Here is a 56986-nt window from a genome sequence, read left to right on the forward strand (position 1 = left end):
CCGCCCTTGCCGGGCTTGACGTGCTGGAACTCGACGACGGCCCAGAGCTCGCCGTCGAGGTTGAGAACCAGCCCGTTCTTCAGGTCGTTGGTGGTGGCCATTTCCTGCCTTGATCGTCAATGCGGGCGGGGGGACCCGGCAAGTCTACTAGGGGAGCAAAATCGATCTTGACCAGCGGGTCAGCCCCCGGCGGCCCGGTCCGGGTCAGCCCCGGCGGCCCGGTCCCGCAGCGCGGCCAGATGGAGCAGGGCCAGCCGGTAGCCGTGCACGCCGAGGCCGCAGATCACCCCGGTCGCCACCGCCGAGACCACGGAGTGGTGCCGGAACTCCTCCCGGGCGTGGATGTTGGAGATGTGCACCTCGACCAGGGGGCCGCGCAGCATCGCGCAGGCGTCCCGGACCGCGATGGAGTAGTGCGACCAGGCGGCGGGGTTGAGCACCACCCCCGCCTCCTCGTCGGCCGCCTCGTGCAGCCAGCCGATCAGCTCCGCCTCGGCGTCGGTCTGCCGCACCTGCACGTCCAGCCCCAGTTCCCGGCCGGTCGCCCGGCAGCTCTCGACCAGGTCGGCATAGCTGCTGACGCCGTACACCTCGGGCTGCCGGACGCCGAGCCGGCCGAGGTTCGGCCCGTTGAGGACCCAGACCCTCATGCCGCCACCTCGGCGTACGCCTCGTGCAGCAGGTCGTCGTCCGGCCCGTCCAGGATCCCGGTCTCGCCCAGCCCGTCCAGCACCACGAACCGCAGCCGGTTGCCCCGGGCCTTCTTGTCGACCCGCATCGTGGCCAGCAGTTCGCCCCAGGCGTCCGACCGGTACGTCGTCGGCAGCCCGAGCGCGGTCAGCACGTCGCGGTGCCGGGCCGCCGTGGGCCCGTCGAGCCGGCCGGCCCGTCGGGCGAGCGCGGCGGCGTAGACCAGGCCGACGGAGATCGCGTGCCCGTGCCGCCAGCGGTAGCCCTCGACCTTCTCGATGGCGTGCCCGAGGGTGTGCCCGTAGTTGAGGATCTCCCGCTGGCCCGCCTCGCGCAGGTCGCCCGCGACCACCTCCGCCTTCACCCGGATCGCCCGCTCGATCAGCTCCCGGACCACCGGGCCGGCCGGCGCCAGCGCCGCCGCCGGGTCGGACTCGATCAGGTCGAGGATGGCCGGGTCGGCGATGAAGCCGCACTTCACCACCTCGGCGAGCCCGGCGGCCAGGTCGACCGCCGGCAGCGAGTCGAGCATCGCCAGGTCGCAGAGGACCCCCACCGGCGGATGGAACGCACCCACCAGGTTCTTGCCGGCGGCGGTGTTGACGCCGGTCTTGCCGCCCACCGCCGCGTCGACCATGCCGAGCAGCGAGGTCGCCACCGGCACCCAGCGGACCCCGCGCAACCAGCAGGCGGCGACGAACCCGGCCAGGTCGGTCACCGCACCGCCGCCGACCCCCACCACCGCGTCGGTACGGGTGAAGCCCGCCGCACCCAGCCGCGCCCAGCAACCGGCCGCGACCTCGATGTCCTTGCCGGCCTCGGCGTCCGGCACCGGCACGGTCAGCGGGCTGGTGCCGGCGGCCCGCAGCCGCTCGGCCAACTCGTCGGCGTGCGGCTTGAGCGGCGGGGCGTGCAGCACGGCGACGCGCTCGGCGCCGGCCAGCAGCGGTGGCAGCGCGGCCAGCAGGTCCCGGCCGACGAGGACGTCGTAGGGCCGGTCGCCACCGACCGGGATGCGGCTCAGCTCGTCCATCGGGCTAGTCACCGTCACCCGCGAGCCAGGCCAGGATCTCCTCGGCCACCTGCTCCGGGGTCCGCCCGTCGGTGGTTACGGTCCAGGTGGCCACCGCGGCGTAGAGCGGGCGCCGCTGGTCGAGCAGGTGCTTGAGGGTGGCCCGGGGATTGATCGCCAGCAGCGGCCGGCCCGCCCCGAGACCGACCCGCCGGGCCGCGTCCGCCAACTCCACCGAGAGGTGGACGACCCGGTGCCCGGCGAGCGCGGCCCGGGTCTCCTCGGCCAGGATCGCACCGCCGCCGAGCGCGAGCACCCCGTCGAAGGAGGCCAGCGCCGCCGCCACCGCCGCCCGCTCCAGGGTACGGAAGTGCTCCTCGCCGTCGTCGACGAAGATCTCCGGGATCGGCTTGCCGGCCGTCGCCTCGACGTCGCTGTCGGTGTCCCGGAAGTCGACCCCGAGCGCCTTGGCGACAAGCGTGCCGGTGCTGGTCTTGCCGGCGCCCATCGCACCGACCAGCACGCAGACCGGCGCCATCAGTGGATCACCAGGTTGTCGAGGTAACCGGCGAGGTTCCGGCGGACCTCGGCAACCGAGTCGCCACCGAACTTCTCCAGGGCCGCCTCGGCGAGCACCAGCCCGACCATGGTTTCGGCGACGATCGCGGCGGCCGGTACCGCGCAGACGTCGGAGCGCTGGTTGATCGCGGTCGCCGGCCCACCGGTCGCGACGTCCACCGTGGAGAGCGCCCGGTTGAGCGAGGAGATCGGCTTCATCGCGGCCCGGACCCGCAGCGGCTCGCCGGTGGTGATCCCGCCCTCCAGGCCACCGGCCCGGTCGGTGACCCGGCGCACCCCGGTGGCGGTGGGGACGATCTCGTCGTGCGCCACCGAGCCCCGGGAGCGGGCCTGTTGCCAGGCGTCGCCGATCTCCACGCCCTTGATCGCCTGGATGGAGACCAGCGCCGCGGCGAGTCGGGCGTCGAGCTTGCGGTCCCACTGCACGTGACTGCCGAGCCCTGGCGGTACGCCGTAGGCGAGCACCTCGACGATGCCACCGAGCGTGTCGGCGTCGGCCTTGGCGGCGTCCACCTCGGCGACCATCCGGGCGCTCGCCTCCGGGTCGAGGCAGCGCAGCGGGTCGGCGTCGATCCGCTCGGCGTCCTCGGGCCGGGGCTGGAGCCCGGGCTTGGCGGCGACCGAACCAAGCTCCACCACGTGCGAGACGATCTCGATGCCGAACGCCTGCCGGAGCAGGGCCCGGGCGACCGTGCCGACCGCGACCCGGGCCGCGGTCTCCCGCGCGCTGGCGCGTTCCAGGATCGGCCGGGCGTCGGTGTGGCCGTATTTCTGCATGCCGGCCAGGTCGGCGTGGCCGGGCCGGGGCCGGGTCAGCGGAGCGTTGCGGGCCTGGGCGGCCAGCAGCTCCGGATCGACCGGGTCGGCGGCCATCACCGTGCGCCACTTCGGCCACTCGGAGTTGCCCACCCGGATCGCGACCGGGCTGCCCAGGGTCACGCCGTGCCGGAGACCGCCGACGATCTCCACCTCGTCCTGCTCGAAGGACATCCGCGCACCCCGGCCGTAGCCGAGCCGGCGGCGGCCCAACTGGCGGACGATCTCCTCGCTGGTCACCTCGACCCCGGCCGGCAGGCCTTCGAGCACCGCAACCAGGGCGGGGCCATGGGACTCTCCCGCCGTCAACCAGCGCAACACGGTCAACCCTCTCCTCGTCGTGGCCGGGCCGGCCGGCCGCCGGTCAAGTCTGGCACGGGCGGGGTGAGCCGCCGCGCACCTCCCGCACCGTCCCGCTCTACGGACGGGCGGAGTCCGGCACGGCGGCCCCCCGGTCGGCGCGTACCTGCTCAGGGCGCTCCTGCTCCGTACGCTCCTGCTCGGCTAGCAGGTCGGCCAGCCGGTGCAGTTGGGCGGCGGCGCGCACGATGTCGCGCCGGGCCGGTTCGTCGAGCCGGTCGAGCGCGTCGAGCAGCAGGTTGCGGCGGTGTGCGACGTACTCGCCGATCCGCAGGTGCGCGGCGGGCGTCAGGCTGAGCCGGACGATCCGCCGGTTCTGCGGGTCCCGGCTGCGCTCCAGCAGCCCGGCCCCGGCCAGCTCCCCGACGAGCGTGCTGACCGTGTTGGCGGCGGTACGCAGCCGCTCCGCCGTCTCCTTGACGCAGATCCCCGGAGAGCGTTCGACCAGCCGCAGCACCTCGACCTGGGCGTCGGGCAGCGGTGGGCGACCGGTCCGCCGGCTGGTCGCCCGGCGCAGCACCCGGTGCAGGTCGGCCACGGCACTGCCGAGTGCCTCCGCCGCGCCGGCCGTCGCGTCCTCGGTCATCGCTCCTCCGCCTCCCCGTCGCTGCCACCGGATCGGGTCCGTCGGCCGGCGTCGGCTACTTCACATCGCAATAGCTCTGCCAACAGAGCTAAGGTGTCGGTCTATCCACAGACTAGGGGGACGCAGTGGGCGGACGGGGTTCCGCGACACCGCCGGGCCGGAGCACGGAGGCCGGCCAGTTGCTGTTGCTCGGCACCCTCACCGCGCTCGGTCCACTGTCGCTGGACATGTACCTCCCGGCGTTCCCCGAGATGACAAGCGGCCTCGACACCACCCCGGCGCAGGTGCAGCTCTCCCTCACCACCTTCCTGTTCGGCCTCGCCCTCGGCCAGTTCGTCGCCGGGCCGCTCAGCGACCGCTGGGGTCGTCGCCGTCCGGTGCTGGTCGGCGTGACCGCGTACACCGTGGTCAGCCTGCTCTGCGCGTTCGCACCCTCGGTCGAGGCGCTCTCCGCGCTCCGGCTGCTCCAGGGAGTGGCGAGCGGTACGGGAGTCGTGGTGGCCCGGGCCATCGTCCGGGACCGCTACTCCGGCGTGGCGGCGGCCAAGTACTTCTCCCGGCTCATCCTGATCTTCGGAGTCGCCCCGGCCGCCGCACCGGCGCTGGGCATGCTGGTGCTGCGGTTCGGCTCCTGGCGGGTCGTCTTCGTCGCCCTGGCCGCGATCGGCCTCCTCCTGCTGGCCGCGGTCGGTTGGCGGCTGCCGGAGACGCTGCCGCCGCAGCGCCGCAGCACCGGCGGACTGCCGGGCACGCTCCGGGCGATGCGGCTGCTGCTCACCGACCGGATCTACCTCGGATACGTACTCACCCAGGGCCTCGCCTTCGCCGGGCTGATCGCGTACATCTCCGGGTCGTCGTTCGTGATCCAGGAGGTCTTCGCGCTCTCCGCCGGCTGGTTCACCCTGATCTTCGGGCTGAACGCCGCCGGGATGACCGCGCTCGGCCAGCTCAACGCCCGGCTGCTGGACCGCGCCAGCCCGCGCCGGCTGCTCGGCACCGCCCTGCTCGCCGGCCTGCTGACCGCCGCCGCCCTGCTCGCCGGGGCCGCCACGACCAACCTGCCGACCATGCTGGTCGCGCTCTTCCTCTTCGTCTCCGGCCTCGGCATGGTCCTGCCGAACGGGCTGGCCCTGGCCCTCGACCGGCACCCCGGGCACGCCGGCAGCGCCGCCGCCCTGCTCGGCGCCCTCCAGTTGGCGATCGCGGCCGCCGTGGCGCCGCTGGCCAATCTCGGCCCGGACGGCAGCGCGGTGCCGATGGCCCTGGTGATGCTCGGCAGCACCGCGCTCTCCGCGCTGGTGGTCGTCAGCATCGCGCGGGAGCGCGGCGCCACCGCCGACGCCCCCGACTCCGCGCCGGAGCACACGGCGTTCCCGGCGGCGCGCTGACCACCGGGCCGAAGCCGATCGCCGACCGCCGGCCGTTCAGCCGCTGGCGCGGGCGGCCACGAGGGCGGCCCGCATCTCCCGCACCGGTGCCGGCACGCCGGTGAACTGTGTGAACTGCCCGACCGCCTGGGCCAGCAGCAGGTCGAGCCCGGAGACGATCCGGCAACCCGCCGCCGCCGCTGCCTCGGCGAGCGGGGTCGGCCACGGGTCGTAGACGACGTCGAAGAAGACCGTCTCCGGTCGCCAGGACCGGGCCGCCGCCGCGAAGCCGTCGGCGGCGCCCTTCGGCACGGTCGAGACGACCAGGTCCGCGCCCTCCGGCGCGTCCGGGACCGCCCAGTCGACGATCTCGAACCGCAGGCCGAGCGTGCCGGCCAGCCGGGCCAGCTCCGCACCGGCGGCGCGGCGGCGCACCCGGCAGGCGACCCGGCGCACGCCGAGCCGGGCGGCGGCGGCGAGTGCGGCCCGGGCGGTGCCGCCGGCACCGAGCAGCAGCACCTCGGCACCGGCCGGCACACCGGCCTCGACCAGCACGTCGACCATCCCCGGCACGTCGGTGTTGTCGGCGGCCCAGGAACCGTCGGGTCGGCGTACCAGCGTGTTGGCGGCACCGGTCGCGGCGGCGACCGGCGAGACCTCACCTGCCACCGCGAGTGCCGCCTCCTTCAACGGCATGGTCAGGGAGAGCCCCGCCCACTCGGGGCCGAGAGCGGCCACCAGATCCGGCAGCTCGACCTCGGCACACTCGATCGCCGTGTACGACCACCCCGTCAACCCCGCCGCCGCGTAACCGGCGTTGTGGATCACCGGGGAGAGCGAGTGCGCGATCGGCTTGCCCAGCACCGCAGCCCGGCGACGCACCGTCACCACGTCGTCACCTCAGAGCACGCCGTTCTCGCGGGCCTTCTGGATGTTGCGCTCGTGCTCCTCGTTGGTGGTGGCGAACTCGGAGTGCCCCTCCTTGTCGACCGCGACGAAGAACAGCCAGGTGCCCTTCGGCGGGTCCATCGCCCCCTCCAGGGCCTTCTGACCGGGGTTGTTGATCGGACCCGGGGGCAGCCCGGCCTTGCCGTGCATCCGGTACGGGTTCTTCCTGTCGAAGAGCTCCGCGTCCGTCATGTCCCCGGACCGCTTGGTCTTCTTGCCGGTCAGCTCCCAGTAGTAGTTGACCCCGACGTCGAACTCCAGGCAGCCGGTCAGGCCGTTGCCGTTCTTGCAGTAGTGGTCGCCGCTGTAGATCCGGTTGTACGCCACCCGGGCGACCTTGCCGAGATCGTCGGGGTTTCCCGCCTCGGCCTGGGCCAGCGACGCCACGATCAGCGCCTCGTACGGGCTGATCTCGCGCTCCTTCTGCACCCGGTCGACAAAGTCGATCTCCTCGGCCACCGACATGAACCGCTGCACCATCAGCTTGAGAATCTGCTCGGCGCTGGCGTTCGGGGGGAGCTCGTAGGTGTCCGGGAAGATGAAGCCCTCGACCGACTTCCGCGCCGCCTGGCCGTCGTCGCGCTTGAACCAGAAGTCGGCGATGCCGAGCCCCTCGAGGTCCTTGGCGGCGGTCTCGAAGTCCTTCACCGGCAGGCCCGTCTCCTCCGCCAGCGCCTTGAAGATCTGCTTCGCGGTGGCGCCCTCCCGGACCAGGAAGCCCTTGACGAGCTTGTTCTTCAGGTCCAGCAACTGGCCCAGCGCCGACTCCGCGCTCATCTCCTTGCGGACCCTGTAGACGCCCGGCTGGATGTTCTGGCTCCGCGAGTTCTCCTGGGCCGCCTCGATGAACGCCTTGGTGCTCTTGACGACTCCGGCCTCGACCAGGGTGTTGGCGATCTCGGCGATGCTCTGGCCCTCTTCGACCTGGACCTGGACCTCACCGGTGCCGCTGCCGTCGTAGTCGGGGGTGACGAAATACCCCTGTACCCGGTCGAAGCCGTACCAGCCGACGCCCCCGAGGACGCCGAGCAGCACGAAGGTCATCAAGAGCGCCGCGATGGTGCGGCCCCGACCGCCGCGTTTCTTCTTGCCGTTGCGCTTGCGCTGCGCGCCGCGCCGGTGCCGTCCCTTCTCCGCACGCTCGTCGAACGCGAGCTCCAACTCGTCGATCATCCCGTCCGCCTCCGCTGCCCATCTAGCCAGCTCTGCAGAATCTCCACCGCGGCCGCCTGATCGACCACCGCCCGTTGACGCCGTCCTCGGACGCCCCGCTCGGCTAGCCTACGAGAAGCCACGACGGTCGACATCCTTTCATCCACCAGATCCACCGGCACCGGCGCTGTCGCCGCAGCCAGCCGCTGGGCGTACGCCTTCGCCTGGGTCGCCGCCGGACCGTGCCCACCGGCGAGTGTCACCGGCAGACCGACCACGACCGCGACCACCTCGTGAACTTCTACGAGCCGCGCGATTTCCGAGATATCGGCCGGAACGGCATCAATACCGGTCTTCAGGTCCCGGGCCAGGGTCACCAGCGGGGTCGCCAGGATCCCGTCCGGGTCGGAGAGCGCGATGCCGACCCGCACCTGACCGACGTCGACGCCGAGCCGGACGCCACGGGACGGGACGGCGGCACGGGACGGGACGGTCATCGTGCGGCTCCTGGGAAATGTCGTGCGGCTCCTGGGAAGTAGCCTGCGGCTCCTGGGAGGTGCCGGCCCGGGCGGCCGGGGTCGGACGTCACGCCTCGGCGAGCGCCTTCTCGACCGCGGCCAGCAGGTTCGGCGCCTCGCCGGCCGGCAGGCCGCCGCCCTGGGCCAGGTCGGCGTTGCCGCCACCCCGGCCGGAGAGCGCCCCCTTGACCAGGACCGCCGCCGAGACGCCCCGGTCCCTGGCCGCACCGTTGACCGCGACCACCAGCGACGCCTTGCCGTTGGCCCGGGCCGCCACCGCGACCACCGCGGGCCGGGCCGGGTCGATCTTGCCCCGGATCTCCTGGGCGAGGGTACGCACGTCGTTGCCGGCCGCGCCCTCCGGCGCCTCGGTCCCGACGAACGCCACCCCGCGGACGTCCCGGGCGGCGGCCGCGAGCGCACCGGCACCGCCGAGCACCACCTGGGCGCGGAGCTTCTCCAGCTCCCGCTCGGCCTCGCGGAGTTGCGCCACCGTCTGCTCGACGCGGTCGGCCACCTGGTCGCCGGGGACCCGGTAGAGCTCGGCCAGCCGGGAGACGAGCAGGTGCTCCTTTGCCAGGAACCGGAAGGCGTCGAGGCCGACCAGCGCCTCGACCCGGCGCACCCCGGAGCCGATCGACGACTCGGAGAGGATCTTCACCAGGCCGAGCTGGGCGGAGCGGGCCACGTGGGTGCCGCCGCAGAGCTCGCGTGCGTAGTCGCCGACCTCGACGACCCGCACCTCGTCGCCGTACTTCTCGCCGAAGAGGGCCATCGCGCCGAGCCGGCGCGCCTCCGCCTGCGAGGTGATGAAGGCGTGCACCTCCAGGTCGGCCAGGAGCACCTCGTTGACCTGCTGCTCGACGTCGCGGAGCACGCTCGGCGCCACCCCGGTCGGGGTGTTGAAGTCGAACCGCAGCCGCCCCGGCGCGTTCAGCGAACCGGCCTGGGTCGCGGACTCGCCGAGGAAGTTGCGCATCGTCTGGTGCACCAGGTGGGTGGCGGTGTGCGACCGGGAGATCGCCCGCCGCCGGATCACGTCGATCTCGGCGAGGCCGGCCTCGCCGCTGCGTACCTCGCCCCGGACCACCCGGGCCCGGTGCACGATCAGCCCCGGCACCGGCTGCTGCACGTCGAGCACCTCGACCTGGCCGGCCCCGACGGTGATCAGCCCGACGTCGGGCTGCTGGCCACCGCCCTCGGCGTAGAACGGGGTCGTGTCCAGCACCAGCTCGACGGTGTCGCCCTCGCCGGCCACCTCGACCGGCGCGCCACCGGTGCCGAGCAGCGCCCGCACCCTCGACTCCCGGGACACCTCGGTGTAGCCGGTGAACTCGACCGGGCCGCCGGAGTCGAGCACCGAACGGTAGGCGGAGAGGTCGACGTGGCCGGTCTTGCGGGCCTGCGCGTCGGCCTTGGCCCGGGCCCGCTGGTCGGCCATCAGCCGGCGGAACCCGTCCTGGTCCACCGAGAGCCCCTGCTCGGCCGCGATCTCCAGGGTCAGGTCGATCGGGAAACCGTACGTGTCGTGCAGCTGGAACGCCTTGTCACCCGACAGCTTCGCCCCGCCCGCCGACCGGGTCTCGGCGATCGCGGTGTCCAGGATCGTCGTACCGGCCCGCAGGGTGGCCAGGAAGGCGTCCTCCTCGGCGTACGCGTACGACGAGATCCGGTCGAACTCGCCCGCCAGCTCCGGATACGACGGGGACATGCAGTCCCGGGCCACCGGCAGCAGCTCGGGCAGCGCCCGCTCCTGCCAGCCGAGCAGCCGCATCGCCCGGATCGCCCGCCGCATGATCCGGCGCAGCACGTAGCCGCGCCCCTCGTTGGCCGGGGTCACCCCGTCACCGATCAGCATCAACGCGGTCCGCACGTGGTCGGCCACCACCCGCAGCCGTACGTCGTCCGGGTGCGACTCCGACGCCGCGTGCCCGGAGTGGGCGCCGTACCGCCGGCCGGTCATCTCCGCCGCCCGGTCCAGGATCGGCCGGACCTCGTCGATCTCGTAGAGGTTGTCGACGCCCTGCAGGATCGCGGCCATCCGCTCCAGGCCCATCCCGGTGTCGATGTTCTTCGCCGGCAGGTCACCCAGGATCGGGAAGTTCTCCTTGTCGGTCCCCGGTCCCCGCTCGAACTGCATGAAGACGAGATTCCAGAACTCCAGGTAGCGGTCCTCGTCGACGGCCGGACCGCCCTCCCGGCCGTACGCCGGGCCCCGGTCGTAGTAGATCTCCGAACACGGCCCACACGGCCCCGGGATCCCCATCGACCAGAAGTTGTCCGCCTTGCCCCGCCGGACGATCCGCTCCGCCGGCACACCGGTCTTGCGCCAGATCGCCTCGGCCTCGTCGTCGTCCAGGTAGACAGTCGGCCAGATCCGCTCCGGATCCAGCCCGAAACCACCATCCGCGACCGGCTTCGTGACCAGGTCCCAGGCGAGCGCGATCGCGCCCTCCTTGAAGTAGTCACCGAAGGAGAAGTTGCCGTTCATCTGGAAGAACGTGCCGTGCCGGCTGGTCTTGCCGACCTCGTCGATGTCCGGGGTACGGATGCACTTCTGCACCGACACCGCCCGGTTGAACGGCGGCGTCTGCTGACCGAGGAAGTACGGCACGAACTGCACCATGCCGGCGTTGACGAACAACAGGTTCGGGTCGTCGATCGCCGGCAGCGGAGCGGACGGCACCACCGTGTGCCCGTTGGCCTCGAAGTGCGCCAGGTAGCGCCGCTTGACTTCCGCCGTTCTCATCTGGTGCCTTCCTCCGGAAACAACTCGCGGTCGCCGAGCCTGGGGTCGTCGCGCAGCTCCTCGAACTGGTCGTCGAATGCCACGCCCTCGGCGAACGCCTGGTGGATCTGCTGCTCGCGCTCGGCCATGCCGTCCCGCACGTCGTCGGCGAACTCGCGCAGGGAGCGGACCAGCCCGCCGGCGGACTCCGCCACCGAGCCGGCGATCCCCTGCGGCGTGTACGCCTGGGCGGTGCGGGTCAGCTTGCGGACCACCAGCGCGCCGACGGCCAGCCCGATGCCCAGCCAGAGCAGTCGTCTCATGGGCTCATCCTTCCTCGGTGCCGGATCGCCGCGTACGGCGGGTCAGCGCCCGCCCCGCCGGGCGGCCCGGCGCTGCTGCTTCAGGGTGGCCCGGACCTCGCGCTCGTCCTCGGCGTGGCGCCGGGCGGAGGCGGCCTTGCGCACGCCGTACCCGAAGGCCGCCACCTTGACCAGCGGGTTGGCGGCGGCGGCCGAGACCACCGTGCTCAGGTTGGCGATGTTGGCGGTGACGTTCTGGGCGTGCCCGGTCATCGTGTCGATCTTGGCGAGCTGGATGTTCACCCCGTCCAGCGAGGTGTGCACCTGCCCCAGGGCGGTGTTCACGTTCTCGACCGTGACGTTCATGTTGGCGAGCAGCGGCGCCGTACGGTCGTTGACGTCGTTGATCGCCCGGGTGGCCGCGTCCACCGTGTTGCCCAGCCGCCAGATCGGCCTGGCCAGCACCAACACCAGCATCAGGAACGCACCGGCCGCCACGAGCGCAGCGACTTGACCGATCTCTCCAGCGTCCACCCGTCTCCTCCTCCATGCACCGTCTCGACATCGCGCGCGACCGTCTCACCCGGACATCCGGGCGGCCGTGTGACGACAGGTACCCGGTATGCCGGTCGGAGTACCAACCCGCACCCTACCGTCGGTGACGACCGCCGGCCTCACGACGGGGTGGGTGTGGGTGTCAGCAGCTCGCGGAGCGGATCGTCGGTGAAGATCGGGTCCGGGTCCACACCGGTCAGCGACGGATCGGTGCTCGGCTGCGGCCCGATCCGGTCGTCCTCGATCGCGTTGCGGACCTTGATCGAGACCACCGACTCCGGGCAGTCCTCCTCGGCCGCCCTGGCCGCGTCGGGTGCCGGGCTGACACCCGGCGCGGTGCCGGCCGACTCGGCGCAGGCCGGTTGCCGGATCCACATGTCGAGGGTCAGCTCGTCACGGCGCCAGCAGGTGTAGTGCCCCTCGACCGGCTGCTCCGGGCAGAGCGCCACCTTCCACGGCTGCCACCCCTCGCGGGAGAGCGCGGTCTCGTAGACCTGCGCGGTCTCCTCCCAACCGCGCGCGGAGTCGACGGTCCGCTCCCGGAACCGGCACTCCATCAGGCACCACCGGCTGCCACTCACCCCGTCCACCGTGTCGGTCGCGGCCCAGGAGGGCACCGCCAGCGCGTCCAGGGAGTTGAAGACCGGATCGCGGGTGGCGGCCCGTACCCCGAAGTACGTCGGCAGCGCACCGAGCACCAGCAGGCTGGCCAGGAGCAGGGCGATCGTCTTCAGCTGCCGCTGCTCGCGGAGCTGGTGCCGCAGATCCGCCCGGGCGCCCCGGCCCGGTTCCGGCGACGGTCCCGCCGGTTCGGGCCGGTCCCCCGCGCCCGAGCCGTCCGGCCGGAGTCCGCCCGGACCGGCCGAACCATCGGGTCGGGGGCCGCCGGTCGTGGGCGCGGCAGCCGCCCGCACCGCAGCCTCGGGTCGGGACGGGCCGTCGGGGCGGGCGGTGCCGGCCGGGCGTACCGGCGGGTCCGGGCGTACCGGCGGGTCCGGGCGAGGTGGGCCGGCCGGGCCACCGGGGCCGGGTCGGGCCGGTGCCGAGCGGAGGGCCTCCCCCGGCGTGGACCGGGAGGTCGTGCCGGGCGCGCCGGCCGGGTCGCCGGGGAGCGCCGTCCTCGGCCCGGGATGGACGGGTGCCCCCGCTCCCCGTCCGGACGCCCGGCCGGCGGGGCCGTCGCCGCGACCGCCTCCGGGTGCCGGCGGGCCGCTCCGCCCGGCCGGTTCGACGGAGTAACGGCCACCCGGTGCACCGCGCCGCTCGGCCGGTTCGATCGTGGGCCTGCCGAGCGCGGCGGCGTTGGGCTGGGGGCCCGGTCCGTCCCCCGGCTCCAGGTGCCGCGGAACAGTGCCGCGTGGCGGCACCACACTTCGCCGGCCACCGGCCGGCACGGACGGAGCACCGGTCGGCACGGACGGAGCACCGGTCGAGGACGGACCGGAGGGACCGCCGGACGGACCGACCGGACCGCCGGACGTCGGGTGGTCGTCTCGGTGCCCGGGACCGGAGGGCCCGACCGCACCCTGCCGGCCCGGCACCACCGGCGGCAGCCCGCCGGCCCGTGCCCCACCTGGGCCGTCGGCACCGGGCGGTCCTCCCCCGCCGACCCGACCCCGGGTGGCCCGGCCACCCTCTCGAAAATCGTCGGACGGCCGGTCCGCACGCTGGCCCGGCCCCGCGTGGCGCCCACCGTCGAGGCCCTTCGACCCGGAGTGGCGACCGCCGTCGAAGCTCTCCGCCCCGGAATGCCGACCGCCGTCGAAGCCCTCCGGCGCGGCGTGACGCCGGCCGGGCGCGGTCGCCGGATCCGGTCCGCCGGCCGGCCGGCCGGCCGGTGGATCGGAATGAGCCGGACCACCGGCGACCGGTGGAAGCGCGCCGACACCGGGACCCGAGATCGGCGGCCCGTACCCGGCGGCCGGGGTGACCGGGCGGACGCCTCCGCGGCCCGCCTTCCGGATCCAGTCCGCCGGCCGCTCCCGATGAGCCCGCTCCGGGCGGCCGGGCTCCGGCCCGGCCGGCCGGTCGTCACGGTCGGCGGCATGCGCTCCCGCGGGGGCGGCATGTGCTCCCCCGGCGCCGGACTGCGGATGTGTACCGGCCGCATGCGAGCCCGCGCCGCCGGCATGCGCTCCGGTTCCGGACACGGGTGCGCCGGATGCCGGGCCCGCACCGGGCCGACGGGCGTCGATCGGCGGACCGCCGCGTGCCGACTCGCCGGCATCGCGTTCCGGTACGCCGGCCCGGCTCGGCGCACCCGTCGTGGGTGCCGTCGGCAGCGAAGGGGCGTTGCCCGAGGCAGGTACGACGAACTCGCCGCTCACGGGCGCGGCCGGTGTCCCGGACCAGCCGGCCGGGCCGCCCGGGTCTGCCGGGGCGGCGAAGGAGCCGGCCGCAGGGCCCGCCGGGCGGCCGTGCCGCCCCTCGACCGGCTCACCGCCCGGCGGCGGCGTGGCACGGCGTCCCGGCGCCTCCTCGGCCCGACCACCCGCCGCCCGCCGGCCCGGAGCCGGTTCGGCGGCCGGGGCACCGTGCCGGGGCTGGTGACCGGCGGAGGGCACGGGTTCACCCGGCCACGGTGTGGCGCCGGTGCGCGGACCCGGCGTGTCGGCGCGGTCGCCGGCCGACCGCCGCTCCGGCGCCGGCCCGGACCAGGCTGTCGAATGGGCCGATTCGGTGCGGCCGGCCCGACCGAGCGGCGGGGCCGGTACGACCTGTGGCACGGCGGATGCCGGCGGAGCGGCCGGCGGCCGCGGCTGTTGCGGCGGCTCGGCGTGCGGCGGCTGAGGGCCACCGCTCCGGGCGGGCTGTCCCGGCTCCGTGGCCTCCCGCCCGGGCCGGCGCGACCCCGGCTCCGGTGCCGGCTCGTCAGCCCGGCGCGGGCCGGGATTAGCCATCGGGGCCGCGGCGGGCGCCCCGGGCGACGGCATCGGATCGTCGCCGTCCGCTCCGCCCTCCGGCAGCCGCTCGTACGCGGCGGGGCGCCGGGCCGGCGGATCGGCCGGCGTGGTGCCCTCGGCCGGGCCGATGTCGGCCTTCTGCTCCTTGGCGGTACGCAGATCGGTGATCCAGCCGAGTTCCTCCCGGCTGACCTCCGGCTCCACGGCCGGGCCGTCCTCCGACGGCTTGCCCCGGCCCCAGCGGCGTCCCTTGCCCCGTGGTTCCCGCCGCTCGTCGTGGCCGTCCTCGCCCCGGTCCGAACCGCGCGATCTCACTGCTCTTCCTCCCCCGCGGATGTCCCGCCGCCGTCTGGTCCCACCTTGCCGTGCCCGATGTCCTTCGCAGTGGCCGGAACTGCCGGCTGCCCCCGGACGATCCGGCGCAGCAGCGGCAGCCGGGTGGCGACCGCCCGCTCCGCGCCATGCCCGCTCGGCTGGTAGTAGTCGACTCCGACGAGGTCGTCCGGCAGATACTGCTGGGTGACCACGCCCCGGTGGTCGTCGTGCGGGTAGCGGTATCCGGTGCCGTGCCCCAGGCCGCGCGCGCCGGCATAGTGTGCGTCGCGCAGTGCCCGGGGCACCGAGCCACCCCGGCCGGCCCGCACGTCCGCCATGGCGGCACCGATCGCCGTGGTCGCCGAGTTGGACTTGGGGGCGGTGGCCATGTGGACCACGGCCTGGGCCAGGTTGAGCTGTGCCTCCGGCAACCCGACGTACTCCACCGCGTGTGCGGCGGCGGTCGCCACAGCCAGCGCGGTGGGATCGGCCATCCCGACGTCCTCGCTGGCGAAGATCACGATCCGCCGGGCGATGAACCGGGCGTCCTCGCCGGCGACCAACATCCGGGCCAGCCAGTGCAGCGCGGCATCCACATCGGAACCGCGCATGCTCTTGATGAAGGCGCTCACCACGTCGTAGTGGGCGTCGCCGTCACGGTCGTACCGCACCGCCGCCACGTCGACCGCCTGCTCGGCGGTTGCCAGGTCGATCACCGTCCCGCCCTGTGCCGTGGCCGACCCGGCCGCCGCCTCCAGGGCGGTGAGCGCCTTGCGGACGTCGCCACCGGCGAGCCGGACCAGATGCTCCTCGGCGTCGGCGGCGAGGGTGAGCGCACCGGCCAGCCCGCGTTCGTCGGTGACAGCGCGGCGGAGCAGCCCGCGTACCGCGTCGTCGTCCAGGGCCTGCAGGGTGAGCAGTACGCAGCGGGAGAGCAGCGGCGAGATGACCGAGAAGTACGGATTCTCCGTGGTCGCCGCCAGCAGCGTGACGGTGCGGTCCTCGACCGCGGCCAGCAGCGAGTCCTGCTGGGTCTTGCTGAACCGGTGCACCTCGTCGATGAAGAGCACGGTCGGCGGCCCGCCGGACCGGCGCTCCCGGCGGGCGGTGTCGATCACGGCCCGGACGTCCCTGACCCCGGCGGAGAGTGCCGACATCGCCACGAAGCGTCGCTCGGTGGCGCGGGCCACCAGGTGGGCGATGGTGGTCTTGCCGCTGCCCGGCGGTCCCCAGAGGATCACCGACATCGGTGACCCACCCGTCACGAGCTGTCGCAGCGGCGCGCCGGGCGCGAGCAGGTGGTCCTGCCCGACCAGCTCGTCCAGGCTGGCCGGACGCATCCGGACCGGCAGCGGCGAGTCCGCGGACGGTGCGGTGAAGCCGTCGGCGGCGGTCCCGGCCGGCGCGGTGCGCCCGGCAACGGGATCGGCGAGACTGAACAGGCCGTCGGACTCCATCACGAAGACAGTACCGGCCCGATTTCCGGTGCCGGAAATGCACCGATAACCGGGCCGGTCGCGATCCGGCTCCGATCAGCCCCGGCCGGGCCGACGGCCCCGGTACCAGCGCCCGCCACCACCCGCGGCACCCGGACCCCGCCCCACCCCGGCGAGGTAGAGGGCGAGGCAGAGCAGACCGATCAGCACCAGGGTGGAGAAGTTGAACAGGTCGGGCGCGCCGAGGTCCTCTTCGAAGAGGTCGAGCAGCAGCGCGAAGGCGAACACTCCGGCGGCGATATAGGCAAGCATCAGTTCCTCCGGTGGGGGTCCCAGTAGGTCGGCCAGGATGTACCCGAGCGCCGCCCGCGCCAATCCACCGGCGCCGGTCACGCTCCCGGTGCTGGTGGCGCTCCCCGCTGCCGGTGGCGCTGCGGGTGCCGGTCGCCCTGTGCCGATCTGCCGGTCCGCCGGCCCGCCGGCCCTACTCGCGGCCCGGGTTCACCAACTCGCCCGCCCGCGTCTCGTCGGTGCCGCTCGGGCGGGTGCGCACAGGGCGACGGGCCGCCCGCCAGGCGGGCAGGTAGAGCGGCGCGGCGGCGGCCAGCACCACGGCACCGACCAGCATCGCCGTACTGACCGTCGTCGCGGCGGCCAGCGAGGTGAGCAGTACGCCGCCCAGCGCCCCGGCCGGCTGCGCCACCATCGAGTTCAGCGAGATGACGCTGTTCCGGTACGGACCGTCGACCTGCCGGTGCAGCAGCCCGGCGTGCAGCGGGTTGGACGCGCCGTGCACGGCGTAACAGAGCAGGTAGGCAGTGATTATCCAGGCCGGCCCGGCCAGCAGCGCCATCCCGACGACGGTGGCGCCCTGAAGGATCCGGAGCAGCCCGGCGGTCAGCGGCGCCCCGAGCCACCTGCTGGCGTACGCGATGAGGGCCGCACCGCCCGCCGAGGCGAGCCAGGCCGCCGAGCCGGTCGGTCCGAGCAGTGCCGCCGCCCGGTCCGGGTCGCCGAGCACCTCGGCGAGCCGGACCGGCAGCAGCGCCTCGAAGGTGACCATCCCGAAGCCCCAGAAGAGTTCCACGGCGATCAGTGCGAGCACGACCCGGGACCGGCGGGCCAGCCCGAGCGCCCCGCCGACCACCCGCGGCACCGCCCGCAGCGAGTCACGCAGCGCGGCGGCGCCGGCGGCCGGGCGCACCTCCACCAGCAGCAGGAGCAGGGCGACCAGGGCGACGAGTTCCAGGGCGATCGACGCCAGCACCGGCAGGGTGAGCGCGCTGATCCCGCCGACCGGCCCGAGGGCGACGAGGCCGCCGCCGAGCAGCGCCCCGGCGCCGATGCAGACGCCGAGGACCACGCCGCCGGCACTGAGCCCCCGTTCGATCGGCGCGTCGGGGTCGGCGGCGAGGGTCGCGTCGACGTACCACGACTCGAGCGGGCCGCTGTCCAGGGCGCGGAAGACCCCCTGCAGCACGAAGGCGAGGAAGAGCAGGCCGAAGGAGTCGGCGGCGGAGAGGAGTACCAGGGATCCGAGGTTGACCAGCATGGCCCCGACCAGCACCGGCTTGCGCCCCAGCGCGTCGGCGAGCCCACCGGTCGGCAGCTCCAGAAGCAGCACCACCAGCCCTTGCGCCGCGACGGCGAACCCGACCTGCGGCAGGCTGAGCCCGCGCTCCAGCAGCAGCAGCGTGAGCACCGGGATCAGCAGCCCGACCGGCAGCCAGCGCAGCCCGTGCAGGATCAGGTAACGTCGCCGGACCTGGCGACCGGTCAGTACGCTCACCGTCGCTCACCGTCCGCCGCGACGCCTCCGGCCAGCGGGAGCGGTCCTCGCACCGGAAAACTGTGCAGGTAGAGCAGCACCTGCTCGGTGCCGTCCCCGGACTCGGCCGCCTCCCTGCCGTCCACCGCCGGCACGGCGTGGCGGTAGCGGTCGACCACCGCCCACATCTCGTCGTTGAGCTGTCGCAACTGCTCCGGGGTCAGCCGGAGCAACACGTCGGCGACGGTCGCCGCGTCCCGCCACTCGGTGGGGTAGGCGTGCTGCTCGGTCACCCAGCGCTCGGTCAGCTCGGCGTGCAACCGCACCGCGTGCCGGTGCAGCCAGTCGGCCGCCGCCTGGGCGTCGGGGTCGTCGGCGAAGTCGGTGGCACGCCAACTGCTGAACTGGTGCACCGCCCGCCACCACCGCTGCCGCCCGGACCCCCGCTCGGGCACCTCCGCCACCAGGCCGGCGTCGGCGAGCTGCCGCAGGTGGTAGCTGGTGGCCCCGGTGTTGGTGCCGAGCGCCTGGGCCAGTCGGGTCGCCGTGGCGGGACCGTCCGACCGGAGCGCGATCAACAGCCGGGCCCGGAGCGGATGGGCCAGGACACGGATCTGGGCGCCGTCCAGGGCCACCACCGAGGCCGGTGGGTGGTCGTGGACGTCCGGGTGCTGTTGCGGCATGGCTGCACAATAACTGTGCACAGATCCTATGCACAATAGTTGTGCATAGGATCTGTGCGGGATGGCACCGGTTGCTCTTCCGGGCGTACCCAGAGATGCCGGCCGGGTCGTCGACCCGGCCGGCATCTCGTCCCTGGCGCCGTCCCCTCCCCGTCCGGGAGGGCGTTACCGCCCGCCACTACCCGGGGAAGTCACCCGGGTCGACCTCGCTGGTCCGGGCGTTGCCGCCGGCGACCGGAGTCAGCGTGATCGTCCAGATCGTGTACTGGGTGGAGGTGGTGCTGAACCGGAAGGTGTCCTCGAAGCGCTGGAAGTTGCAGTTCCGGCTGAACGCCTTGGCCTTACCGTCCCAGTCCTTGCCGCCGGTCATGTAGATCCGGTACGTACCGTCCTTGATCGAGGAGACGGTGTGCTTGCCCTTGGCCCGGACGTAGACGCTCACCGTCGGGGTCTTGGCGCTGCCCAGGACGAGGTTGATGACCGCGTCGCTGCTGCCACCGTTTTCGATCTTGAGCTGCCCCATGCCGCTGCGGACCCGCTTGAGGTACGCGCCGTTGCCGAGCCGCCGGTTACCGTCCGCCGTCTTCTTCGGCACGAAGCTGCCGACCTGGTACGGCTGCGCCGGATCCGCCGCCGCGAGTGCCTGCTGAGCGCTGCGGACGTCGTCGGCGGAGGCGTCCCGGCTGATCCGGGCCAGCGCCGACGAGCCGAGGCAGACCTCTCCGGCTCCGGCCGCCGATCCGGTCTCGCTGATCGAGTCGACCATGCCCTCCAGGCCACGCAACAGGTCGGCGTGGGCGCCGGCCGCGTTCTCCGGCGGAACCACCGCCGACAGCGCCGTGATCTGCTGGTCGAGGGCGCGCCCGAGGGTGCCGGCGGCGATCCCCACCGCCTTGGGGTTCCTGGCCGCGGTGAGCTGGGTGAAGCCCGGGCCCACCGCCTTGTCGACCCTGGCGAGCAGTGCCTGGTATTCCTGGGCGCTGACCGGGGAGGCGCTCGGCGACGCCTCGCCGCCCGGCCCGGCGGCGGTCCCGTTCGACGGCGAGCCGTCGGTGTCACGGTTGTTGACCCAGAAGAGCAGCGGCACCGCCAATGCGATCAGCAGGACCACGGCGACCGCGCCACCGACGATGGCAATGATCTTCCCCCGCCCCGATCCGCCGGACGGCGGCGGCGGGAAGGCACCATACGGGGGAAGGCCACCGAACGGCGGCCCCGGCGGGCCCGAGAGCGGCGGCGGCGCACCGAACTGAGCGGTCGGCGGACCCGACACCGGCGGCGGCGCACCGAACGGGGTCGTCGGCGGGGCCGCGTCAAACGGACCCGCCGGCGGACCCGACACCGACGGCGGCGCACCGAACGGGGTCGTCGGCGGGGCCGCGTCAAACGGACCCGCCGGCGGACCCGACACCGACGGCGGCGCACCGAACGGGGTCGTCGGCGGGGCCGCGTCAAACGGACCCGCCGGCGGACCCGACACCGGCGGCGGCGCGCCGAACGGGGTCGTCGGCGGGGCCGACGTCACGGGCGGAACCGGGCCGGGCATACCGAACGGTGCAGCACCGAAGCTTGCGGGGACCGCGCCGCCTCCGCCCGGCACGATCCGGAGCTGCACGTACGCGTCCCGGGGCGGGGCACCCGGCGCGACCACCGGCCCGATCCCGGGCAGCCGCAGGATGCTGCCGTCACTCATCCCGGCCGGGATCCGCAGCGGGACGCTCTGCCCGGACCAGGGCAGGACCACGGTCCGAATTATTTCCGACCCCGCCTCGCTGGGGTCGACATCGATGATCAGATCAGGGTTGGGCGCCATGGACCGAGTATGCGCATCCAGAGCAAATCAATTGCCGCCGCCCCCGGCCAGGCCGAACCATGTTCGGAAAACGACACGCCTCAGGCGCGAACGACACGCCTCAGGAGGGTTCGACCGGGGCTGCCACTCCGGCGGTGCCGCCGTGTGCCGGTGCCGCCGGCTTCGGCTTGGCATCGATGCCCGCCTCGGCCCGCTGCTGCGCGGTGATCGGCGTCGGTGCGCTCGTCAGCGGGTCGAATCCGCCCCGGGTCTTCGGGAAGGCGATGACCTCGCGGATCGACTCGGCGCCGGCCAGCAGCATGCAGACCCGGTCCCAGCCGAAGGCGATCCCGCCGTGCGGCGGAGGGCCGTACTTGAACGCCTCCAGCAGGAAGCCGAACTTGTCGGCCGCCTCCTCCGGACCGATTCCGAGCAGTTCGAAGACCCGGCGCTGTACGTCGGCCCGGTGGATACGGATCGAGCCGCCACCGATCTCGTTGCCGTTGCAGACGATGTCGTACGCGTATGCCAGTGCCCGGTCGGGTGCCTCCTCGAACCGCTCCGTCCACTCGGCGTTCGGCGAGGTGAAGGGGTGGTGCACGGCGGTCCAACCGCCCGCCCGGCCGTTCTCCTGGTCGGGGGCAGGCTCGAACATCGGCGCGTCGACCACCCAGCAGAACGCCCAGGCGCTCTCGTCGATCAGGCCGGCCCGGCGGGCGATCTCGATCCGGGCCGCGCCGAGCAGTTCCTGCGCCTCCCGCCGGTCCGTGCTCGCCGCGAAGAAGACCGCGTCCCCCGGCTTGGCGCCGACGGCGTCGGCCAGCCCGGCGAGGTGCTCGGCGGAGAGGTTCTTGGCCACCGGTCCCCGGGCCTCGCCGGACTCGGCGTCCAGCACCACGTACGCCAGGCCCCGGGCGCCACGCGCCTTGGCCCAGTCCTGCCAGCCGTCGAGCTCCTTGCGGGTCTGCCCGGCGCCGCCCGGCATCACCACGGCACCGACGTAGCCGCCCGCGTCGATCGCCCCGGCGAAGACCCGGAAGGCGGTGCCGCGCAGATAGTCGGTCAGCTCGGTCAGCTCGACCCCGAAGCGCAGGTCGGGCTTGTCGGAGCCGTACCGGTCCATGGCGTCGTGCCAGGTGATCCGGGGAATGGGCCGGCTGATCTCGTGCCCGGCCAGCTCCCGCCAGAGCGTGGTGACGATCTCCTCGCCGAGGTCGATCACGTCGTCCTGGGTGACGAACGACATCTCGATGTCGAGCTGGGTGAACTCGGGCTGCCGGTCGGCCCGGAAGTCCTCGTCCCGGTAGCAGCGGGCGATCTGGTAATACCGCTCCATCCCGCCGACCATCAGCAACTGCTTGAAGAGCTGCGGGGACTGCGGCAGGGCGTACCAGGTGCCGGGCTGCAGGCGTACCGGCACCAGGAAGTCGCGGGCGCCCTCCGGCGTCGACCGGGTCAGGGTCGGCGTCTCGATCTCCAGGAAGTCGCGGGCGTGCAGCACGCCCCGGGCGAGCTGGCTGGCGTGCGAGCGGAGCCGCATCGCCCGGGCCGGGCCGCTGCGGCGCAGGTCCAGGTAGCGGTACCTGAGGCGTACGTCGTCGCCGGCCTCGACCTGGTCGTCCACCGGCAGCGGCAGCGGCGCGGCCTCGGAGAGGATCTCCAGCCGGTTGACCGTGACCTCGATCTCGCCGGTGGCCAGCTCGGGGTTGTCGTTCCCCTCGGGGCGCCGGGTCACCTCGCCGGTCACCTGGATGCAGAACTCGTTGCGCAGCGCGTGCGCCGACTCCATTCCCTCCCGGAACACCACCTGCACCACGCCGGAGGCGTCCCGCAGGTCGACGAAGATGACTCCGCCGTGGTCCCGTCGGCGGGCGACCCAACCGGCGAGGGTGACCGTGCGGCCGGCGTCTGCCGCGCGCAGGGTGCCGGCGTTCTGGGTACGGATCACGACAGGTGTCTCCTCACGTCTGCTCCGGGCGGTCCGGGCTGCTGCCCCGACATTCTGTCAGGACGGCCCGGACCGCCCGGCGACCCACCCGTCGACGCGGGCGCCTGTCGTACGTGCGTTCGACCGCGCGGCTACCATGGCCGGATGACCAGCGGCGCCTACCAGCCCTCGATGCTGGATCTCGCCTCGGGCGACGGGATCGCCGGGGACGGTGCCGGCCTCGGTCCGCTCGCCGGAGCGCTGCGACGGCACGAGCTGAGCTCCGGTGCCTGGGTCGACCACCTGCCGGGCTGGGTCCGCGGCTCCGACGCCGTGCTGCGCACGCTGCTCGACGAGGTCGACTGGCAGGCCGAGCGCCGCCGGATGTACGACGGCGTGGTCGACGTCCCCCGGCTGCTCCGCTGGTACCCGGGCGACGCGCCACTCCCCCACCCGCTGCTGGACACGGCCCGGCAGCGGCTCAGCCGGCACTACGCCGCGGAGTTGGGCGAGCCCTTCGTCACCGCCGGGATGTGCCTCTACCGCGACGGCCGGGACAGCGTCGCCTGGCACGGCGACACCATCGGCCGGTCGGCCCGCGAGGACACCATGGTCGCGATCGTCTCCTTCGGCTCGGCCCGGCCGCTGCTGCTGCGTCCGCGCGGCGGTGGGCCGAGCCTGCGCTTCCCGCTCGGACACGGCGACCTGGTGGTGATGGGCGGCTCCTGCCAGCGCACCTGGGAACACGCCGTCCCGAAGACCTCCCGACCGGCCGGCCCCCGGGTCAGCGTGCAGTTCCGCCCCGTCGGCGTGCGGTGATCGCCGGTGGGGTGAAGCGACCGCGTCAGCCCTGGTCGATGTCGTCGTACCAGGGCCTGGTGTTGGCGACGAGGGTGCGGAGCTGACCGAGTGTGGCGTCCGGGGCGAGGATCGCCGACCGCCAGCGCCGGATCATCACGGTCGCCTCCCGTACCGCCATCCGCAGTTCGGAGACCTCGCGGGTCGCCGTCTCCACCTGCTGCCGGGCCACCACGGTCTCCGCCTCCAGCTCCGCGACCCGGAGCTTGAGCGGCTGGATCAGGGCGAGCGCGGTGTCGGTGAGTACTTCCGCGGCGTCCGCCCGGAACCGGCGCCGCTGCGACAGGACGGCGGCGACCGACGCGATTCCGCCACCACCGCCGAGGATGCCGATCGCGGAGAGCAGGATCTGCACCCAGGGTGGACCCGAGTCAGGAGGCGCCGAGGCGATCATCGGATCCTCCTTCCGTCGGTATCGGTACCTCGACACTGTCGGGCCGCCGGCCCTCGACGCCGTCGGACCGCAGGTCCAGCCGGGCCAGGTGGTAGAGGAAACGGGCGATCTGGAGACAGCGCCACCAGGAGGCGACGGCCACGGCGGTGAGGAACAGGCCGGCCGCCAACGCCCCCGCACCGGAGACGACGAAGAGGGCAATGGCGTACATCCCGGTCACGGCGCCGAGTCCCAGCAACGCGCCGAGCTCCACCCCCAGGCCGGTGGCGAAATGGCCCCGCCAGCCGATTCCGGCCAGCCCGGCGAGACCGGTGACGATCAGGCCGACGGCCCAGATCTGCTCCAGCAGGGCGGGCATGGCGACGACGACCGACCGGGGGCGACTGTCGAGCCCGACCAGGAGCGCGCCGCAGAGCAGCGCGGTGGCCAGCGACGTCACCTCGAACGGATGACGACCCGAGACGATTCGGACCGGCCTCGCCTGCACGTTCCACTGCGCGTTCCGCTGCCGGCTCTGCCGCGTGTTCCGCTGCCGGCTCTGCCGCGTGTTCCATTGCCGGCTCCGTCGCGTGTTCCATTGCCGGCTCTGTCGCCCGCTCGGGCCGGCAGGCGAGCCGGTGCCGTCCGCACTCATGGCAGGACCGGCTCTCCACTGTCGAACCACACGTTGCTGCGGTCCCAGCGGATGCCCGGCTGCCCCGGGCGGGCGATGATGCCCAACCGGTAACGCCGGCCGAAGACGTTGCCCCGGAACACGATCGCCGAGGCGGCCAGGTCGGGGTGGACCCCGATGCTGTAGAGACCGCCGTCGCAGAGGTTGTCCTCGAAGCGGAGGTTGTGCACCGCCGGGCCGAGGGCGAGGCAGGAGTTCATCGGGTCCGCCACACCCGGCCGGTACGCGTCCAGCCGGTTGTGCCGGATGACGATGTCGCCGGCACCGGTGACCCGCAGGCAGTCGTTGTGCGAGTCGGGCACCCGGGCCAGGTCGTGGATCCACGAGTCGACGACGGTGACCCGGGATCCTGTCCAGGCCCCGTCCTGCACGTGGTGCAGGTTGACCCGGCGCAGCGTGTAGTCGTCGAAGCAGACGCCCGCCGGAGCGGCTCCCCCGCCGTCGATCTCGACGTCCTCGACGACCAGGTTGGCCGCCGGCGAGAAGGTGCGGATCGGAAAGGTGACGCCGTCGGAGGTGATCCTCGATCGGCGGATCGTGACGTCCCTGGCGTGCACGCTCACCCGTCCGGTGATGTCCAGGTCCGTGACGACCTGACCATCCTCGTACAGCTCCAGCGGGCCGGACGGGGTGAGGGTGGCGTCGGCCGGAACTCCGGTGGAGTCCGGTCCCGGCCATCGGGTCAACGGTGCGAGCGGTGGAACCATGGGTCTCTCCCGAACAGACCTCGTGGGGTGGCGGGCTACCGCGACAGGTACACGCCCGACGCCGCTCCGCCCGCCCCGCGGGTCTGTACAGCTCACTGCCCTTACCGCCGGCCGGGCCGCCTGGTCTGTGATCGACGGACTCGGTCACCCCGGATGTCACTCATGTTACTGATGTCCCACCCACGGGACATTTCCCCAACCAGACAAATCAAGGACACACCCGCCCATCCCGGCCCGCCGCACGGAAATCCCGGCAATCTTGACGACCTGTTGTCGCGGGAACAGCAATTTCCAATCAAGATTCGCATCGATCGAGCGGCGCGGGCGGAGAAGGAATGGTCCCGGCGGGTCGGGGCGGCACGCGGCGGTCGTAACCTCATCGAAATCTCTGACTGACACGATCCGCTGAGTCCTCGCCCGCTGCGGAGGTGTAGATGTTCCTCACCCGTCACGAGCAAGAACGGCTGATGGTCCATGTCGCGGCCGATCTCGCGTGGCGCCGACGTGAGCGCGGGCTCCGGCTCAACCATCCGGAAGCGGTCGCCGTGATCACGGCGTTCCTGCTGGAGAGCGCCCGGGACGGGCGTACCGTCTCCGAGCTGATGGAGACCGGACGCAACGTGCTCGGTCGCGACGACGTACTCGACGGTGTCCCGGAGATGATCGCGGAGGTGCAGGTGGAGGCGACCTTCCCCGACGGCACGAAGCTGGTGACCGTACACGAGCCGATCCCATGACGGGAGCGGGCGTGATCCCCGGCGAACTGCTGCCCGGAGAGGGCGACCTGACGATCAATCCCGGCCGACCCGTCCGCACCCTGGCGGTCGTCAACACCGCCGACCGGCCGGTGCAGGTCGGCTCGCACTACCACTTCGCGGAGGCGAACCCGGCGCTGGAGTTCGACCGGGCGGCGGCCTGGGGGCACCGGCTCGCCGTACCGGCCGGCACGTCGGTGCGGTTCGAGCCGGGCATCGGCCGGGACGTCGACCTGGTGCCGTTCGGCGGCACCCGGACGGTCCCGGGGCTGCGCGGCGAATGCGCCGGCCCGCTCGACGAGGTGGAAGCCCCCAGGGCCGGCCCCGCGGCCGCGGAGCCGGAGGCCGGACCGGCAGCCGCCGGGGAGGCGGGGGCGTGAGCGGCATCGACCGGCGCCGGTACGCCGCGCTCTACGGCCCCACCGTCGGTGACCGGGTCCGGCTCGCCGACACCAACCTGCTGATCGAGGTCGAGGAGGACCGCTGCGGCTACGGCGACGAGGCGGTCTTCGGCGGCGGCAAGGTGATCCGCGAGTCGATGGGGCAGTCGCTCGCCACCCGCGCCGACGGCGCCCCCGACACGGTGATCACGGGTGCGCTGGTGCTCGACCACTGGGGCGTGGTCAAGGCCGACGTCGGGATCCGGGACGGCCGGATCGTGGCACTCGGCAAGGCCGGCAACCCGGACACCATGGACGGGGTCCATCCCGACCTGGTGATCGGGCCGGGCACCGAGATCATCTCCGGCAACGGCAGGATCCTCACTGCCGGTGCGATCGACAGCCACGTACACCTGATCTGCCCGCAGGTCCTGGAGACCGCGCTGGCCAGCGGGGTCACCACGATCATGGGCGGCGGCACCGGCCCGGCCGAGGGGACCAAGGCGACCACGGTCACCCCGAACGCCTGGCATCTGGGCCGGATGCTGGAGGCGCTCGACCCCTGGCCGGTCAACGTGCTGCTGCTCGGCAAGGGCAACACGGTCAGCGAAGAATCGATGTGGGAGCAGCTTCGGGGCGGGGCCGGCGGCTTCAAGCTGCACGAGGACTGGGGCACCACCCCGGCCGCGATCGATGCCTGCCTGCGGGTCGCCGACGCCTCCGGGGTGCAGGTGGCGATCCACACCGACACGCTCAACGAGGCCGGTTTCGTCGAGGACACGCTGCGGGCGATCGGCGGCCGGTCGATCCACGCCTACCACACCGAGGGGGCGGGCGGCGGGCACGCGCCGGACATCATCCGGGTCGCCGCCGAGCCGAACGTGCTGCCCTCGTCGACCAACCCGACCCGGCCGTACACCCGGAACACCCTCGACGAGCACCTCGACATGCTGATGGTCTGCCACCATCTCAACCCGACGGTGCCGGAGGACCTCGCCTTCGCGGAGAGCCGGATCCGGCCCAGCACGATGGCCGCCGAGGACGTGCTGCACGACCTCGGCGCGATCTCGATGATCGGCTCTGACGCGCAGGCGATGGGGCGGGTCGGCGAGGTGATCCTGCGCACCTGGCAGACCGCGCACGTGATGAAGGCCCGGCGCGGGGCGCTGCCCGGCGACGGCGCCGCGGACAACATGCGGGCCCGCCGCTACGTCGCCAAGTACACGATCTGCCCGGCCGTCGCGCACGGCATCGACGCCGAGGTCGGCTCGGTCGAGCCGGGCAAGCTCGCCGACCTGGTCCTCTGGGACCCGGCCTTCTTCGGGGTACGCCCGCACCTGGTGCTCAAGGGCGGCATGATCGCGCTCGCCCAGATGGGTGACGCGAACGCCTCGATCCCGACGCCGCAGCCGATGCTGCCCCGGCCGATGTTCGGCGCCTACGGCGCGGTGCCGGCCGCGACCAGCCTCGCCTTCGTCTCCCCGGCCGCCATCGACGCGCTGCTCGCCGACCGGATCGGGATCCGCCGCCTGCTGGCACCGGTCGCCGACACCCGGTCGCGGGGCAAGGCCGACCTGCCGGGCAACGACGCCCTGCCGCGCATCGAGGTCGAGCCGGACACCTTCACCGTACGCATCGACGGCGACGTCATCGAGCCGGAGCCGGCGATGGAGTTGCCGATGGCCCAGCGCTACTTCCTGTTCTGACGTGCCACCATGACCGCGCTGGCCACCCTGCTCGTCCTCGCCGACGGCCGGCTGCCCGCCGGCGGGCACGCCCACTCGGGCGGGCTGGAGGCGGCGGTGACCAGCGGCCGGCTCCGTGACCTGGCCGGGTTGGACGGTTTCCTGCGCGGCCGGCTCGGCACCACGGGCCGGGTCACCGCCACCTTCACCGCCGCCGCCTGCGCGGCATCGTCACCCGGACCGGCCGACCCGCTCCGGCTGGACGCGCTCGACGAGGGGCTGGACGCCCGCACCCCCTCCCCGGCGCTGCGCCGCGCGTCCCGGGTGCAGGGGCGCGCCCTGCTCCGGGCCGGCCGGGCGATCTGGTCGGTCGATCCGGCACACCGGGACCGGCACCACCCGGTCGCGCTCGGCGTCGTGGCAGCGGCGGCCGGGCTCGCCCCGGCCGAGGCGGCGGTCGCCGGGGCGTACGGGGCGGTCAGTGGGCCGGCGAGTGCCGCCGTACGCCTGCTCGGCCTCGACCCGTACGCGGTGCACGCCATCGTCGCCGGGCTGGCCGGCGAGTGCGACCGGCTCGGTGCCGAGGCGGCGACCCTCGTCGACGAGCCGGTCGATCTGCTACCCGCCGACTCCGCACCGCTGCTGGAGATCGGTGCCGAGATCCACGCGAGCTGGGAGGTGCGTCTCTTTGCGTCCTGAACTCCACGGCACACGCCACGAACCGCACGTCGGCGTCGGCGTCGGCGGCGAGGTGCCACACCCGCATTCCGACGACGAGGTGCCGCACACGCATCCCGAGCCGGGGATCGACCCGCACCCGCCGCTGGCCGCCGGTGCCGGCGACGGGCCCCGTCCGGTGCGGGTCGGCATCGGCGGCCCGGTCGGCTCGGGCAAGACCGCGCTGGTCGCCGCGCTGTGCCGGGCACTCGGCGACGAGCTCCGGCTCGCCGTGGTGACCAACGACATCTACACCACCGAGGACGCCGACTTCCTGCTCCGCAACGGGGTGCTGCCGGCCGAGCGGATCCGTGCGGTGGAGACCGGGTGCTGCCCGCACACCGCGATCCGGGACGACATCTCCGCCAACCTGGACGCGGTGGAGGAGCTGGCGGCGACCCTGGGCCCGCTCGACCTGGTGCTGGTGGAGAGCGGTGGCGACAACCTGACCGCCACCTTCAGCCGGGGTCTGGTGGACCGGCAGATCTTCGTGGTGGACGTGGCCGGCGGGGACAAGGTCCCCCGCAAGGGCGGTCCCGGCGTCACCTCGGCGGACCTGCTCGTGGTCAACAAGACGGATCTGGCTCCGCTGGTCGGCGCCGACCTGTCGGTGATGGCCCGGGACGCGGCCGCCCGCCGCGGCGAGCTGCCCACCGTCTTCCTCTCCCTGGTCGAGGACCCGAAGGCGACCGAGGTGGCGGCCTGGATCCGGGCTCTCCTGCCGGCGAGGCCGAGCGCCTGATGCGCGCCGAGGCCCGGATCGTGGTCGAGGCGGACCCGGCCCGGGGTACCCGACTGGCGGTGCTGCGCGGCGACCCGCCGCTGCTGCTGCGGCGTACCGGACATCCCGGTCCCGACGGCGAGCTGCACCTGCACCTGGTCGGCGGGGCGGCCGGCCCGCTCGGCGGCGACGACCTCCGGCTCGACATCGAGGTCGGCCCCGGTGCGCGGCTCTGCGTACGCAGCGTCGCCGCCTCGCTGGCGCTGCCCGGCCCGGCCGGTGGCCGGTCCCGGCTCGCGGTGACCGCCCGGGTCGGCTCCGGCGGTTCACTGCGTTGGCTGCCCGAACCGCTGATCGGGGCGGCCGGCTGCGACCACGTCACGACCAGCCGGATCGAGCTGGCCGAGGGGGCGGAACTGCGCTGGCGGGAGGAGCTGGTCTGCGGCCGGCACGCCGAGTCCCCGGGCGACGTGCGGATCACCACCTCGGTGCGGTACGCCGGGCGTACCCTGCTCCGCAGCGATGTCGCGATCGGGCCCCGCGCTTCCGGCTGGTCGGGGCCGGCGGTGCTCGACGGTGCCGGCGCGGCCGGCACCCTCCTACTGGTCGATCCACCCGGCGCCCACACCGCGACAGCCCACACCGCGACGGCCGGGGCCGCGACAGCCGGGCCGGTGAGCCCGGAGGCCGCCGGAGTCCCGGGGGTCGCGGCGGCCGTGCTGCCGCTGGCCGGCGGTCCGGCGGTGCTGATCAGCGCCGTCGGCACCGACCCGCGGGCCGTCCGCAGGCACCTGGACCGGCTGTCGGGGCCGACCGGCGGGCCGGGGGCGAGTGCCGGACGACGGAAACCGGTCACGAATCGAGAAGCCTGCCGCACCGAGCCGCAACTGGCGTGACTGCTCCCGCTCGCCCTGCCGCTCCTCACCGGTCTGTAGCTGTTCGTGTTCCCCTGTCCCGGCCGGCGTAGCGGCCGGCGAGGTGTCATTACGGAGAGCTGAACCAGCGTGTCCGCGCCGGCACGTAGGGTGATGCCATGCCTGCGGTGCCCTGGTGGGGAGTGCTCTCCTCGGTGGCGGCGCCGGTGCTGCTCGCCGTCGGCTGGAGCCTGGCGGCGGTACGCCAACCACCGGGGTACGACCCGGTCGCGGACACCATCAGCCAACTCTCCTCGTACGGCGTGATCGACCGGCTGATCCTGGTCATCTGCCTCGCCGGACTCGGCGTGGCGCACCTGGTGACCGCCGTCGGCCTGCGCTTCGTGCCGCTCGCCGGCCGGCTGGTCCACGGCGGCGGCGGTGTGGCGACCGTCGTCGTGGCGCTGGTCCCGAAGGTCGACTCGGTCACCCCACCCGTGCACGGGATCGCCGCCGTGATCGCGTTCGTCGCCCTCGCGACGTGGCCGAGCGTGGCCGCACTCCGCTGGTCGCACCGTCCCGGTCGCCGCACCGGCCGACCTCGGTCGCACCTTCCGGGCCGTCGTGCCGAACGACCCCGGTCGCGCCCTCCCGTCCGCCGCGGCGGACGGCCCTGGCCGCTCCGGCTTCCGGTGGCGTTCGCCGCCAGCGCCGTGCTGCTCGGGTCGGGGTTGTGGCTCGCGCTGCAGCTGCCGGACGGCCCGACGGCGGGACTGGCCGAACGGGTCACGGCCGGCCTGGAGGCGCTCTGGCCGCTCGTCGTGGTCCTCACCGGCCCGCGCCGGGGCACGGCCGCCGCCGGCCGGCACGTCTCCGGATCGGCGTGATGCCAGGGAGTCGTCATGACGACTCCCTGGCATCACGGTGCGGTGGACGTTTCGGTGCACCGGGCTACCGGCGCGCGGCCGTCACCCGGTCGGCCCGATCAGTAGATGCTCACGCCGTACGCGTTGAGCGCCTCGACGACCGGCTGGAAGTAGGTCGTGCCGCCGGAGGTGCAGTTGCCGCTGCCGCCCGAGGTCAGGCCGAGGGCCGTGCTGCCGGCGAAGAGCGGGCCGCCGCTGTCGCCCGGCTGGGCGCAGACGGTGGTCCGGATCAGCCCCGAGACGGTGCCGCTGCCCGAGTAGTTGACGGTGGCGTTGAGCGCGGTCACCCGGCCGCTGCGCAGCCCGGTGGTGCTGCCGCTGCGCTGCACGGACTGGTTGACGCTCGGGTTGGCCGCCCCGGTGATGTCCCGGTAGCCGCTGTAGAGGTAGACGTCGCCGGGCTGCTGGGCGATGCCGCTGGCGTAACGGACGATGCCGTAGTCGTTGCCGGGGAAGCTGCTGCCGGCCCGGGTGCCGATCACCGAACCGCCCGAGCTGTTGGACCAGTTCGCCCCGGCGTTGGTGCAGTGGCCGGCGGTGAGGAAGTAGTAGGTGCTGCCGCTGCGCACGTTGAAGCCGAGCGAGCAGCGGCTGCCGCCGGTGTAGATCGCGTGGCCGCCGGAGATGGTGGTGCTCAGCGTGCCGGGGATCGACTGGATGCGCACCGCGCCGCCGAACCGGGCGGTGACGGCCTTGATCCTGGCCAGCTTGGCACCGGTGACCGTGCTGTCCACGTCGACGGCGACCTGGTTGGTCATCGGGTCGACGTACCACGCGGTGCCGGGGATCCTGGCGGTACGGTCCAGCTCGGCGGTCACCTGCGACAGTTCGGTGGAGCCGCGGGCCACGATCCGGGCCACCGCCCCGGACGCCCGGACCTGGCGGGCCGCCGCCTCGTCGGTCACGGTCACCACCATCTTGCCGCTCGCGTCCAGGTAGGTGCCGGCGGACCGGGCGCCCAGCCGCTCGGAGAGCGCCGTCGCGGCCTCCGGCGACGCGACCGGAGCAGCCTGCGCGGGTACGCCGATCAGCATGCCGGCGACAAGTGCCCCGGTCGCTGACGCGATCGCGACAAGGCGGATCGAAGACCTTGTGGGTCGCATGTGCTGCCTCCCATTGGGGGGTTTGGAGGTATCTGCGCCGAGCCGGCACATCGTCACCGAGTATTCATACATTTGAGATCGTGAACAAGAGACCAAACATATCGCCTGCAACCGGGCGTTCGCCTTATGGTCACATCCGTTGTGAAGACTCAAGGTGGTCTATACGATCTCCTCACACCCCCAGCAGACCCAGGCAACCGCGATCCGGAGGCCGCCATGTCCGCTACCCGCCGCACCCCCACCGACGCCCTCGCCACCCTCCTCACCGCCGCCGTCCTCACCGCCGCGATCCTCGTCACCTCGATCGGACTCGTCGCCACCCCCGCACACGCCGACCCCGGCCCACCGCCCGCCTCGATGGCCAGCCTGGGTGACTCGATCACCCGGGGCTTCAACGCCTGCGGCTGGTACGTCGACTGCCCGTCCCGCTCGTTCAGCACCGGCGACGACGCCGAGGTGAACAGCCACTACCTGCGCATCCGTACGGCGAATCCGGCGATCAGCGGGCGCAACCACAACGACGGACGCTCCGGCGCCACGTCCGCGGACATGGCCGGTCAGGCCGGCACCGCCGTCTCACAGGGCGTCGGCTACGTGACGATGCTGATCGGCGCCAACGACGCCTGCACCAGCTCCGAGTCGGGCATGACGCCGGTGAGCACGTTCCGGAGCAACATCGACGCCGCGCTCAACCGGCTGCGCTCCGGGCTGCCGGAGGCCCGGGTGTTCGTGATCAGCGTGCCCGACATCCAGCGGCTCTGGTCGGTCGGGCGGGGCAACCTCGCCGCCCGGGCGGCGTGGTCGCTCTTCGGGATCTGCCAGTCCATGCTGGCCAACCCGACCTCCAACGCCCAGGCCGACGTCGACCGGCGCAGCCGGGTACGCCAGCGGGTGGTCGACTACAACACGCAGCTCGCCCAGGCCTGCGCCGCGTACGGGTCGAACTGCCTCTTCGACGGCAACACCGTCTTCAGCTATCCGTTCACGCTGGGCCAGCTCTCCGGCTGGGACTACTTCCACCCGAACGCCGCCGGGCAGCGGGTGCTGGCCGGGATCTCCTACGACGCCGGCTTCGGCTGGTAACCGCCGCCGCCCGGCGTGAACCGCGGGAGCCTGCCGGGAGATCGGGTCGGGTCCGGCGGAGGCCGGTAGCCGAGCAGACCGTCTCCGACCGCCACGGCCAGCAGCTCCGGCAGCGCCACGAGGTCCGTCACCGGGGCGCCCAGGTCGATCGTCTGGCCGGGTGTCCCGGGGTGCCCGAGGGGCTGCCACCGCAGCACGCTCCCGTCGGCCGCCACCAGCCAGCTGGTCCGGCCGGCGGTGACGACGGCGAGCGAGCGCACCGGGCCGGTGGCGGTCAGCACCACGGCCGGCTCCGGCAGCAGCTCGTCGAGCGGCCGATCGGCCTGACCGGGGCGGGCTCCGGCGCGCCGCGAACGGAGCAGGTCGGTCACGTCGACGGAGCGGACCTGCCCGTTGCGGCCCGCCCCGAACACCAGCCCACGCCCCTCGACCGTCGCGGCCAGCACGGCGTACGCGGCACCGCCGTGCCCGTCCAGCACCCGCCATCCGGGCGCTTCCCGGTCGTCGAGTTCCCAGAGCCGGACGGCGTCGTCGTCGGCGGCGGTCAGCCCGACCGGCACGCCCACCAGCTCGCCGGTCGACACCGCCCGGATCGGAGCCGGGTGCCCGGTCGCCGGGCCGTCCGGTCGGCCGGTCGCGGGGTCCACCCGGAACAGCGTCGTCCCGGCCGCCACCAGCAACACCTGGCGGCCCGAGGCCAGCCCCGAGGCGGCGTGCACGGTCGCGCCGACCGGCTTGTTCTCGCCTCTGCGGAACCACACCGGCACCGCGCCGACCGGCACCGCACCGATCCGCTTCCCGCTGGTCGGATCCCAGAGCGCCAGGTGCTCCGCTTCGGAGGCGGCCAGCAACGGTGCGGTCCCCGCCACCAGCGCCGCACCGTCGGGGACCCCGTCGAGAGGCAGCCCGACCTCGACCCCGGTCACCGGATCGAACCCGCGCACCGGCCCGGCGACCGGGCCGGCGAACCCACGCACCGATCCGGCGACCGAGCCGGTGAACCCACGCACCGGCCCGGCCAACGGTCCGGCCAGCCCGCGCACCGGCCCGGCGAGCAGCACCGGCCCGGTGGGCGGTCCGGCGACGGCGAGGCGCCCGGTCGGCCCGGCGACAGCGGACGGACCTGCCTGGTCGGCGCCTCCGGCATCCGGTGCGGCCGGGTACGTCACCGGCGCCGGGTCGGGCCGGAACGGGTAGGGCCGCTCGGGATCCCAGACCCAGACCAGGCCCGCCCCGTCCCCGGTGGCCAGCATCGGCCGGCCGGCGATCTCGACCGCGATCGTCCGGGTCGGCGCCGCCTCGTACGGGTAGCGGAACGCCGCCAGTTGCCGCCCGCTCTCCGGCGTCCACGCCCGCACTGTCGCGTCGTCACCGCTCCAGAGCACCGGCCGGTCGTCGAGCCAGCCCTGCACGACGGAGTTGACCTCGCCGGTGTGCGCGACGAACGGTGGACCGAGCGGTTGCCCGTCGACCGGATCCCAGGCCCGGGCCACCCGTCCGGCGGCGCCGAGCAGGATCGGTCGGCCCCGCCAGACCGCAAAGTCGACCGCCGTGACCAGACCGGAGACCTCGAAGGCGGGCTCGCCGAGCGGCTCGGCCCGGATCTCGTCGCCCTCCGCCCACTCCAGTCGCCAGAGCGGAAGCCGCCCGCCGCTGGTGCCGACCGCCAGCACGGCGCTCTCCCCCACCCCGGTCGCGGCCAGCACGCTGATCCGCTCGCCGCCGGTACGCAGCGTGCGCAGTCGTACGCCCGACTCGATGTCGAGCGACCAGATCTCCAGGTGCGGCGACCCGCCGGTCAGCACCGCCAGCGGGCGGCCGGCCAGCATGACGGTGGCCAGCGATCGTACGTCGCCGCACCACTGTCGCCACCGGGACCGTCCACTGTCGAGGTCGCTGACCTGGAGGTAGCCCGCTCCGGCCCCCGAGACGATCAACTGCTCGCCGTCGATCCGGGTGATCGCGGAGACCCGCGCGTGCGCCCGGTCGTCCACGGCGCCGGCCAGGTCGCCGCCGAGCAGGTCGAGCACCACCCGAGCCCCGGCATAGCTGGTGACCAGCGCGCGCGGCCGGCCGGTCCGGTCGTCGGTGAAGCCGGTCAACGCGGTGACCCAGGCCGGCACGGGCTGGTAGGGGCCGGGCCGCGCCGACAGCGGTCGTGGTTGCCGACCGGCGGGGCTCCAGGTCCAGAGCGGCCGGCCGGTCCAGGCCGGGTCGACCATTCACCGGAGTGTAGTGCGGGGCCGCGCCCGGCCCCGCCAGCGCGAAAGGAGCGGCATACCGGACACGCGATCCGCCGGCTGTCCCGCGCCCCGCCCGACTACACCGAGAGGAGCGAGTGGACCGACGGATCGCGCAGGTCGGCCCGGTCACCGGCCCGGACCACCTCCCCCGCGTCCAGGATCACGAACTGGTCGGCGAGCCGGAGCGCCAGCTCCAGGTACTGCTCGACCAGCAGGATGGCGAGCCCGAGTTCCTTGTGCAGCCGCTGGATCGCCTCCTCGATCTCCAGGATGATCGACGGCTGGATGCCCTCGGTCGGCTCGTCCAGCAGCAGCATCTTCGGACGGCTGACCAGGGCGCGGGCGATGGCGAGCTGCTGTTGCTGGCCGCCGGAGAGGAAGCCGGCCCGGCGTCCGCGCAGTGCCGGCAGCGCCGGGAACAGGTCGAACGCCTCGTCCACCGCGCCCCGGCTGACCTCGCCGGCCGCCTCCGCCGCCACCTGGAGGTTCTCCCCGACGGTGAGCTGCGGAAAGGTCTCGTGACCGGGCGGCACGTAGCCGAGCCCGCGACGCACCCGCTCGTGCGTCTTCAGCCCGGTGATCTCCTCCCCGGCGAAGTGGATCCGGCCGGCCCGGACCGGCAGGACGCCCATGATCGCCTTCAGCAGGGTCGTCTTGCCCACCCCGTTGCGCCCCATCACGCAGACCAGGGAGCCGGCCGGTGCCGACAGGTCCACCCCGAAGAGCACCTGCGCCCGCCCGTACGCCACGTCCAGGCCCTGCACGCTCAGCATCACGACGCCTCCTTGACCAGGTCGGCACTCTCCTTGCGGGTCCGGCCGAGATAGACCTCCTGCACCCGGGGATCGGCCTGCACCTGGGCCACCGTCCCCTCGCAGAGCAGCCGTCCCTCGTGCAGCACCGTGACGGTGCTGGCGAACCGGCGCAGGAAGTCCATGTCGTGCTCGACCACCACCACGGTGTGCTCCCGGGCCACCTGCCGGAGCAGCTCGCCGGTCCGGGCCCGCTCGTCCCGGCTCATCCCGGCGACCGGCTCGTCAAGCAACAGCAGGCTGGGTCGCTGGGCGAGCAGCATCCCGATCTCCAGCCACTGCCGCTGCCCGTGCGAGAGGACTCCCGCCGGGCGGTTGGCCAGCTCGGCCAGGCCGGTGGTGTCCAGCGCCTGCGCCACCTGGTCGGCGACCCCCCGCCGCCGGCGCAACAGCGCGCCGAGCGGCCGCCGGAACGTCGCCGCGAGATCCAGGTTCTCCAGGACGGTCAACTGCTCGAAGACCACCGAGGTCTGGAAGGTACGGCCGATGCCGAGCCGGACGATCTGGTGTTCCCGCCGGCCGACGATCTCCTCGCCGGCGAACCGCACCGAGCCGGAGGCCGGTCTGGTCAGGCCGGTGATCACGTCGATCAGGGTGGTCTTGCCGGCCCCGTTCGGCCCGATCAGGAAGCGCAGCTCCCCGGCGCCGACGGTGAGGTCGAGGTCGGTGATCGCCCGGAAGCCGGAGAAGACCACGTTGAGCCCGCGCACCTGCACCAGCTCGGTCATGCCGACTCCTCCCCCCGCTTGGCGGCCACCGCCGGCACCCCCGGCCCGGCCCGCTCCACCGGATCGGGGGCGTCCACCGGTTCCGTGACGTCCACCGGATCGGGGGCGTCCACCGGTTCCGTGACGTCCACCGGATCGGGGTCGTCCGCCGGGCCGACGCGGTCGACGGAGCCGTCCGGTACCGGCGTACCCGGTGGGGTCGTCGCCGTGGCCGCAACCGGCGCGGTCCGGCGGCGCCGGTGCGCGATCGCGGCCCGGGCGTCGGCGGCGAGCCCGGCGAGGCCGCGCGGCGCCCAGATCATCACCACCACGAACATCGCGCCCTGGAGGTAGATCCAGTTGTCCGCCGACTCCTCGCTGAAGATCGTTTTGGCGTAGTTGACCAGCAGCGCCCCGCCGACCGCCCCGGCCAGCGAGAACCGGCCGCCGATCGCCACCCCGATCAGCAGCTCCAGCGAGGCGACGATGCCCAGGTTGGCCGGGCTGAGCAGGCCGACCATCGGCACGAAGAGGGCACCGGCGACCCCGGCCATCCCGGCCGAGACGGCGAAGGCGATGGTCTTCACCAGGGCCGGCTCGTAGCCGAGGAAGCGCACCCGGTCCTCGCCGTCGCGGACGGCGACCAGCAACTGCCCGAAGCGGCTGCGGCTCAGCTGCCAGGCGAGCAGGAACATCACCCCGAGCACGACGACCACGACCAGATAGAGGATGCGCTTGTCGCCCGGCTGGTAGAGGTCGAGGCCGTAGAACATCTGGAAGTTGGTCAGCCCGTTGGTGCCACCCGTCAGCCCCTGCTGGCCGACGAGCAGGATCACGAAGGCGGCGGCCAGCGCCTGGGAGAGCACCGCGAAGTACGCACCCCGGACCCGCTGCCGGAAGACCAGCAGGCCGAGCAGGACGGCGACGGTGACCGGCAGCACCACCACCATGGCGAGCGCGAAGACCGGGTTGGCGAAGGGCCGCCAGAGCGCCGGCAGGCTCTCCACCCCGCTCCAGACCATGAAGTCCGGCAGCCCGCCGGGACCCGCCTCGCGGAGCTTGAGGTGCATCCCCATGGCGTAGCCGCCGAGGCCGAAGAAGACGCCCTGGCCGAGGGTGAGCATGCCGCCCCGCCCCCAGGCCAGGCCGATTCCGACCGCGACGATGGCGTAGCAGAGGTACTTGCCGAGCAGGTCCAGCCGGAACGGCGAGAGCACCGCCGGTGCGACCAGGAGCAGCAGCAGGCCGGCCCCGACGAAGAGCGCCGGCCCGGCCAACCGCCGCCGTGACGTGCCGGCCATGGCGCGCGCCGGCCGCCCGTTCCCGGTGGCGACGGCCCCGGTCATGACAGCGCCCGGCTGCGGACGACGAACATCCCCTGCGGACGGAGCTGGAGGAACGCGATGATCACGGCGAACACCACCACCTTGGCGAAACTGGCCCCGTTGTCGACCCAGAATTCGACGAAGCTGTTCAGGATGCCGAGGGCGAAGGCGGCGATGACCGCGCCCCGGAGCTGGCCGAGTCCGCCGGCGACGACGACCAGGAACGCGTCCACGATGTAGTTGGTGCCGAGGGTCGGCCCGACCGGGCCGATCAGGGTGAGCGCCACCCCGGCCACCCCGGCCAGGCCGGATCCGATGAAGAAGGTGAGCTGGTCGACCCGTTCGGTGGCCACCCCGCTGACCGCGGCGAGCTGCCGGTTCTGCATCACCGCGCGCATCCGGCGGCCGTGCCGCAGCCGGGTCAGGTAGAGCCAGATCGCCACCACGCAGCCGACCGCGAGCACCATGATGAAGACCCGGTTGTACGGCAGCCGCACGCCGCCGAGATCGAGTCCGCCCGTCAGCCAGCCCGGTGCGCGTACCTGCACGTTGGGCGCGCCGAAGATGTCCCGGGCGACCTGTTGCAGGATGAGGCTGATCCCCCAGGTGAGCAGCAGGGTGTCCAGCGGTCTTCCGTAGAAGTGCCGGATGGCCAGCCGTTCCAGGATCAGCCCCATCAGCCCGGCGACGCCGAACGCCACCGGCAGGGCGACCACCACCGACTGGGTACCGACCAACGGTTGCAGGAGGTAGGCGGTGTAGGCGCCGGCCATGATGAACTCGCCGTGGGCCATGTTGATCACGCCCATCTGGCCGAAGGTGAAGGTCAGACCGAGCGCGATCAGGAGCAGCACCGCTCCGATGCTCGCCCCGATCACGAGTTGGTTGAGTGTCGCCATGGCCGGCGCCTCCGTCCGGTTCGCGGCCGTCAGTCGGTCGTCAGTCGGTCCCGCTGGTCAGCTCAGGAGAGGTCAGCTCAGGAGAGACCGGCGGCCCACGGGTAGCCCTTCAGGTAGGGATCCGGCTTGATCGGCGCTCCCGAGTTCCAGACCTCCTTGATCTGGCCGTCCGGCTGCACCAGGCCGATCCGGGCGGTCTTGAAGACGTGCTGGTTCTCGCCGTCGATGGTGACGGTCCCCTCCGGGGCCTCCAGCGAGATGCCGCCCGCGGCCTTCTTCACCGCCTCCACCTCCACGCTGCCGGCCTTCTTGACCGCCTCGGCCCAGAGGTGGACGGCGTTGTAGCCGGCCTCCATCGGGTCGGAGGTGACCTTGTTGGCGCCGTACTTGGCCTTGAACGCCTGCACGAACGTGTCGTTCCGGGCGCCGGTGGTGGTCTGGTAGTAGTTCCAGGCGACCAGGTGGCCGGCGACGTTCTCCGGACCGATGCCGACGACCTCCTCCTCGGCGACGCTGACCGAGACGGTCGGCATCGCCTCGGCGGTGATGCCGCTGCTGCGGAGCTGCTTGAAGAAGGCGACGTTGCTGTCCCCGTTGAGGGTGTTGAAGACGGCGTCCGGCTTTGCCTGCTGGAGCTTGTTGACCACGGTGCTGTATTCCGTGTGTCCCAGCGGGGTGTACTCCTCGCCGAGCACCGTCATCCCGTTCGCCGCCGCGTACGCCTTGATGATCTTGTTTGCGGTACGCGGGAAGACGTAGTCGCTGCCGACCAGGAAGATGCTCTTCTTGCCCTGTTCCTTCAGGTAGTCCAGGCCGGGCACGATCTGCTGGTTGGTGGTCGCACCGGTGTAGAAGATGTACGGCGAGCTCTCCAGCCCCTCGTACTGGACCGGATACCAGAGCAGCGCCTTGTTGCGCTCGAAGACCGGCAGCATCGCCTTGCGGCTGGCCGAGGTCCAGCCGCCGAAGACGGTGGCGACCCGGTCCTGCGAGATGAGTTTCTGCGCCTTCTCGGCAAAGGTGGGCCAGTCCGAGGCGCCGTCCTCCACGACGGGCTCGATCTTCTTCCCGAGCACCCCGCCGGACGCGTTGATCTCTTCGATGGCGAGCAGCTCGGCATCCCGTACGGTCACTTCGCTGATCGCCATGGTGCCGCTCAACGAGTGCAGGATGCCGACCCTGATGGTGCTACCACTGCCAGCACCCGACGCCGTCGTCGGATCTTCGGCACAACCGCCGGCAGCGAGCAGCGTCGCCGCCGCAGCCAGCATGACCAGCCGTTTCCGTACGCCTCGTGGCATCCGCCGTACCCCTTTCGCCAAGGCTGCTGCGTAGTGCCACGAACCGTAGGAATGAAGGATTTCATGAATCTGAGTGCATCGATGTCTGCCGTGTTAAGGAACCCTCACAACGCAGTGGATCAACGAGGTTACGGAGAGAGTACCCACCCCCGCTATACACCCCGTGTATACGCATGATGTAGAGTCGCCCGCATGTCGATCGGACAGACTTTCCTGGGCCTGCTGGAGGCCAGCCCTCGGCACGGCTACGAACTGAAACGGGTCTACGACGAACGGTTCGGCCAGGGCCGCCCGCTGCACTACGGTCAGGTCTACTCGACGCTGGCCCGGCTGCTCCGCGGCGGCCTGGTCGAGGTCGACGGGGTCGAGCCGGGCGCCGGCCCGGAACGCAAGCGTTACGCGATCACCGCCGCCGGGGTCACCGACGTGCAACGGTGGCTGACGCAGCCGGAGAAGCCCGACACCTACCTGCAGAACACCCTCTACGCCAAGGTGGTGCTCGGGCTGCTCACCGGCCGCGACGCCGCCGACATCCTCGACGTGCAGCGCGCCGAGCACCTGCGGCTGATGCGCGAACTCACCCGGCGCAAGACCGACGGCGACCTCGCCGACCAGCTCATCTGCGACTTCGCCCTCTTCCACCTGGAGGCCGACCTGCGGTGGCTGGAGCTGACCGCCGCCCGGCTCGACCAGCTCGCCGCGACCCTGGGCGCCGCCCCGGCCGTCCGGCGAGCGGATCCCGCACCGGGCGGCGTGGCAGGCCCGGCACCGGGCGGGCACGTCGGTCCGGCACCGGGCGGGGAGCAGACCGGACGGGAGGTGCCGGCATGAGTGCCGAGGAGACGAGTGCCGGGGAGACGAGTGCCGGGGAGCAGCCGCTGCTCGCCGCGATCGACCTGCACAAGGCGTACGGGGCGACCCCGGCGCTGGAGGGGGCGAGCCTGGCGGTCCGGGCCGGCGAGATGGTGGCCGTGATGGGGCCCTCCGGCTCCGGCAAGTCGACCCTGCTGCACTGCCTGGCCGGGATCGTCCGGCCGGACGCCGGCCAGGTGCGCTACCGCGACCGGGTACTCTCCGCGATGTCCGACACCGAGCGCAGCGCGCTGCGCCGGGGCGACTTCGGTTTCGTCTTCCAGTTCGGTCAGCTCGTCCCCGAACTGACCTGCCTGGAAAATGTCGCGCTGCCGCTGCGGCTGGACGGGGTACGCCGCCGCGAGGCCGAGCGCCGGGCGGCGGAGTGGCTGGCCCGGCTGGAGGTCACCGACGTGGCCGGGCAGCGACCCGGCGAGATCTCCGGCGGGCAGGGGCAGCGGATCGCCGTCGCCCGCGCCCTGGTGACCGCGCCCCGGGTGATCTTCGCCGACGAGCCGACCGGGGCACTGGACTCGCTCAACGGCGAGCAGGTGATGACGCTGCTCGCCCAGGCCGCCCGGGACACCGGCGCGGCGGTGGTGCTGGTCACCCACGAGCCACGGGTCGCCGCGTACGCCGATCGCGAGGTGGTGGTGCGCGACGGCCGTACCCGCGAGACCGTGCTGGTGCCGCGATGAGCCGGCGGCGGGTTCCGGGCTGGACCGCCGACCTGGCCCTCGGTGCCCGGCTGGTCTTCGCCGGCGGGCGTAACGGACTGTTCCGGACCCTGATGACCGCGGTCGGGGTGGGGCTCGGCGTGGCCCTGCTGCTGACCACCACCGCGATCCCGGGCATGCTCGGTGCGCGGTCGGAGCGGACCTCCGCCCGCGACGACCAGTTCTACGGCGTCCCACAACCCCCGGCCGGCGACGGCACCCTGCTGGTGGCGGATGTCGACACCGTCTTCCGGGACGTGCCGATCCGGGGACGGCTGCTCCAGCCGGACGGGGCACACCCGCCGGTCCCGCCGGGACTGACCGCGCTTCCCCGCCCGGGTGAGCTGCTGGTCTCCCCGGCGCTGGCCCGGCTGCTCGACTCGCCCGAGGGCGCGCTGCTGCGCCCCCGGCTGGACCATCCGGTGGTCGGCACCATCGCCGACGCGGGCCTCGCCGGGCCGAACGAGTACGCCTTCTATCTCGGCGGCGAACGGCTCCGGCCCGGCGACGACGTGATGCGGATCGACCACTTCGGCAGCGAGGACGACCGGGAGGGACTCGACCCGGTACTCACGCTGCTGGTCCTGATCATTTTCGTGGTCCTGCTGCTGCCGATCGCGGTCTTCGTCGCCGCGGCGGTCCGGTTCGGCGGGGAGAGCCGGGACCGGCGGCTCGCCGCGCTCCGGCTGGTTGGCGCGGACACCGCGATGGCCCGGCGGATCGCGGCCGGCGAGGCGCTTGTCGGCGCCCTGCTCGGGCTGCTGGCCGGCGCGATCTTCTTCCTCTCCGGCCGGCAACTCGTCGAGCTGGTCACCGTCCGGCAGATCAGCGTCTTCGCCGGGGACGTCCGGCCCGTCCCGGTGCTCGTTGCGCTGATCGCCCTGGCGGTGCCGGTCACCGCGATCGCGGTGACCCAGCTCGCGCTCCGCCGGGTCGCCATCGAGCCGCTCGGCGTCGTACGCCGGGCGGCCACCCGGCGGCGCCGGCTCTGGTGGCGGCTGGCGCTGCCCGCCGCCGGTGCCGTGCTGCTCCTGCCGATGCTCGGCCGGATCGACCAGAGCGGCGGCACCTTCAACCAGGCCCAGGTGGTCGGCGGCGTGCTGCTGATACTCGTCGGGGTCACCGCGCTGCTGCCCTGGCTGGTCGAGGCGGTGGTCGGCCGGCTGGCCGGCGGCGCCGTGTCGTGGCAGCTCGCACTCCGCCGGCTGCAACTCGACGGCGAGTCCTCGGGCCGGATGGTCAGCGGGGTCGCGGTGGCCGTGGCCGGCGGGATCGCGTTGCAGATGCTCTTCGCCGGGATCCAGCACGACTACGTCCGGCTGACCGGGCAGGACCCGACCCGGGCGCAGGCGATGGTCGTCACGCCCCGGTCGCTGGACCCGGCCGGGGCCGGAGAGTTCGTCGACCGGTTCCGCTCGATCGACGGGGTCCGGACGGTCGTCGCCATCCTCGACACCTCGATGACGGCGGTCGACGCGCCGCGCGGGCCGGACGGCTACCGCCCGTCCACCCTGCTGCGGATCGGCGACTGCGCGGCCCTGCGCGAACTGGCCACCCTGGACCGGTGTGCCGACGGCGACGTCTTCGCCGCCCGCGACGAGGAGACGGCCGCCGCGGACCCGACGCCGCTGCCCCGGGCCGGCCAGCAGGTCGAGATCGGCGACGAGGCGGCCATGGCGGCCCGCTGGACGGTCCCGGGCGGGATCCGCCCGGTCACGGCCCGGCCGGATCCCGGCGGCAGCCTGATGACCGCTGTCCTCGCCACCCCGGGCGCGGTGGAGCTGAGCCGGCTCGACGGGCTGACCGCCCGCACCCGCATCTACCTCGGCCTGGACCCGACCCGGCCGGAGACGATCGAGCTGGTCCGCAACGCCGCGATCTCCCCCGGCACGCCCGGCGTACGGGTCCAGGAGCTCAGCGCGACCGAGGAGGTCGACCGGTTCGGCGAGATCCGACGCGGGCTCTACATCGGGGTGGTCGCCACCCTGCTGCTGCTCGGCGCGAGCCTGCTGGTCGGCATCCTCGAACAGTTGCGGGATCGCCGGCGCAGCCTCGCCGTACTGGTCGCCTTCGGCACCCGGCGCAGCACGCTGAGCTGGTCGGTGCTCTGGCAGACCGCCGTGCCGGTGCTGCTCGGGCTGGCCCTGGCGATCGTGCTCGGCGCGGCGCTCGGCGGCATCCTGCTGACCATGGTCCGCCAGACCGTACGCCTCGACTGGTCCAGCATCGGCATCATGTCCGGGCTGGCGACGGCGATGGTGCTGCTGGTGACGGCGGCGGGCCTGCCGGCACTCTGGCGGCTGCTGCGCCCGGGCGGCCTGCGCAGCGAGTGAGGATGCGACGCGTGCGGGGTCGGGCGCTCTGCCCCGACCCCGCACGCGCGGTCAGCCGGCGGTCGACCAGCGGTCAGCGCCGTCGGTCAGTCGCCGTCGGTCGGCGGTCAGCAGTCGGCCGCCAGCGGGTCGGCGGTCAGCCGACCGTCGGCCAGCGGTCGGCGGCCGGCGGCTGCCAGACGTCCGGCGCCGCCCCGACCTGGTCGCCGGAGCGGATGTCCTTCACCTCGTCACCGGCGCCGTCCGCGCCCGGGAACCAGACGTACGGGATGCCGCGCCGCTCGGCGTACCGGATCTGCCTGCCGAACTTCGCCGCCGACGGGGAGACCTCGGTCGGGATGCCCCGGCGGCGCAGCGCGTCGGCGATCCGGTTGCTCTCCGGGCGGCGCTCCTCGCTCGGCAGCGCCACCAGCACGCAGGTCGGCACGCTCCGGGAGATGGTCAGCGCCTCCGCGCCGAAGAGCAGCCCGAGCAGCCGGGTGACCCCGATCGAGATGCCGACGCCGGGGAACCGGGCGTTGGCGTCGCTGGCCAGGTTGTCGTAGCGCCCGCCGGAGCTGACCGAGCCGAACCGCTCGTAGCCGCGCAGCTCGGTCTCGTAGACCGTGCCGGTGTAGTAGTCGAGCCCCCGGGCGATCCGCAGGTCGGCCACGCAGAGCCCGGGGGCGTGCGCGACGGCGTTCTCCAGCACCGCGACCAGCTCGGCCAGCCCCTCGTCGAGGAGCGGGTCGCTGACCCCGAGCGCCCGGACCGCGTCGGCGAAGGACGGGTCGGGCGCGGCGATCTCGGCCAGCGCCAGGCACGCCTTGGCCTGTGCGTCGGTCGCCCCGGCGGTCTCGGCCAGCAGCGCCGCCACACCGTCCGGCCCGATCCGGTCCAGCCGGTCCACCGCGCGCAGCGCCGCCAGCGGGTCGGCCAGCCCGATCCCCCGGTAGAAGCCCTCCAGCAGCTTGCGGTTGTTGACCTGGATCCGGATCGGCAGCCGCCCGTCGGTGCTGCCGAGCGGCAGCCCGCCGAGGGCGTCGCCGATCACCAGCGGGATCTCGGCCTCGTGGTGCGGCGGCAGGGTGTCCCGGTCCACGATGTCGATGTCGGCCTGGAGGAACTCGCGGTAGCGCCCCTCCTGCGGGCGTTCACCCCGCCAGACCTTCTGGATCTGGTAGCGCCGGAACGGGAACTGCAACCGGCCGGCGTTCTCCAGCACGTAGCGGGCGAACGGCACGGTCAGGTCGAAGTGCAGCCCGAGGCTCCCCTCGCCGGCCGGGGCGGCTCCCTCCTCCTGGAGGCGGCTGATCAGATAGACCTCCTTGGAGGTCTCGCCCTTGCGGAGGAGCTGGTCCAGCGGCTCGACGGCGCGGGTCTCCAGCGGCGCGAAGCCGTACAGCTCGAAGGTGCGGCGGATCCGGTCGAGGACGTACTGCTCGATCATCCGCTGCGGCGGCGCCCACTCCGGAAAGCCGGAGATCGGTGTTGGCTTGCTCATGACGCTCCTGTCGGATCTCGCGCGGGTGCGCGAGCGGGGATTACCAGCCCCGGGTGGGCGCGGCCCGCGGCCCGTCGAGGCCGGCGACCTCGATCAGGTACGGGTTGCTCGCCCGCTCGCGGCCGATGCTGGTCGCGGGGCCGTGGCCGGGCAGCACGACGGTGTCGTCGGCGAGCGGGAGGATCTTCTCCCGCAGGCTCGTCACCATGGTCGGCAGGCTGCCGCCCGGCAGGTCGGTGCGGCCGATCGACCCGGCGAAGAGCACGTCGCCCGCCAGGCAGATCTGCTCCGCCGCCCACTCCACGCCGGGCGGAAGGGGCAGCTCGGACCGGACGGCCGGGCCCACGCCCGGCAGCCGGAACAGCACCGACCCGCCGGTATGGCCCGGCGCGTGGTCGACGGTGATCTCCAACCCGGCCAGGGCCAGGGTCGCGCCGTCGGTCAGCTCGGCCACGTCCTCCGGCTCGGCGTAGGGCAGCCGACCGCCGAAGAGCTGGGTCAGGTCCATCGAGAGCGCCTTGGCCGGGTCGGCGAGGAGTTCGCGGTCACCCGGATGCACGTACGCGGGAATCCCCCGGGCGCCGCAGACCGGCGCGACCGAGAAGGTGTGGTCGAGATGACCATGGGTCAGCAGCACGGCCGCCGGCCGCAGCCGGTGCTCGGCGAGCAGGGCGTCGAGCCGGTCCAGCACCCCGATGCCGGGGTCGACGACGACACACTGTTCCCCGGGGGCGGTGGCCAGCACATAGCAGTTGGTGCCGAACGCGTCCGCGGGAAAACCGGCGACGAGCACGTCCGCTCCCTTCCGTCCGCCGTCTGAGTAGCGGGTTGTCCCTCTGGTGTCAATCGCACATTGACTCTGGGGTCAATCACACTCTGGCCCCACCATATCGGGCGCCCCGCGCGGCCGGCCTCCGCCATACACCCGCCCCGACCGACACCGGAAGACACAGTGATAATCTCCGATTGCTTCCGGGTGACCTCGTACAACACATTCCCAGCCGGTACCCGTACACTCTGGCGGGCGTGTGGCGTGGCGCACTTGACGCCGGAGCGGCCCTCCGTGCCGTCGGCTGGACGTCCACCGGCACGGCACGCAGGGGCAGGACGACGACCAGGGGCAGACGAAAGGGGAGCGCGGGTGGCTTCCAGCAGGGACCGGCAGCGCAAACTCGCGCGGGCCAAGCTCGACCGGCAGATGGCCCGGCGGGCGGCCTCCGCCCGGCGCAAGCGGCAGATCCGGGCCGGCATCGGCTCCGCCGTCGCGCTGCTGCTGATCGTGCTGGGCTCCTTCTGGGCGCTCGGCGGCTTCGACCGCGATCCGGCCGACGACAGCGCCGCCCCGGACACCTGCGCCTGGACCAGCCAGGACGCCCAGGCGAACACGAACCTGAAGGATGTCGGCACCCCGCCCACCGGCGACGTGCCCACCGAGGGCACCCGGCCGATGACGATCACGACGAACCAGGGTGCCCCGATCACCGTCGAGCTGAACCTGTCGAGCGCGCCCTGCGCGGCGGCGAGCTTCACCCACCTCGCCGGGCAGTCGTTCTTCGACAACACCACGTGCCACGAGCTGACCACCGAGGGAGCGCTGCGCTGCGGCGACCCGAGCGGGACCGGGCAGGGCGGGCCGACGTACACCTTCTTCAGTGAGAACGTCCCGGACGCCCCGGCGGCGAGCCCGACCCCGGACCCCTCCGCCAGCGCCAGTCCGGGCGCGGACCCCTCGGCCAGCGCCGGCCCCTCCGCCAGCGCGAGCCCGTCCGCCGACCCGCCGGCCGGGCCGGCCTATCCCGTCGGCACCGTCGCGATGACGGGGAACCCGCCGGGCGCCAACGGCAGCCAGTTCCTGATCTTCTACAAGGATTTCAGCCCCGCCCAGCCCAGCTATCCCATCGTGGGCCGGGTGACCGCCGGACTCGACGTGGTCGAGAAGATCGGCGCCATGGAAACCGTGGACAATGGTTCCGGCGTCAAAATCAAGCCGAAGACCGACGTGGTGATCCAGAGCCTCACGGTCGGTGAGCCGGAGCTGCTGCCACCCCCGGCGACCCCGACCGCGCCGCCGGCCAGCCCGACGGTCGCCGGCCAGCCCTGACAACCCCGGACAACCCCGAGAACGCAGAGACACCAGCACAGAGACACCAGCCCAGCCGCGGACCCGGCCGCGCTGCACATAGTCCAGGAGGAGCCACCGTGACGTCCACCAGAGAGCGGCAGCGCGCCGCGGCGCGGGCCAAGCTGGAACGGGAGATGGCCGAGCGCGCCGCCGCCGCCCGCAAGCGCCGGCAACTGCAGGCGAGCATCGGCGCCGGCGTGGCGTTGCTGCTGGTGGTCGCCGGCACGGTGTGGCTGGTGGTGAGCCTGGGCGACGACACCGAGAGCTCGACCGAGGCCGGCGCCGCCAGCTGCACCTGGACCGACATCCCCGCCGAGCAGCGCAACGAGGCGACCAAGGACGTCGGCGTGCCGCCGACCTCGGTGAAGAACACCGGCAGCCAGACGATGACGATCGACACCAACCTCGGCCCGATCACCGCCAAGGTCAACCTGTCGGACGTGCCCTGCACCGCCGCCAGCTTCACCCACCTGGCCGAGAAGAACTTCTTCGACAACACCAAGTGCCACCGCCTGGTCACCGAGGGCATCCAGGTGCTGCAGTGCGGTGACCCGAGCGTCACCGGCGACACGTGGAAGGAAACCGACGGCACGGGCGGGCCGGCGTACCGCTTCGCCGAGGAGAACCTGCCGACGGAGAAGCGCCCGCCGTACCCGGCCGGGGTGATCGCGATGGCCAACTCCGGCCAGCCGGCCAGCACCGGGAGCCAGTTCTTCATCGTCTACGGCGACTCGCAGCTCCCCGCCTCCTACACCGTGCTCGGCACCGTCACCGGCGGGCTGGACCTGGTCACCCAGGTCGGTGCGGCCGGCGACGACGGCGCCTTCGCGCAGCAGGCCGGCGGTGGCCACCCGAAGAAGGAAGTTGTGATCAAGTCGCTGACCATGAGCGAACCGGTCGGCTGACCCTCGTACGACGGCGGCGGCGCGCCACCCCCGGGAGGGGTTGGCGCGCCGTTTGCACTGCGCCGTCAGGCGCCCGTTTGCGCTGCGCCGTCAGGCGCCCGAGGTCACCCGGTACGCGTCGAAGACGCCGTCCACCTTGCGGACCGCCGCGAGCAGGTGCCCGAGGTGCTTGGGGTCGGCCATCTCGAAGCTGAACCGGCTGACCGCCACCCGGTCCCGGGTGGTGGTGACCGTGGCGGAGAGGATGTTGACCCGCTCGTCGGAGAGCACCCGGGTCACGTCGGCGAGCAGCTTGTGCCGGTCGAGCGCCTCCACCTGGATCGCGACCAGGAAGGTCGAGGCGGAGGTGAGCCGCCAGCTCACCTCGACGACCCGCTCGGTCTGCGCCTTGAGATCCTCGGCGTTCGCGCAGTCGTCCCGGTGCACGCTCACCCCGCCGGAGCGGGTCACGAAGCCGAAGACGGTGTCCGGCGGCACCGGGGTGCAGCAGCGGGCGAGCTTGATCCAGACGTCGCTGACGCCCCGGACCACCACGCCCGGGTCGTTGCTGTTGCCCCGGCGCTGCGGGCGGGTCGCGACGGCGGTCTCGGCGAGGTCCTCCGCGGCACCCTCCTCGCCGCCGTAGCCGGCCATCAGCTTCTGCACCACGGACTGGGCGGAGACCTGGCTGTCGCCGACCGCCGCGTAGAGCGAGGCGACGTCGGCCAGGTGCAGGTCGCGGGCGATGGTCATCAGGTTGTCCGTGCTCAGCATCCGCTGCAACGGCATACCCTGCTTGCGCATCGCCTTGACGATCGCGTCCTTGCCGGCCTCGATCGCCTCCTCGCGCCGCTCCTTGTTGAAATATTGTCGGATCTTCGTCCGCGCCCGAGGGCTCTTGACGAAGCCCAGCCAGTCCTGGGTCGGACCGGCCGTGTCGGACTTGGAGGTGAAGATCTCGATCACGTCGCCGTTGGAGAGCGTCGACTCCAGCGGCACCAGCTTGCCGTTCACCCGCGCGCCGATGCACTTGTGCCCGACCTCGGTGTGCACCGCGTACGCGAAGTCCACCGGGGTGGAGGCGGTCGGCAACGGGATCACGTCGCCCTTGGGCGTGAAGACGTAGACCTCCTGGCTGGAGAGGTCGAAGCGGAGCGCGTCGAGGAACTCGCTCGGGTCGGCCGCCTCCCGCTGCCAGTCCAGCAACTGCCGCAGCCAGGTCATCTCGTCGATGTGTGCCGGCGGCCCGACGACCGTCTCGCCCTTCTTCTCCTTGTACTTCCAGTGCGCGGCGATGCCGAACTCGGCGGTGCGGTGCATCGCGTACGTCCGGATCTGCATCTCGACCGGCTTGCCGGAAGGTCCGATCACCGTGGTGTGCAGCGACTGGTACATGTTGAACTTCGGCATCGCGATGTAGTCCTTGAACCGGCCCGGCACGGGCTGCCAGTTCGCGTGGATCACACCGAGGGCCGCGTAGCAGTCCCGCACCGTGTCGACCAGGATCCGCACGCCGACCAGGTCGTAGATGTCGTTGAAGTCCCGACCCCGGACGATCATCTTCTGGTAGATCGAGTAGAGGTGCTTGGGCCGGCCCGTGGTCTCCGCCTTGATCTTGGCGGCCCGCAGGTCGTGCTGCACCTTCTCGGTCACCTGCCGCAGCAGCGCCTCACGCTGCGGCTGGTGCTCGCCGATCAGCCGGTTGATCTCCTCGTAGCGCTTGGGGAAGAGGTTGGCGAAGGCCAGGTCCTCCAGCTCCCACTTGATGGTGTTCATACCGAGCCGGTGCGCCAACGGCGCCAGGATCTCCAGCGTCTCCTTGGCCTTCTGCTCCCGCTTCGGTGCGGGCAGGAAGGTCAGGGTACGCATGTTGTGCAGCCGGTCGGCCAGCTTGATGACCAGCACCCGGGGGTCCTTGGCCATGGCCACGACCATCTTGCGGATCGTCTCCGCCTTGGCGGCGTCGCCCAGCTTGACCTTGTCCAGCTTGGTGACGCCGTCCACCAGCAGGGCGACCTCGGCGCCGAAGTCGGCACGCATCTGGTCGAGCCCGTAGTCGGTGTCCTCGATGGTGTCGTGCAGCAGCGCGGCGACCAGCGTGGTGGTGTCCATGCCCAGGTTGGCCAGGATGGTGGCGACCGCCAGCGGGTGCGTGATGTAGGGGTCGCCGGATTTCCGGTATTGCCCCGAGTGCCACCGGGCGGCCGTGTCGAAGGCACGCTGCAACAGCCGCGCATCCGCCTTGGGGTGGGATGCCCGGTGCGTCGCGATCAGCGGCTCCAGCACCTCGCTCACCTGCGGAGTCTGCCAGGGCGCGTTGAACCGGGCCAGCCGGGCCCGGACCCGGCGCCCGGTCGGCGCGTTGGCCAGGGCGAAGCTGGTCGCCGGCGGCTGCGAGGCGTCGCTCGCCATCCCGGCGAACTCGGCGACGGCACCCGGTCCGCCCGCCGCACCCGAGGCAGCGCCCGCACCTCCCGGCCCGCGAGCCGATCCGTTGCCGCCCGTCGGAACAGCCGGCAGGACACCGTTGCCGCCCGTCGGAACAGCCGGGGGGACACCGTTGCCGCCGGCCGCGGACGCGGCAGCGCCGCCGAGCGGGCCGGACGCGGCAGCGCCGCCGAGCGGGCCGGACGCGGCAGCGCCGCCGAGCGGGCCGGAGGTGGTGTCGGCGGACGCGATATCGGCGGACGCGGCGTCTCCTCCAGCGACGGCCGGAGCGCGTTCCGTTGCGGCAGCAGTCGGCGTCGCCGGCCCCGCGACCGCGCCGGACCCGCCGGCCGGAGGTTGGGCACCACCGGCGCTGACCGCGACGTCGGCAGGGGTATCAGCCTTGTTGCTGGGATGCACCATGCCCTCCGCCGGAGGGGCGACATCGTGAGACACCGGCCTCCTCAACACCTCGCCGGGAATTAGCCGACCGTAGCCGGTCGACCCCGTCTCGCGCCAGTTCCGGGCTTGTCGACCCGGCCCGCCACGAAGGGCAATCGTACCCGCACCGCCGACCCGGTGCCGGTCCTCCGGCGGGTACGGCTGGCCTCGGCCGGGACGGCGGGAAACCACGCGGGGACGGCGGGAACTAAACGGTCAACAGGGCATGGACCGGTCGAGGCGCGAGCCGGTCCCGGCCGTTCAGGAAGCTGAGTTCCAGCAGCACGCTGAAGCCGGCGACCGTGCCACCGGCCCGCTCGACGAGATCGAGGGTGGCCTGCGCCGTCCCGCCGGTGGCGAGGACGTCGTCCACCACGAGGACGCGGTGCCCGGCCGTGAAGGCGTCCTGGTGCACCTCCAGGGTCGCCTCGCCGTACTCCAGGGCGTACGAGGCGGCGTACGCCGCCCGGGGCAGCTTGCCGGCCTTGCGGACCGGCACCACCCCGGCCCCGGTGGCGTACGCGATGGCGGCCGCCACCACGAAGCCGCGCGCCTCGATCCCGACCACCACGTCGAAGGAGTCCCGGCCGTGGTGGTCGACGATCCCGTCGATGACGGACCGGAACACCGCACCGTCGGCGAAGAGCGGCATCAGGTCCTTGAACACGATGCCCGGTTTCGGGAAGTCGGGAACGTCCAGCACCCGGCTGGCCACCAACTGGGCGGTGGCCGGGCCACTGTCGCCGCGTACCTCGGTCGGGGTCTCCGTCACACTGTGTCCTTTCCCGCACAGAGGCGCCCGACGCACCGCGCGTGGCGGCTCGTCGGGCGCCTCTGGTCCGTCTCCGTCCCGCTCAGCGCCGCTTGCCACCGGGCCGGTTGCCACCGGAGCGACCGCCCCGGGCGCCCCCGGAGCGCTTGCCCGACGGCCGCGACCCGACCTTCGGCGCGGCGCCCGCCAGGGCGCTCGCACCGCCCGTCGGCACCGGGGCCTCCTCGGCCGCCGACTCCTCCGCCGGTGCCGGGCCGGCCTGCCGGGCCTGGCCGGGCTGCCGGGCCGGGCGGCGCACCGCCGAGCCGTCCCGGCCACCGGCCCGCCGGGCCAGCACCCGCTGGGTGTGCTGGCGGATCCGTGGCTCCCGCTCCTTGAACGTCACCAGCAGTGGGGTGGCGAAGAAGAGCGAGGAGAAGAACGCCGTACCCATACCGACGAAGAGCACCAGACCGAGGTCCTTCAGGGTGCCGGCGCCGAGCAGCCCGGCGCCGATGAAGAGCAGCCCGCCCACGGGCAGCAGGGCGACGATCGAGGTGTTGATCGACCGCATCAGGGTCTGGTTCAGCGCCAGGTTGGCCGCCTCGGCGTAGGTCTGGCTGCTGCCAGCGGTGATGCCCCGGGTGTTCTCCTGGATCTTGTCGAAGACCACGACGGTGTCGTAGAGGGCGAAACCGAGGATGGTCAGGAAGCCGACCACCGTCGACGGGGTCACCTCGAAGCCGACCGCCGAGTAGATCCCGGCGGTGAGCAGCAGGTCGAGGGCGAGACCGGAGACGGCGGCGAGCGCCATCCGCAGCTCGAACCGGAGCACCAGGTAGCCGGTGACCAGCACCAGGAAGATCACCAGACCGATGAGCGCCCGCTCGGTGATCTGGGCACCCCAGGCGGCACTGACCCGGTTGTCGCTGATCTCGTCGGGCTGGATGCCGAGCTCGTTGGCGACCTCGGTGCGGACGTCGGTGGCCTGCTGCTGCTCCAGCGGCGAGGTCCGGAACAGGTAGGTGGCGTCGCCGACCTGCTGGGCGGAGACCACCTCCGCCGGCCCCTCCGGCGTCGACTCGTCGGCGAGCGCGGTGTGCATCGCCTCCTCGGCCCGCTGCATGGTGCCGACGCTGGTCGGCACCTGGAACTCGTTGCCGCCCCGGAACTCGATCCCCAGGGTGAAGCCCTGGATGACGAAGCTCAGCACGGTCAGCAGGACCAGACCGCCGGAGATGAGGAACCAGAGTTTCCGGCGGGGGACGATCTGCAGACCGGCTTCGCCGCGGTACAGGCGGCCGGCAAGACCACTCCTGCTCATCTCATGCCTCCTTCACACGGGTCTTGCCGGTCGTCGGCGCGTCGTCTTCGTCCCGGGACTCCAGCGCCCGACCGAGCCCGCTGACCCGCGGCGACAGGAACGCCGGGGTGCGCGCGAACATCGTCATGATCGGATGCCGGAAGAGGAAGACGACCACCAGGTCGAGGACGGTGGCCAGGCCCAGCGCGAAGGCGAAGCCCTGCACCGTGCCGACCGAGACGAGATAGAGCACCACGGCGGCCATGATCGAGATGGCGTTCGCCGAGATGATCGTCCGGCGGGCCCGGGCCCAGGCACGAGGTACCGCGCTGCGCGGGGTGCGCCCCTCCCGGATCTCGTCCTTCAGGCGTTCGAAATAGATGACGAACGAGTCGGCGGCGACACCCAACGAGACGATGAAGCCGGCGATCCCGGCCAGGGTCAGGGTGAAGCCGATCTGCCGGCCGAGCAGCACCAGCGCACCGAAGACCAGCACGGCCGAGAGAACCAGGCTCAGGAAGATCACCGAGCCGAGCAGCCGGTAGTAGAAGAACGCGTAGATGATCACCAGCAGCATGCCGATACCGGCGGCGAGCAGGCCCGCCCGCAGCTGCTCGGTGCCGAGCGTGGCGGTGATGTTCTGCGCCTCCTGCGGCTCGAAGGTCAGCGGCAGGGCGCCGTAGCGGAGCTGGCTGGCCAGCTCGTTGGCGGAAGCCTGGGTGAAGCTGCCGGTGATCTGCGAGTCGCCGGTCAGCACGCCCTGGATCTCGGGCGAGGAGATGATCTGGTTGTCCAGCACCACGGCCACCCGGCACCGGCCCTCGTCGCCCAGGGCCGCCTGGTCGCACTGGCTGTCGGTGTTGTTGTACGCCTCACGGGTCAGGTTGGTCCACTTGCTCTGACCGTCGCCGGTGAAGTCCAGGCTGACCACCCACTGGCTGGTGGTCTGGTCCATCACCCCGCTGGCGTCGTCGACGTCGGTCCCCTCCACCTTGGCCACGTCGAGCAGGTTCTTCAGCTGGCCGCCCTCACAGGCCACCACCTGCTGCGACGAGTCCTTGATCGAGCCCGGCGGACGCTGGTCGAGCTTCTCGCAGGTGATGGTCGGCACGTAGAACTGGATGTTCGCCGGCAGGACCCGGACCTCCTGCGGGGTCAGCGAGGCGAAGGGCTCCAGCTTCTCGGCCAGCGCCGGGTCGGCGCTGTAGTCCGCCGGCGCCTGGAGCGCGCTCGCGGCGGCCCAGGCCTCCGGGCCCACCTTCTGCTCCACCGCCGCCCGCAGGGCCTCCAGGCTCTGGTCGGCCGGAGCGGCGCCGGGAGTGGCACTCGGCGCCGGGGAGGCGCCGGTCGCACTCGGCGTCGGCGTGGGAGCCGGCGCACCGCCGCCCTGGCCGCCGCCGCTGCCGGGCGACGAGGTCACCCCCGGCGAGGGGTTGGCGCTGGCGGAAGGGTCGGGACTGCCGGACGGGGCAGGGCTGCCCGACGGGGTGGCCCCGGGCGGCGGCTGGGTGTTGACCGGGCCGCCGCCGTCGGCGGTCTTGAGCACCTTGCGGAAGCGCAGCTCGGCCGGGGTGCCGACGTCGTTGAGATCGGCGTTCTGCCCCGGCACGGAGATCACGATGTTCCGGTTGCCCTCGGTGACCACCTCGGCCTCGGCGACACCCCGGCCGTCCACCCGGGCCTGGATGATCTGCCGGGCCTCCTCCAGCGAGCTGGCCGGCGGCACCTCGCCCGCCTCGGTCGCCGCTTCCAGGGTCATCCGGGTGCCGCCGATGAGATCCAGGCCCAGCTTCGGCTCGAGCCGGTCGGACCAGCTTCCCTTGGCCCCGGCGGCGAAGAACACCAGAAGATAGAGGACGGTGAAGATCAACCCGAGTACGGCCAACTGCCGCCCGGGTCGCATCTGTCCCTGAGGTGGTGCCACGGCTTTCCTGTCTCCCTGCGCGGTTCGGCCGCTAGTGGTGGGCGGCGGGTCGGGCGCCGGCGGAGTCCGGCGACATGCGTACCGCACCGGTGGGGGTTCCACCGGCTCGTCGATCTATTATGTTCGATGCCAACCCGGGCCCCACGGGCGGGTCGGTCACTCCTTGGCGTCGGCCTCTTCCGGCACGGACTCGATGCGCTCCGCGGTCTTGACGACCCGGGCGATCGCCGGTCGCGCGTACCGGGTCTGCACGCCGGGCGCCACCTCGAGCATGACGGTCTCGTCGTCCACGCCGGTGACGGTGCCGTAGAGCCCGCCGATGGTGACCACCTCGTCGCCCGCACCGATGGCGGCCTGCATCTGCTCGGCGTCGCGGCGCCGCTTCTGCTGCGGCCGGATCATCATGAAATACATGACGGCGAAGAGCAGGACAATCATGAGGATCGGCATGAAGCTGCTGGCTCCGCCACCGCCGCCCGTTGCTGCCAAAGGCACTGTTACGACCTTCCGATCGGCCTCGTCACGGCAGGTGATCGCCGGAGCGGAGGCAGGAACTCACGTCCTGTACAAACGCGGCGAGTCTAGTCGCTGCACCTGAGAATCACCGAATGAGGTACGGATCACGAACGGGTCACACATCCGGCGATCCCGCGGAGAAGAGGTCGGGCGACTGCGACCCACCCGCGCCAAATGTACCATTAGGTGGCGTACGTCCCAGATGTTGCCAGGCGGCCTCGGTGGCCACCCGCCCCCGGGGCGTACGGGCGAGCAGCCCGGCCCGGACCAGGAACGGCTCGCAGACCTCCTCGACCGTGTCCGGCTGCTCCCCCACCGCCACCGCCAGGGTCGACAACCCCACCGGCCCGCCCCGGAACGAGTCGACCAGGGCGGTCAGCACCGCCCGGTCCAGCCGGTCCAGGCCCAGCTCGTCCACGTCGTAGACCCGCAGCGCCGCCCGGGCGGTCTCCCGGGTCACCCTGCCGTCCACCCGCACCTCGGCGTAGTCCCGCACCCGACGCAGCAGCCGGTTGGCGATCCGGGGCGTGCCCCGGGACCGGCCGGCGATCTCCGCCGAGCCCTCCTCGCTGATCGGCACCCCGAGGATCCGCGCCGAGCGTTGCAGCAGCACGTCCAGCTCGGCCGGGGAATAGAAGTCCAGGTGCGCCACGA

General features: G+C 73.0%; 51 protein-coding genes and 1 pseudogene (2 of these 52 only partly in view). 15 read left to right on the forward strand and 37 right to left on the reverse strand.

All coding sequences use genetic code 11. The features are described from left to right. From efp to ACN27G_RS17480, 6 genes are all read right to left on the reverse strand, one after another. Positions 1–101, reverse strand: the 5' portion of a protein-coding gene (gene efp, locus ACN27G_RS17455) for an elongation factor P (RefSeq protein ID WP_107262813.1). The gene continues 457 nt to the left of window position 1, outside the view; the window shows 101 of its 558 coding nt (coding positions 1–101); the start codon lies at positions 99–101; its stop codon lies off the left edge, out of view. 78 nt (positions 102–179) lie between these two features. After that, on the reverse strand, positions 180–650 hold the full coding sequence (aroQ, locus tag ACN27G_RS17460) for a type II 3-dehydroquinate dehydratase (protein ID WP_421493865.1): 471 nt from the start codon (positions 648–650) through the stop codon (positions 180–182). Continuing rightward, on the reverse strand, positions 647–1723 hold the full coding sequence (gene aroB, locus ACN27G_RS17465) for a 3-dehydroquinate synthase (RefSeq protein WP_421493866.1): 1077 nt from the start codon (positions 1721–1723) through the stop codon (positions 647–649). The genes aroQ and aroB overlap by 4 nt, the downstream gene beginning before the upstream one ends. Before the next feature lie 4 nt (positions 1724–1727). Further along, the gene (locus tag ACN27G_RS17470; protein ID WP_421493867.1) at positions 1728–2240 is read right to left on the reverse strand and encodes a shikimate kinase; all 513 of its coding nucleotides are present in this window, start codon (positions 2238–2240) and stop codon (positions 1728–1730) included. Next, the gene (aroC, locus tag ACN27G_RS17475) at positions 2240–3418 is read right to left on the reverse strand and encodes a chorismate synthase (RefSeq protein WP_421497353.1); all 1179 of its coding nucleotides are present in this window, start codon (positions 3416–3418) and stop codon (positions 2240–2242) included. The genes ACN27G_RS17470 and aroC overlap by 1 nt, the downstream gene beginning before the upstream one ends. A gap of 97 nt (positions 3419–3515) precedes the next feature. Then, positions 3516–4043, reverse strand: a complete 528-nt coding sequence (locus tag ACN27G_RS17480; protein ID WP_421493868.1) for a MarR family winged helix-turn-helix transcriptional regulator — start codon at positions 4041–4043, stop codon at positions 3516–3518. 125 nt (positions 4044–4168) lie between these two features. On the opposite strand from ACN27G_RS17480, the gene ACN27G_RS17485 reads away from it, so the two are divergent. Then, complete coding sequence (locus tag ACN27G_RS17485) at positions 4169–5431, forward strand: multidrug effflux MFS transporter (protein ID WP_421493869.1); 1263 nt, start codon at positions 4169–4171, stop codon at positions 5429–5431. Between the two features lie 36 nt (positions 5432–5467). Here ACN27G_RS17485 and ACN27G_RS17490 read toward each other — a convergent pair whose 3' ends face one another. The 13 genes from ACN27G_RS17490 to aspS form a co-directional block, all read right to left on the reverse strand. Next, entirely contained in the window at positions 5468–6301 is an 834-nt protein-coding gene (locus tag ACN27G_RS17490; protein WP_421493870.1) for a shikimate dehydrogenase, read from the reverse strand. Positions 6302–6310: 9 nt separating this feature from the next. Next, the gene (mltG, locus tag ACN27G_RS17495; protein WP_421493871.1) at positions 6311–7531 is read right to left on the reverse strand and encodes an endolytic transglycosylase MltG; all 1221 of its coding nucleotides are present in this window, start codon (positions 7529–7531) and stop codon (positions 6311–6313) included. After that, entirely contained in the window at positions 7528–8007 is a 480-nt protein-coding gene (ruvX, locus tag ACN27G_RS17500; protein ID WP_421493872.1) for a Holliday junction resolvase RuvX, read from the reverse strand. The genes mltG and ruvX overlap by 4 nt, the downstream gene beginning before the upstream one ends. A gap of 88 nt (positions 8008–8095) precedes the next feature. Continuing rightward, positions 8096–10777: an alanine--tRNA ligase gene (gene alaS, locus ACN27G_RS17505; RefSeq protein WP_421493873.1), complete on the reverse strand. Its 2682-nt coding sequence runs from the start codon at positions 10775–10777 to the stop codon at positions 8096–8098. Next, a complete protein-coding gene (locus tag ACN27G_RS17510; RefSeq protein WP_421493874.1) occupies positions 10774–11079 on the reverse strand; it encodes a hypothetical protein in 306 nt (101 codons plus the stop codon). The genes alaS and ACN27G_RS17510 overlap by 4 nt, the downstream gene beginning before the upstream one ends. Before the next feature lie 42 nt (positions 11080–11121). Then, positions 11122–11592, reverse strand: coding sequence for a DUF948 domain-containing protein (locus ACN27G_RS17515; RefSeq protein ID WP_421493875.1), 471 nt, complete (start codon positions 11590–11592; stop codon positions 11122–11124). A gap of 140 nt (positions 11593–11732) precedes the next feature. Next, positions 11733–12377: a hypothetical protein gene (locus ACN27G_RS17520; RefSeq protein ID WP_421497354.1), complete on the reverse strand. Its 645-nt coding sequence runs from the start codon at positions 12375–12377 to the stop codon at positions 11733–11735. A gap of 2450 nt (positions 12378–14827) precedes the next feature. Further along, positions 14828–16288 carry a replication-associated recombination protein A gene (locus ACN27G_RS17525; RefSeq protein ID WP_421493876.1) on the reverse strand — a complete coding sequence of 487 codons (1461 nt, stop codon included), beginning with the start codon at positions 16286–16288 and terminating at the stop codon, positions 14828–14830. A gap of 75 nt (positions 16289–16363) precedes the next feature. Next, entirely contained in the window at positions 16364–16660 is a 297-nt protein-coding gene (locus ACN27G_RS17530) for a hypothetical protein (RefSeq protein WP_421493877.1), read from the reverse strand. Between the two features lie 91 nt (positions 16661–16751). Then, on the reverse strand, positions 16752–18056 hold the full coding sequence (locus tag ACN27G_RS17535) for an MFS transporter (RefSeq protein WP_421493878.1): 1305 nt from the start codon (positions 18054–18056) through the stop codon (positions 16752–16754). Then, entirely contained in the window at positions 18053–18718 is a 666-nt protein-coding gene (locus ACN27G_RS17540) for an ArsR/SmtB family transcription factor (protein ID WP_421493879.1), read from the reverse strand. The genes ACN27G_RS17535 and ACN27G_RS17540 overlap by 4 nt, the downstream gene beginning before the upstream one ends. Positions 18719–18896: 178 nt before the next feature. Further along, positions 18897–20531 carry a hypothetical protein gene (locus ACN27G_RS17545; protein WP_421493880.1) on the reverse strand — a complete coding sequence of 545 codons (1635 nt, stop codon included), beginning with the start codon at positions 20529–20531 and terminating at the stop codon, positions 18897–18899. Positions 20532–20631: 100 nt separating this feature from the next. Continuing rightward, positions 20632–22458 carry an aspartate--tRNA ligase gene (aspS, locus tag ACN27G_RS17550; RefSeq protein ID WP_421493881.1) on the reverse strand — a complete coding sequence of 609 codons (1827 nt, stop codon included), beginning with the start codon at positions 22456–22458 and terminating at the stop codon, positions 20632–20634. A gap of 144 nt (positions 22459–22602) precedes the next feature. Here aspS and ACN27G_RS17555 point away from each other — a divergent pair, with 144 nt between their 5' ends. After that, positions 22603–23256: an alpha-ketoglutarate-dependent dioxygenase AlkB gene (locus ACN27G_RS17555; RefSeq protein WP_421493882.1), complete on the forward strand. Its 654-nt coding sequence runs from the start codon at positions 22603–22605 to the stop codon at positions 23254–23256. A 25-nt stretch (positions 23257–23281) separates the two neighbouring features. Here ACN27G_RS17555 and ACN27G_RS17560 read toward each other — a convergent pair whose 3' ends face one another. From ACN27G_RS17560 to ACN27G_RS17570, 3 genes are all read right to left on the reverse strand, one after another. Then, complete coding sequence (locus ACN27G_RS17560) at positions 23282–23689, reverse strand: hypothetical protein (protein WP_421493883.1); 408 nt, start codon at positions 23687–23689, stop codon at positions 23282–23284. Next, positions 23667–24128: a hypothetical protein gene (locus ACN27G_RS17565; protein WP_421493884.1), complete on the reverse strand. Its 462-nt coding sequence runs from the start codon at positions 24126–24128 to the stop codon at positions 23667–23669. Before ACN27G_RS17565 ends, ACN27G_RS17560 begins: the two co-directional genes overlap by 23 nt. Positions 24129–24319: 191 nt before the next feature. Then, on the reverse strand, positions 24320–25069 hold the full coding sequence (locus tag ACN27G_RS17570; protein WP_421493885.1) for a hypothetical protein: 750 nt from the start codon (positions 25067–25069) through the stop codon (positions 24320–24322). A gap of 434 nt (positions 25070–25503) precedes the next feature. Between ACN27G_RS17570 and ACN27G_RS17575 the strand changes: the two genes are divergently transcribed. From ACN27G_RS17575 to ACN27G_RS17605, 7 genes are all read left to right on the forward strand, one after another. Then, on the forward strand, positions 25504–25806 hold the full coding sequence (locus ACN27G_RS17575) for an urease subunit gamma (protein WP_421493886.1): 303 nt from the start codon (positions 25504–25506) through the stop codon (positions 25804–25806). An 11-nt stretch (positions 25807–25817) separates the two neighbouring features. Next, complete coding sequence (locus tag ACN27G_RS17580) at positions 25818–26204, forward strand: urease subunit beta (protein ID WP_421497355.1); 387 nt, start codon at positions 25818–25820, stop codon at positions 26202–26204. Then, positions 26201–27910, forward strand: a complete 1710-nt coding sequence (locus tag ACN27G_RS17585; protein ID WP_421493887.1) for an urease subunit alpha — start codon at positions 26201–26203, stop codon at positions 27908–27910. The genes ACN27G_RS17580 and ACN27G_RS17585 overlap by 4 nt, the downstream gene beginning before the upstream one ends. 9 nt (positions 27911–27919) lie before the next feature. Beyond that, positions 27920–28588, forward strand: coding sequence for an urease accessory protein UreF (locus ACN27G_RS17590; RefSeq protein WP_421493888.1), 669 nt, complete (start codon positions 27920–27922; stop codon positions 28586–28588). A 106-nt stretch (positions 28589–28694) separates the two neighbouring features. Then, positions 28695–29348 (forward strand): urease accessory protein UreG, encoded by a 654-nt coding sequence (gene ureG, locus ACN27G_RS17595; RefSeq protein ID WP_421497356.1) that lies wholly within the window; start codon positions 28695–28697, stop codon positions 29346–29348. Then, positions 29348–30223 carry an urease accessory protein UreD gene (locus tag ACN27G_RS17600; RefSeq protein ID WP_421493889.1) on the forward strand — a complete coding sequence of 292 codons (876 nt, stop codon included), beginning with the start codon at positions 29348–29350 and terminating at the stop codon, positions 30221–30223. Before ureG ends, ACN27G_RS17600 begins: the two co-directional genes overlap by 1 nt. Positions 30224–30360: 137 nt before the next feature. Continuing rightward, positions 30361–31068 carry a DUF998 domain-containing protein gene (locus tag ACN27G_RS17605; RefSeq protein WP_421493890.1) on the forward strand — a complete coding sequence of 236 codons (708 nt, stop codon included), beginning with the start codon at positions 30361–30363 and terminating at the stop codon, positions 31066–31068. A 98-nt stretch (positions 31069–31166) separates the two neighbouring features. On the opposite strand, the gene ACN27G_RS17610 is transcribed toward ACN27G_RS17605, so the two are convergent. After that, positions 31167–32210, reverse strand: coding sequence for a S1 family peptidase (locus ACN27G_RS17610; protein WP_421493891.1), 1044 nt, complete (start codon positions 32208–32210; stop codon positions 31167–31169). A gap of 216 nt (positions 32211–32426) precedes the next feature. Here ACN27G_RS17610 and ACN27G_RS17615 point away from each other — a divergent pair, with 216 nt between their 5' ends. Beyond that, positions 32427–33293, forward strand: a complete 867-nt coding sequence (locus ACN27G_RS17615; RefSeq protein WP_421493892.1) for a GDSL-type esterase/lipase family protein — start codon at positions 32427–32429, stop codon at positions 33291–33293. On the opposite strand, the gene ACN27G_RS17620 is transcribed toward ACN27G_RS17615, so the two are convergent. From ACN27G_RS17620 to urtA, 6 genes are all read right to left on the reverse strand, one after another. Beyond that, positions 33269–35515 carry a hypothetical protein gene (locus ACN27G_RS17620; RefSeq protein WP_421493893.1) on the reverse strand — a complete coding sequence of 749 codons (2247 nt, stop codon included), beginning with the start codon at positions 35513–35515 and terminating at the stop codon, positions 33269–33271. The two genes, ACN27G_RS17615 and ACN27G_RS17620, sit on opposite strands and share 25 nt — an antisense overlap. Before the next feature lie 98 nt (positions 35516–35613). After that, complete coding sequence (urtE, locus tag ACN27G_RS17625; protein ID WP_421493894.1) at positions 35614–36309, reverse strand: urea ABC transporter ATP-binding subunit UrtE; 696 nt, start codon at positions 36307–36309, stop codon at positions 35614–35616. Beyond that, the gene (gene urtD / locus ACN27G_RS17630; RefSeq protein WP_421493895.1) at positions 36309–37076 is read right to left on the reverse strand and encodes an urea ABC transporter ATP-binding protein UrtD; all 768 of its coding nucleotides are present in this window, start codon (positions 37074–37076) and stop codon (positions 36309–36311) included. Before urtD ends, urtE begins: the two co-directional genes overlap by 1 nt. Further along, positions 37073–38401: an urea ABC transporter permease subunit UrtC gene (gene urtC / locus ACN27G_RS17635; protein ID WP_421493896.1), complete on the reverse strand. Its 1329-nt coding sequence runs from the start codon at positions 38399–38401 to the stop codon at positions 37073–37075. Before urtC ends, urtD begins: the two co-directional genes overlap by 4 nt. Further along, the gene (gene urtB / locus ACN27G_RS17640) at positions 38398–39279 is read right to left on the reverse strand and encodes an urea ABC transporter permease subunit UrtB (protein WP_421493897.1); all 882 of its coding nucleotides are present in this window, start codon (positions 39277–39279) and stop codon (positions 38398–38400) included. Before urtB ends, urtC begins: the two co-directional genes overlap by 4 nt. A 77-nt stretch (positions 39280–39356) precedes the next feature. Further along, positions 39357–40580 (reverse strand): urea ABC transporter substrate-binding protein, encoded by a 1224-nt coding sequence (gene urtA / locus ACN27G_RS17645; RefSeq protein ID WP_421493898.1) that lies wholly within the window; start codon positions 40578–40580, stop codon positions 39357–39359. 192 nt (positions 40581–40772) lie between these two features. Between urtA and ACN27G_RS17650 the strand changes: the two are divergent. The 3 genes and pseudogenes from ACN27G_RS17650 to ACN27G_RS17660 form a co-directional block, all read left to right on the forward strand. Beyond that, positions 40773–41282: pseudogene (locus ACN27G_RS17650) on the forward strand (PadR family transcriptional regulator); the annotation flags it as partial. A gap of 125 nt (positions 41283–41407) precedes the next feature. Further along, positions 41408–42130 carry an ABC transporter ATP-binding protein gene (locus ACN27G_RS17655; RefSeq protein WP_421493899.1) on the forward strand — a complete coding sequence of 241 codons (723 nt, stop codon included), beginning with the start codon at positions 41408–41410 and terminating at the stop codon, positions 42128–42130. After that, a complete protein-coding gene (locus ACN27G_RS17660) occupies positions 42127–44481 on the forward strand; it encodes an FtsX-like permease family protein (protein ID WP_421493900.1) in 2355 nt (784 codons plus the stop codon). Before ACN27G_RS17655 ends, ACN27G_RS17660 begins: the two co-directional genes overlap by 4 nt. Before the next feature lie 136 nt (positions 44482–44617). On the opposite strand, the gene hisS is transcribed toward ACN27G_RS17660, so the two are convergent. Together hisS and ACN27G_RS17670 are read right to left on the reverse strand one after the other, a co-directional pair. Then, positions 44618–45964, reverse strand: coding sequence for a histidine--tRNA ligase (hisS, locus tag ACN27G_RS17665; RefSeq protein ID WP_421493901.1), 1347 nt, complete (start codon positions 45962–45964; stop codon positions 44618–44620). A gap of 40 nt (positions 45965–46004) precedes the next feature. Next, the gene (locus tag ACN27G_RS17670; protein ID WP_421493902.1) at positions 46005–46757 is read right to left on the reverse strand and encodes an MBL fold metallo-hydrolase; all 753 of its coding nucleotides are present in this window, start codon (positions 46755–46757) and stop codon (positions 46005–46007) included. Positions 46758–47105: 348 nt separating this feature from the next. Between ACN27G_RS17670 and ACN27G_RS17675 the strand changes: the two genes are divergently transcribed. After that, positions 47106–48065: a peptidylprolyl isomerase gene (locus tag ACN27G_RS17675; RefSeq protein WP_421493903.1), complete on the forward strand. Its 960-nt coding sequence runs from the start codon at positions 47106–47108 to the stop codon at positions 48063–48065. Between the two features lie 98 nt (positions 48066–48163). After that, a complete protein-coding gene (locus tag ACN27G_RS17680) occupies positions 48164–48991 on the forward strand; it encodes a peptidylprolyl isomerase (RefSeq protein WP_421493904.1) in 828 nt (275 codons plus the stop codon). Positions 48992–49081: 90 nt separating this feature from the next. Here the strand turns inward: ACN27G_RS17680 and ACN27G_RS17685 are convergent, their stop codons facing one another. The 6 genes from ACN27G_RS17685 to ruvB all read right to left on the reverse strand — a co-directional run. Continuing rightward, a complete protein-coding gene (locus tag ACN27G_RS17685; protein ID WP_421497357.1) occupies positions 49082–51490 on the reverse strand; it encodes a RelA/SpoT family protein in 2409 nt (802 codons plus the stop codon). Between the two features lie 556 nt (positions 51491–52046). Further along, positions 52047–52610 (reverse strand): adenine phosphoribosyltransferase, encoded by a 564-nt coding sequence (locus tag ACN27G_RS17690; RefSeq protein WP_421493905.1) that lies wholly within the window; start codon positions 52608–52610, stop codon positions 52047–52049. A gap of 82 nt (positions 52611–52692) precedes the next feature. Continuing rightward, positions 52693–53913 carry a protein translocase subunit SecF gene (gene secF, locus ACN27G_RS17695; protein ID WP_421493906.1) on the reverse strand — a complete coding sequence of 407 codons (1221 nt, stop codon included), beginning with the start codon at positions 53911–53913 and terminating at the stop codon, positions 52693–52695. 1 nt (position 53914) lies between these two features. Beyond that, positions 53915–55816 carry a protein translocase subunit SecD gene (secD, locus tag ACN27G_RS17700; RefSeq protein ID WP_421493907.1) on the reverse strand — a complete coding sequence of 634 codons (1902 nt, stop codon included), beginning with the start codon at positions 55814–55816 and terminating at the stop codon, positions 53915–53917. A 156-nt stretch (positions 55817–55972) separates the two neighbouring features. Then, positions 55973–56266 (reverse strand): preprotein translocase subunit YajC, encoded by a 294-nt coding sequence (gene yajC, locus ACN27G_RS17705; protein ID WP_421493908.1) that lies wholly within the window; start codon positions 56264–56266, stop codon positions 55973–55975. A 181-nt stretch (positions 56267–56447) separates the two neighbouring features. Beyond that, positions 56448–56986, reverse strand: partial view of a Holliday junction branch migration DNA helicase RuvB gene (gene ruvB, locus ACN27G_RS17710; protein ID WP_421493909.1) — the 3' portion only. Its footprint extends 529 nt past the window's final position; 539 of the gene's 1068 nt are visible here — the last part of the coding sequence; its start codon lies off the right edge, out of view — the gene reads right to left on this strand; its stop codon occupies positions 56448–56450.

This window comes from Plantactinospora sp. WMMB334 (genome assembly GCF_049179095.1).
In the GTDB taxonomy this organism is placed as follows: Bacteria; Actinomycetota; Actinomycetes; order Mycobacteriales; family Micromonosporaceae; genus Plantactinospora.

Coding starts and splice junctions, on each gene's coding strand:
- ACN27G_RS17575 (WP_421493886.1), top strand. CDS start 25,504: ATGTTCCTCACCCGTCACGAGCAAGAACGGCTGATGGTCCATGTCGCG.
- ACN27G_RS17540 (WP_421493879.1), bottom strand. CDS start 18,718: ATGCCGCAACAGCACCCGGACGTCCACGACCACCCACCGGCCTCGGTG.
- ACN27G_RS17510 (WP_421493874.1), bottom strand. CDS start 11,079: ATGAGACGACTGCTCTGGCTGGGCATCGGGCTGGCCGTCGGCGCGCTG.
- ACN27G_RS17555 (WP_421493882.1), top strand. CDS start 22,603: ATGACCAGCGGCGCCTACCAGCCCTCGATGCTGGATCTCGCCTCGGGC.
- aroB (WP_421493866.1), bottom strand. CDS start 1,723: ATGGACGAGCTGAGCCGCATCCCGGTCGGTGGCGACCGGCCCTACGAC.
- alaS (WP_421493873.1), bottom strand. CDS start 10,777: ATGAGAACGGCGGAAGTCAAGCGGCGCTACCTGGCGCACTTCGAGGCC.
- ACN27G_RS17610 (WP_421493891.1), bottom strand. CDS start 32,210: ATGCGACCCACAAGGTCTTCGATCCGCCTTGTCGCGATCGCGTCAGCG.
- ACN27G_RS17525 (WP_421493876.1), bottom strand. CDS start 16,288: ATGGAGTCCGACGGCCTGTTCAGTCTCGCCGATCCCGTTGCCGGGCGC.
- ruvX (WP_421493872.1), bottom strand. CDS start 8,007: ATGACCGTCCCGTCCCGTGCCGCCGTCCCGTCCCGTGGCGTCCGGCTC.
- aroQ (WP_421493865.1), bottom strand. CDS start 650: ATGAGGGTCTGGGTCCTCAACGGGCCGAACCTCGGCCGGCTCGGCGTC.
- yajC (WP_421493908.1), bottom strand. CDS start 56,266: ATGCCGATCCTCATGATTGTCCTGCTCTTCGCCGTCATGTATTTCATG.
- mltG (WP_421493871.1), bottom strand. CDS start 7,531: ATGATCGACGAGTTGGAGCTCGCGTTCGACGAGCGTGCGGAGAAGGGA.
- ACN27G_RS17560 (WP_421493883.1), bottom strand. CDS start 23,689: ATGATCGCCTCGGCGCCTCCTGACTCGGGTCCACCCTGGGTGCAGATC.
- ACN27G_RS17655 (WP_421493899.1), top strand. CDS start 41,408: ATGAGTGCCGAGGAGACGAGTGCCGGGGAGACGAGTGCCGGGGAGCAG.
- secF (WP_421493906.1), bottom strand. CDS start 53,913: ATGAGCAGGAGTGGTCTTGCCGGCCGCCTGTACCGCGGCGAAGCCGGT.
- ACN27G_RS17545 (WP_421493880.1), bottom strand. CDS start 20,531: ATGGCGCCCAACCCTGATCTGATCATCGATGTCGACCCCAGCGAGGCG.
- ACN27G_RS17660 (WP_421493900.1), top strand. CDS start 42,127: ATGAGCCGGCGGCGGGTTCCGGGCTGGACCGCCGACCTGGCCCTCGGT.
- urtE (WP_421493894.1), bottom strand. CDS start 36,309: ATGCTGAGCGTGCAGGGCCTGGACGTGGCGTACGGGCGGGCGCAGGTG.
- urtD (WP_421493895.1), bottom strand. CDS start 37,076: ATGACCGAGCTGGTGCAGGTGCGCGGGCTCAACGTGGTCTTCTCCGGC.
- ACN27G_RS17570 (WP_421493885.1), bottom strand. CDS start 25,069: ATGGTTCCACCGCTCGCACCGTTGACCCGATGGCCGGGACCGGACTCC.
- ACN27G_RS17590 (WP_421493888.1), top strand. CDS start 27,920: ATGACCGCGCTGGCCACCCTGCTCGTCCTCGCCGACGGCCGGCTGCCC.
- ACN27G_RS17620 (WP_421493893.1), bottom strand. CDS start 35,515: ATGGTCGACCCGGCCTGGACCGGCCGGCCGCTCTGGACCTGGAGCCCC.
- urtA (WP_421493898.1), bottom strand. CDS start 40,580: ATGCCACGAGGCGTACGGAAACGGCTGGTCATGCTGGCTGCGGCGGCG.
- hisS (WP_421493901.1), bottom strand. CDS start 45,964: ATGAGCAAGCCAACACCGATCTCCGGCTTTCCGGAGTGGGCGCCGCCG.
- urtB (WP_421493897.1), bottom strand. CDS start 39,279: ATGGCGACACTCAACCAACTCGTGATCGGGGCGAGCATCGGAGCGGTG.
- ACN27G_RS17605 (WP_421493890.1), top strand. CDS start 30,361: ATGCCTGCGGTGCCCTGGTGGGGAGTGCTCTCCTCGGTGGCGGCGCCG.
- ACN27G_RS17600 (WP_421493889.1), top strand. CDS start 29,348: ATGCGCGCCGAGGCCCGGATCGTGGTCGAGGCGGACCCGGCCCGGGGT.
- ACN27G_RS17615 (WP_421493892.1), top strand. CDS start 32,427: ATGTCCGCTACCCGCCGCACCCCCACCGACGCCCTCGCCACCCTCCTC.
- ACN27G_RS17480 (WP_421493868.1), bottom strand. CDS start 4,043: ATGACCGAGGACGCGACGGCCGGCGCGGCGGAGGCACTCGGCAGTGCC.
- urtC (WP_421493896.1), bottom strand. CDS start 38,401: ATGACCGGGGCCGTCGCCACCGGGAACGGGCGGCCGGCGCGCGCCATG.
- ACN27G_RS17470 (WP_421493867.1), bottom strand. CDS start 2,240: ATGGCGCCGGTCTGCGTGCTGGTCGGTGCGATGGGCGCCGGCAAGACC.